Origin of the sequence: Rhodovulum viride, assembly GCF_003265965.1 — a bacterium.
In the GTDB taxonomy this organism is placed as follows: Bacteria; Pseudomonadota; Alphaproteobacteria; order Rhodobacterales; family Rhodobacteraceae; genus Rhodovulum; species Rhodovulum kholense.
The window spans coordinates 1-46,832 of record NZ_MUAV01000028.1; the positions used below are offsets into that span (position 1 = coordinate 1).

55 protein-coding genes, 1 tRNA gene and 1 pseudogene are annotated in these 46,832 nt (G+C 68.2%); 43 read left to right on the plus strand and 14 right to left on the minus strand.

What is annotated here, in order from left to right:
- The 19 genes and pseudogenes from BYZ73_RS17955 to BYZ73_RS24185 form a co-directional block, all read left to right on the plus strand.
- Positions 1 to 562, plus strand: a 562-nt coding sequence (locus BYZ73_RS17955; RefSeq protein ID WP_112317116.1) for an IS5 family transposase, incomplete at its 5' end; no start/stop codon positions are given.
- Positions 563 to 949: 387 nt separating this feature from the next.
- Complete coding sequence (locus BYZ73_RS23885) at positions 950 to 1,306, plus strand: hypothetical protein (protein ID WP_245895657.1); 357 nt, start codon at positions 950 to 952, stop codon at positions 1,304 to 1,306.
- A complete protein-coding gene (locus BYZ73_RS17960) occupies positions 1,275 to 2,576 on the plus strand; it encodes a DNA-packaging protein (protein WP_245943222.1) in 1,302 nt (433 codons plus the stop codon). The genes BYZ73_RS23885 and BYZ73_RS17960 overlap by 32 nt, the downstream gene beginning before the upstream one ends.
- A gap of 146 nt (positions 2,577 to 2,722) precedes the next feature.
- Positions 2,723 to 3,898, plus strand: coding sequence for a phage portal protein (locus BYZ73_RS17965; protein ID WP_112317121.1), 1,176 nt, complete (start codon positions 2,723 to 2,725; stop codon positions 3,896 to 3,898).
- 2 nt (positions 3,899 to 3,900) lie between these two features.
- Positions 3,901 to 4,143, plus strand: coding sequence for a GTA head formation protein, RCAP_rcc01685 family (locus BYZ73_RS17970; RefSeq protein WP_075785209.1), 243 nt, complete (start codon positions 3,901 to 3,903; stop codon positions 4,141 to 4,143).
- 20 nt (positions 4,144 to 4,163) lie between these two features.
- Positions 4,164 to 4,730 (plus strand): HK97 family phage prohead protease, encoded by a 567-nt coding sequence (locus BYZ73_RS17975; RefSeq protein ID WP_108026914.1) that lies wholly within the window; start codon positions 4,164 to 4,166, stop codon positions 4,728 to 4,730.
- Positions 4,731 to 4,769: 39 nt separating this feature from the next.
- On the plus strand, positions 4,770 to 5,957 hold the full coding sequence (locus BYZ73_RS17980) for a phage major capsid protein (RefSeq protein WP_108026917.1): 1,188 nt from the start codon (positions 4,770 to 4,772) through the stop codon (positions 5,955 to 5,957).
- Between the two features lie 163 nt (positions 5,958 to 6,120).
- A complete protein-coding gene (locus BYZ73_RS17985) occupies positions 6,121 to 6,714 on the plus strand; it encodes a head-tail connector protein (protein WP_342768225.1) in 594 nt (197 codons plus the stop codon).
- Positions 6,714 to 7,055, plus strand: coding sequence for a head-tail adaptor protein (locus tag BYZ73_RS17990; protein ID WP_112317125.1), 342 nt, complete (start codon positions 6,714 to 6,716; stop codon positions 7,053 to 7,055). The genes BYZ73_RS17985 and BYZ73_RS17990 overlap by 1 nt, the downstream gene beginning before the upstream one ends.
- Positions 7,052 to 7,462 (plus strand): DUF3168 domain-containing protein, encoded by a 411-nt coding sequence (locus BYZ73_RS17995; RefSeq protein ID WP_112317127.1) that lies wholly within the window; start codon positions 7,052 to 7,054, stop codon positions 7,460 to 7,462. The genes BYZ73_RS17990 and BYZ73_RS17995 overlap by 4 nt, the downstream gene beginning before the upstream one ends.
- A gap of 23 nt (positions 7,463 to 7,485) precedes the next feature.
- Positions 7,486 to 7,899 carry a phage major tail protein, TP901-1 family gene (locus tag BYZ73_RS18000; RefSeq protein WP_108026928.1) on the plus strand — a complete coding sequence of 138 codons (414 nt, stop codon included), beginning with the start codon at positions 7,486 to 7,488 and terminating at the stop codon, positions 7,897 to 7,899.
- A 2-nt stretch (positions 7,900 to 7,901) separates the two neighbouring features.
- Complete coding sequence (locus tag BYZ73_RS18005; RefSeq protein WP_108026930.1) at positions 7,902 to 8,234, plus strand: gene transfer agent family protein; 333 nt, start codon at positions 7,902 to 7,904, stop codon at positions 8,232 to 8,234.
- Entirely contained in the window at positions 8,224 to 8,418 is a 195-nt protein-coding gene (locus BYZ73_RS18010; protein ID WP_108026932.1) for a rcc01693 family protein, read from the plus strand. Before BYZ73_RS18005 ends, BYZ73_RS18010 begins: the two co-directional genes overlap by 11 nt.
- A 3-nt stretch (positions 8,419 to 8,421) precedes the next feature.
- A complete protein-coding gene (locus BYZ73_RS18015; protein WP_112317130.1) occupies positions 8,422 to 9,090 on the plus strand; it encodes a phage tail tape measure protein in 669 nt (222 codons plus the stop codon).
- Positions 9,091 to 9,105: 15 nt separating this feature from the next.
- The gene (locus BYZ73_RS18020) at positions 9,106 to 9,738 is read left to right on the plus strand and encodes a DUF2460 domain-containing protein (RefSeq protein ID WP_108026936.1); all 633 of its coding nucleotides are present in this window, start codon (positions 9,106 to 9,108) and stop codon (positions 9,736 to 9,738) included.
- The gene (locus BYZ73_RS18025; protein WP_112317132.1) at positions 9,738 to 10,625 is read left to right on the plus strand and encodes a DUF2163 domain-containing protein; all 888 of its coding nucleotides are present in this window, start codon (positions 9,738 to 9,740) and stop codon (positions 10,623 to 10,625) included. The genes BYZ73_RS18020 and BYZ73_RS18025 overlap by 1 nt, the downstream gene beginning before the upstream one ends.
- The gene (locus tag BYZ73_RS18030) at positions 10,622 to 11,065 is read left to right on the plus strand and encodes an NlpC/P60 family protein (protein WP_112317134.1); all 444 of its coding nucleotides are present in this window, start codon (positions 10,622 to 10,624) and stop codon (positions 11,063 to 11,065) included. The genes BYZ73_RS18025 and BYZ73_RS18030 overlap by 4 nt, the downstream gene beginning before the upstream one ends.
- A gap of 3 nt (positions 11,066 to 11,068) precedes the next feature.
- On the plus strand, positions 11,069 to 14,968 hold the full coding sequence (locus BYZ73_RS18035; RefSeq protein WP_112317136.1) for a baseplate multidomain protein megatron: 3,900 nt from the start codon (positions 11,069 to 11,071) through the stop codon (positions 14,966 to 14,968).
- Positions 14,961 to 15,272: pseudogene (locus BYZ73_RS24185) on the plus strand (DUF2793 domain-containing protein); the annotation flags it as partial. The gene BYZ73_RS18035 and the pseudogene BYZ73_RS24185, both read left to right, overlap by 8 nt.
- A 293-nt stretch (positions 15,273 to 15,565) precedes the next feature.
- Here BYZ73_RS24185 and BYZ73_RS24190 read toward each other — a convergent pair.
- On the minus strand, positions 15,566 to 15,685 hold the full coding sequence (locus BYZ73_RS24190; protein WP_371412527.1) for a hypothetical protein: 120 nt from the start codon (positions 15,683 to 15,685) through the stop codon (positions 15,566 to 15,568).
- On the opposite strand from BYZ73_RS24190, the gene BYZ73_RS18045 reads away from it, so the two are divergent.
- Together BYZ73_RS18045 and cysE are read left to right on the plus strand one after the other, a co-directional pair.
- Positions 15,684 to 15,992: a DUF7742 family protein gene (locus tag BYZ73_RS18045; protein WP_112317142.1), complete on the plus strand. Its 309-nt coding sequence runs from the start codon at positions 15,684 to 15,686 to the stop codon at positions 15,990 to 15,992. The genes BYZ73_RS24190 and BYZ73_RS18045 overlap by 2 nt on opposite strands.
- Before the next feature lie 149 nt (positions 15,993 to 16,141).
- Positions 16,142 to 16,963 (plus strand): serine O-acetyltransferase, encoded by an 822-nt coding sequence (cysE, locus tag BYZ73_RS18050; protein WP_108026945.1) that lies wholly within the window; start codon positions 16,142 to 16,144, stop codon positions 16,961 to 16,963.
- Positions 16,964 to 17,008: 45 nt separating this feature from the next.
- On the opposite strand, the gene BYZ73_RS18055 is transcribed toward cysE, so the two are convergent.
- Positions 17,009 to 18,022 carry an AraC family transcriptional regulator gene (locus BYZ73_RS18055; protein WP_181498100.1) on the minus strand — a complete coding sequence of 338 codons (1,014 nt, stop codon included), beginning with the start codon at positions 18,020 to 18,022 and terminating at the stop codon, positions 17,009 to 17,011.
- 155 nt (positions 18,023 to 18,177) lie between these two features.
- Between BYZ73_RS18055 and BYZ73_RS18060 the strand changes: the two genes are divergently transcribed.
- Complete coding sequence (locus tag BYZ73_RS18060; protein ID WP_108026948.1) at positions 18,178 to 18,699, plus strand: DUF3280 domain-containing protein; 522 nt, start codon at positions 18,178 to 18,180, stop codon at positions 18,697 to 18,699.
- On the opposite strand, the gene BYZ73_RS18065 is transcribed toward BYZ73_RS18060, so the two are convergent.
- Together BYZ73_RS18065 and BYZ73_RS18070 are read right to left on the minus strand one after the other, a co-directional pair.
- On the minus strand, positions 18,696 to 19,898 hold the full coding sequence (locus BYZ73_RS18065; RefSeq protein WP_112317146.1) for a DegT/DnrJ/EryC1/StrS family aminotransferase: 1,203 nt from the start codon (positions 19,896 to 19,898) through the stop codon (positions 18,696 to 18,698). The two genes, BYZ73_RS18060 and BYZ73_RS18065, sit on opposite strands and share 4 nt — an antisense overlap.
- 3 nt (positions 19,899 to 19,901) lie before the next feature.
- Entirely contained in the window at positions 19,902 to 20,573 is a 672-nt protein-coding gene (locus BYZ73_RS18070) for an HAD-IA family hydrolase (protein WP_112317148.1), read from the minus strand.
- Between the two features lie 127 nt (positions 20,574 to 20,700).
- Here BYZ73_RS18070 and glmU point away from each other — a divergent pair, with 127 nt between their 5' ends.
- Complete coding sequence (gene glmU, locus BYZ73_RS18075) at positions 20,701 to 22,050, plus strand: bifunctional UDP-N-acetylglucosamine diphosphorylase/glucosamine-1-phosphate N-acetyltransferase GlmU (RefSeq protein WP_112317149.1); 1,350 nt, start codon at positions 20,701 to 20,703, stop codon at positions 22,048 to 22,050.
- A 33-nt stretch (positions 22,051 to 22,083) separates the two neighbouring features.
- Positions 22,084 to 23,904, plus strand: a complete 1,821-nt coding sequence (gene glmS, locus BYZ73_RS18080; RefSeq protein WP_112317151.1) for a glutamine--fructose-6-phosphate transaminase (isomerizing) — start codon at positions 22,084 to 22,086, stop codon at positions 23,902 to 23,904.
- A gap of 429 nt (positions 23,905 to 24,333) precedes the next feature.
- Here glmS and BYZ73_RS18085 read toward each other — a convergent pair.
- A tRNA-Ser gene (locus tag BYZ73_RS18085) sits at positions 24,334 to 24,423 on the minus strand.
- Positions 24,424 to 24,581: 158 nt separating this feature from the next.
- Here BYZ73_RS18085 and BYZ73_RS18090 point away from each other — a divergent pair.
- The 8 genes from BYZ73_RS18090 to BYZ73_RS18125 all read left to right on the plus strand — a co-directional run bounded on the left by BYZ73_RS18090 (position 24,582) and on the right by BYZ73_RS18125 (position 31,391).
- Entirely contained in the window at positions 24,582 to 25,409 is an 828-nt protein-coding gene (locus BYZ73_RS18090) for a DUF2059 domain-containing protein (protein ID WP_112317154.1), read from the plus strand.
- A gap of 257 nt (positions 25,410 to 25,666) precedes the next feature.
- Positions 25,667 to 26,302, plus strand: a complete 636-nt coding sequence (locus tag BYZ73_RS18095; RefSeq protein WP_112317157.1) for a 50S ribosomal protein L21 — start codon at positions 25,667 to 25,669, stop codon at positions 26,300 to 26,302.
- A gap of 18 nt (positions 26,303 to 26,320) precedes the next feature.
- A complete protein-coding gene (gene rpmA, locus BYZ73_RS18100; RefSeq protein ID WP_075785608.1) occupies positions 26,321 to 26,590 on the plus strand; it encodes a 50S ribosomal protein L27 in 270 nt (89 codons plus the stop codon).
- Between the two features lie 323 nt (positions 26,591 to 26,913).
- On the plus strand, positions 26,914 to 27,453 hold the full coding sequence (locus BYZ73_RS18105) for a GNAT family N-acetyltransferase (RefSeq protein ID WP_108026962.1): 540 nt from the start codon (positions 26,914 to 26,916) through the stop codon (positions 27,451 to 27,453).
- A gap of 3 nt (positions 27,454 to 27,456) precedes the next feature.
- Positions 27,457 to 28,008, plus strand: coding sequence for a GNAT family N-acetyltransferase (locus BYZ73_RS18110; protein WP_112317159.1), 552 nt, complete (start codon positions 27,457 to 27,459; stop codon positions 28,006 to 28,008).
- Positions 27,995 to 29,035 carry a GTPase ObgE gene (obgE, locus tag BYZ73_RS18115; RefSeq protein ID WP_108026966.1) on the plus strand — a complete coding sequence of 347 codons (1,041 nt, stop codon included), beginning with the start codon at positions 27,995 to 27,997 and terminating at the stop codon, positions 29,033 to 29,035. The genes BYZ73_RS18110 and obgE overlap by 14 nt, the downstream gene beginning before the upstream one ends.
- Positions 29,023 to 30,129, plus strand: a complete 1,107-nt coding sequence (gene proB / locus BYZ73_RS18120) for a glutamate 5-kinase (protein ID WP_112317160.1) — start codon at positions 29,023 to 29,025, stop codon at positions 30,127 to 30,129. The genes obgE and proB overlap by 13 nt, the downstream gene beginning before the upstream one ends.
- Positions 30,126 to 31,391: a glutamate-5-semialdehyde dehydrogenase gene (locus BYZ73_RS18125; RefSeq protein WP_112317161.1), complete on the plus strand. Its 1,266-nt coding sequence runs from the start codon at positions 30,126 to 30,128 to the stop codon at positions 31,389 to 31,391. The genes proB and BYZ73_RS18125 overlap by 4 nt, the downstream gene beginning before the upstream one ends.
- Before the next feature lie 44 nt (positions 31,392 to 31,435).
- On the opposite strand, the gene BYZ73_RS18130 is transcribed toward BYZ73_RS18125, so the two are convergent.
- On the minus strand, positions 31,436 to 32,041 hold the full coding sequence (locus BYZ73_RS18130) for a histidine phosphotransferase family protein (RefSeq protein WP_108026972.1): 606 nt from the start codon (positions 32,039 to 32,041) through the stop codon (positions 31,436 to 31,438).
- A gap of 35 nt (positions 32,042 to 32,076) precedes the next feature.
- Here BYZ73_RS18130 and BYZ73_RS18135 point away from each other — a divergent pair, with 35 nt between their 5' ends.
- The 3 genes from BYZ73_RS18135 to olsA all read left to right on the plus strand — a co-directional run bounded on the left by BYZ73_RS18135 (position 32,077) and on the right by olsA (position 34,014).
- Positions 32,077 to 32,259, plus strand: a complete 183-nt coding sequence (locus BYZ73_RS18135) for a DUF3553 domain-containing protein (RefSeq protein ID WP_108026974.1) — start codon at positions 32,077 to 32,079, stop codon at positions 32,257 to 32,259.
- Positions 32,260 to 32,425: 166 nt separating this feature from the next.
- Complete coding sequence (olsB, locus tag BYZ73_RS18140; RefSeq protein WP_112317162.1) at positions 32,426 to 33,202, plus strand: L-ornithine N(alpha)-acyltransferase; 777 nt, start codon at positions 32,426 to 32,428, stop codon at positions 33,200 to 33,202.
- Entirely contained in the window at positions 33,199 to 34,014 is an 816-nt protein-coding gene (gene olsA, locus BYZ73_RS18145) for a lyso-ornithine lipid O-acyltransferase (protein ID WP_245943220.1), read from the plus strand. Before olsB ends, olsA begins: the two co-directional genes overlap by 4 nt.
- Positions 34,015 to 34,034: 20 nt before the next feature.
- On the opposite strand, the gene BYZ73_RS18150 is transcribed toward olsA, so the two are convergent.
- Both BYZ73_RS18150 and BYZ73_RS18155 read right to left on the minus strand, forming a co-directional pair.
- Positions 34,035 to 34,655, minus strand: a complete 621-nt coding sequence (locus BYZ73_RS18150; protein ID WP_112317163.1) for a thiamine phosphate synthase — start codon at positions 34,653 to 34,655, stop codon at positions 34,035 to 34,037.
- A gap of 73 nt (positions 34,656 to 34,728) precedes the next feature.
- Positions 34,729 to 35,058, minus strand: a complete 330-nt coding sequence (locus BYZ73_RS18155; protein WP_112317172.1) for a TfoX/Sxy family protein — start codon at positions 35,056 to 35,058, stop codon at positions 34,729 to 34,731.
- Between the two features lie 70 nt (positions 35,059 to 35,128).
- Between BYZ73_RS18155 and BYZ73_RS18160 the strand changes: the two genes are divergently transcribed.
- From BYZ73_RS18160 to BYZ73_RS22845, 5 genes are all read left to right on the plus strand, one after another.
- On the plus strand, positions 35,129 to 35,869 hold the full coding sequence (locus tag BYZ73_RS18160) for an RNA methyltransferase (protein ID WP_112317164.1): 741 nt from the start codon (positions 35,129 to 35,131) through the stop codon (positions 35,867 to 35,869).
- 55 nt (positions 35,870 to 35,924) lie between these two features.
- Complete coding sequence (locus BYZ73_RS18165) at positions 35,925 to 37,070, plus strand: COX15/CtaA family protein (RefSeq protein WP_112317165.1); 1,146 nt, start codon at positions 35,925 to 35,927, stop codon at positions 37,068 to 37,070.
- Positions 37,071 to 37,076: 6 nt separating this feature from the next.
- Entirely contained in the window at positions 37,077 to 38,555 is a 1,479-nt protein-coding gene (locus BYZ73_RS18170; RefSeq protein ID WP_112317166.1) for a carboxypeptidase M32, read from the plus strand.
- Positions 38,556 to 38,607: 52 nt separating this feature from the next.
- Positions 38,608 to 38,865: a hypothetical protein gene (locus BYZ73_RS18175; protein ID WP_108026989.1), complete on the plus strand. Its 258-nt coding sequence runs from the start codon at positions 38,608 to 38,610 to the stop codon at positions 38,863 to 38,865.
- Positions 38,866 to 39,098: 233 nt separating this feature from the next.
- Positions 39,099 to 39,257, plus strand: coding sequence for a hypothetical protein (locus tag BYZ73_RS22845; protein WP_170120313.1), 159 nt, complete (start codon positions 39,099 to 39,101; stop codon positions 39,255 to 39,257).
- A 52-nt stretch (positions 39,258 to 39,309) separates the two neighbouring features.
- Here the strand turns inward: BYZ73_RS22845 and BYZ73_RS18180 are convergent, their stop codons facing one another.
- Positions 39,310 to 40,098 carry an enoyl-CoA hydratase gene (locus BYZ73_RS18180; protein ID WP_112317167.1) on the minus strand — a complete coding sequence of 263 codons (789 nt, stop codon included), beginning with the start codon at positions 40,096 to 40,098 and terminating at the stop codon, positions 39,310 to 39,312.
- 59 nt (positions 40,099 to 40,157) lie between these two features.
- On the opposite strand from BYZ73_RS18180, the gene BYZ73_RS18185 reads away from it, so the two are divergent.
- Positions 40,158 to 40,577, plus strand: coding sequence for a PaaI family thioesterase (locus BYZ73_RS18185; RefSeq protein ID WP_112317168.1), 420 nt, complete (start codon positions 40,158 to 40,160; stop codon positions 40,575 to 40,577).
- 6 nt (positions 40,578 to 40,583) lie between these two features.
- Here the strand turns inward: BYZ73_RS18185 and BYZ73_RS18190 are convergent, their stop codons facing one another.
- The 3 genes from BYZ73_RS18190 to BYZ73_RS18195 form a co-directional block, all read right to left on the minus strand.
- Complete coding sequence (locus tag BYZ73_RS18190; protein WP_245943221.1) at positions 40,584 to 41,222, minus strand: DUF1638 domain-containing protein; 639 nt, start codon at positions 41,220 to 41,222, stop codon at positions 40,584 to 40,586.
- On the minus strand, positions 41,219 to 41,380 hold the full coding sequence (locus BYZ73_RS22850) for a hypothetical protein (RefSeq protein WP_165828029.1): 162 nt from the start codon (positions 41,378 to 41,380) through the stop codon (positions 41,219 to 41,221). Before BYZ73_RS22850 ends, BYZ73_RS18190 begins: the two co-directional genes overlap by 4 nt.
- A gap of 795 nt (positions 41,381 to 42,175) precedes the next feature.
- Positions 42,176 to 42,880, minus strand: a complete 705-nt coding sequence (locus BYZ73_RS18195; RefSeq protein ID WP_112317170.1) for a corrinoid protein — start codon at positions 42,878 to 42,880, stop codon at positions 42,176 to 42,178.
- Positions 42,881 to 43,064: 184 nt separating this feature from the next.
- On the opposite strand from BYZ73_RS18195, the gene BYZ73_RS18200 reads away from it, so the two are divergent.
- Positions 43,065 to 44,195, plus strand: a complete 1,131-nt coding sequence (locus BYZ73_RS18200) for a PA0069 family radical SAM protein (RefSeq protein WP_112317173.1) — start codon at positions 43,065 to 43,067, stop codon at positions 44,193 to 44,195.
- A 76-nt stretch (positions 44,196 to 44,271) separates the two neighbouring features.
- On the opposite strand, the gene bmt is transcribed toward BYZ73_RS18200, so the two are convergent.
- Both bmt and BYZ73_RS18210 read right to left on the minus strand, forming a co-directional pair.
- The gene (gene bmt, locus BYZ73_RS18205) at positions 44,272 to 45,285 is read right to left on the minus strand and encodes a betaine--homocysteine S-methyltransferase (RefSeq protein WP_108026999.1); all 1,014 of its coding nucleotides are present in this window, start codon (positions 45,283 to 45,285) and stop codon (positions 44,272 to 44,274) included.
- A 113-nt stretch (positions 45,286 to 45,398) separates the two neighbouring features.
- On the minus strand, positions 45,399 to 45,713 hold the full coding sequence (locus tag BYZ73_RS18210; RefSeq protein WP_075785628.1) for a DUF1476 domain-containing protein: 315 nt from the start codon (positions 45,711 to 45,713) through the stop codon (positions 45,399 to 45,401).
- A 254-nt stretch (positions 45,714 to 45,967) separates the two neighbouring features.
- Between BYZ73_RS18210 and purC the strand changes: the two genes are divergently transcribed.
- A complete protein-coding gene (purC, locus tag BYZ73_RS18215; protein WP_108027001.1) occupies positions 45,968 to 46,729 on the plus strand; it encodes a phosphoribosylaminoimidazolesuccinocarboxamide synthase in 762 nt (253 codons plus the stop codon).
- The last annotated feature ends 103 nt before the right edge of the window (positions 46,730 to 46,832 follow it).

Sequence of the window (46,832 nt, forward strand, 5' to 3'; positions counted from 1 at the left end):
CATCAAGGTGAAAGGCGAAGGCGAGTGGCACAGACGCAAACACGGCGCCTCGAAGTGCCGTGTCTGGCGCAAGATCCACATCGGCATAGACGAGGAAACGCTGGAGATCCGGGCCGTCGAAGTCACCTCCAGCAATGCAGGCGACGCGCCGATGCTGCCTGAGCTCCTGAAGCAGATCGGCCTGGATCGGCAAATCGCCACGGTCACTGCCGACGGCGCCTATGACACGCGCGCCTGCCACGACGCCATCGCCGACCGCGGCGCGGCCGAAATCATTCCGCCGCGCCGCAACGCCATGCCATGGAAGCGGGACAGCGCCGGAGCCCGCGCACGAAACGAGATCCTGCGAGCATCGAAGCCCCTCGGCCGGGCACTCTGGCGGAACTGGAGCGGGTCCCACCGCCGGAGCAGGGTCGAAACGAAAATGAACTGCGTGAAACTGCTCGGCCAGAGGCTGATGTCACGGGACTTCGACCGCCTGGTTGCCGAAGTCCAGATCCGGGCGGCGGTCCTCAACCGCTTCACGGCGCTCGGCATCCCGCTCACCGTGGCCATGGGATAAGTGTGTCCGGGGAAAGGGGAACTGCGGTCGTCAGCTGATTTGCGCAACAGCGCCGCGTTCGTGGCCCGATACCATTCGACAAGCGGGGGCAGGGGCGTTCGTGCCGGGCCGGTGCGTGAAGCCCGGTCCGCGTTCCGCTTGACGGATGCGGGCGGTCTTGGGGCATGGGGCATCGGACGCAAGGCGGTTTGCGGGATACCTGCCCGGACCACGCCGGGTTGTGCAATGTTAACTTCTTGTTAGCATTAAACTTCTTGACTCTGCGAGCGGTCTGGGGTATACCTTCGGGCATGCTGGAAGACGTGGGTTTGGCGGCCCGGGGGACCCCCGGAGGCCGCCTTTTTGTTGTCTTCTTCCTGCGCTGGGCGGACCAATCAGGCAGATGCGATGACAAATGATCCCTCTCCTGAAGCGGGCGGCGCGGCGGCGTGGGCGCTGCTTGAGGAAGCAGAAGAACATTACAGGCGCACGATCCGCGCCCTGAACGAACTGATCGAGGAAATCGAGGCTGGAAATTCCGAGCGTGCCCGCATGCTGCGCGGGGCGTTGAACGATCTCGGGAAGGCGGCACAGACGGCGTTCGACGAACGGCAGCGGGTTGAGAGGCGGCTGAATGCAGAAAGCGGGTCTGAAGGCGGAATCCAAGCGCTTGATCTTGAACAGGCACGCCTTGAAGTCGGGCGCCGACTGGATCGCCTGCGCGACACCCGAGATGCAGGCCGCCTTTCTGGAGGGGTTGAATGACTCGGCGCTGCTGGCGCTGCCGTATCTGTTCGAGTTCTGGGCGTTGCCACATCAGCTGCCGCCCGAGGGCGAGTGGCGGTCCTGGGTGATCATGGGCGGCCGGGGCTCGGGCAAGACGCGGGCCGGATCTGAATGGGTCCGGTCGCAAGTCGAGGGCGCAAGGCCGCTTGACGAAGGCCGGGCCCGGCGGGTGGCCCTGGTCGGCGAGACCGTCGACGAGGCCCGCGAGGTCATGGTGTTCGGCGAAAGCGGCATTCTGGCCTGTTCGCCTCCCGACCGGCGGCCGAACTGGGAGGCAACGCGGCGGCGGCTGGTCTGGCCGAATGGTGCGGTGGCGCAGGTGTTTTCGGCGCATGACCCGGATTCGCTGCGTGGGCCGCAATTCGAAGCCGCCTGGTCGGACGAGCTGGCAAAATGGAAGCGGGCCGAAGAGACCTGGGACATGTTGCAGTTCGGGCTGCGGCTGGGGCAGGCTCCGCGGCAATGCGTGACGACGACGCCGCGCAACGTGGCAGTGCTGAAGTCGATCCTCGCGAACCCCTCGACCGTGGTTACCCACGCGCCGACCGAGGCCAACCGGGCCAATCTGGCGGCCTCGTTCCTCGAGGCGGTCCGGACCCGCTATGCGGGCACCCGGCTCGGGCGGCAGGAACTTGACGGCGTGCTTCTCGACGAGGCGGACAGCGCGCTTTGGACGCTGAGCCGGATCGAGGCGCTGAGGGTCGACGAGGCGCCGCCGCTGGACCGGATCGTGGTTGCCGTCGATCCGCCGGTCACGAGCCGGGAAAGCTCGGACGAATGCGGGATCGTGGTGGCCGGGGTCAGGATGCAGGGGCCGCCGCAGACCTGGTGCGCCTATGTGCTGGAGGATGTCAGTATCGGCGGCGTCGCCCCGACGGCGTGGGCGACGGTCGCAATCGAGGCGATGGAGCGCTATGGCGCCGAGCGGCTGGTCGCCGAGGTGAACCAGGGCGGCGATCTGGTCGAAACGGTGATCCGCCAGCTCGACCCCATGGTGCCTTTCCGCGCGGTTCGCGCGACGCGGGGCAAGATCGCCCGGGCCGAGCCGGTGGCCGCGCTTTACGAGCAGGGCCGCGTCAGGCACCTGCGGGGTCTGCAAGTTCTGGAAGAGCAGATGTGCCACATGACGGCGCGGGGGTACGAGGGCAAGGGCAGCCCGGACCGGGTGGATGCGCTGGTCTGGGCGATCAACGACCTGATGATCGCCCCGGCGGCGCAGTGGCGGCGGCCGAGGGTGCGCGGGCTCTAATTCGGCACACCCGTCCTTGCGGGCCGGGCCGCGGCCCGGCGCCGGTCGAACCATGTTCGGACCTAATCGGGGACTGTCCCGGGTCTTCGCCGCTGCTTTTGGGCCGGTCGTCGGCAGAGCCGACGGAAATCGGAGGATGATCTGCAATGAAATTCAAACTTTTCCGCCGCGCGGCGGAACGACTGCCCGAAACCAAGGCCTCGGCCACCGGCCCGGTGATCGCCTGGGCGGGGGCGGGGCGCGCGGCCTGGACGCCACGCGATACGGGGTCGCTGATCAGGTCCGGGTTCAACGGCAATCCCGTGGGCTTTCGCGCGGTCAAGCTGATCGCGGAATCCGCGGCGGCGCTGCCGCTGATCTGCCAGGACGACGAGCGACGCTACGAGGCGCATCCCGTGCTGGAGTTGCTGAAGCGGCCGAACCCGGCGCAGGGACGCGCCGAATTGCTGGAGGCGCTTTACGGGCAGTTGCTGCTGTCGGGAAACGGCTATCTCGAGGCCGTGGGCGGCGAGGGCGGGCTGCCGTTCGAGCTGCATGTGCTGCGGTCAGACCGGATGCGGCTGGTGCCGGGGGCCGATGGCTGGCCGGTCGCCTATGACTACATGGTGGGCGCGCGCAAGCACCGGTTCGACATGACCGGGGCGGTTCCGCCGATCTGCCACATCAAGAACTTCCATCCGCAGGACGACCATTACGGGTTGTCGGCGATGCAGGCGGCCGCCACGGCCATCGACGTGCACAACTCTGCCTCGCGCTGGTCGAAGGCGCTCTTGGACAACGCCGCGCGGCCCTCCGGGGCAATCGTCTATCACGGCGGCGACGGCCAGTCGACGCTGAGCGAGGAACAATATGCCCGGCTGCAGGACGAGATGCTGTCCTATCATCAGGGCGCGGCCAATGCCGGGCGGCCGATGTTGCTGGAGGGCGGGCTCGACTGGAAGCCGATGGGGTTCTCGCCCTCGGACATGGAGTTTCAGAAGACCAAGGAGGCCGCGGCCCGCGAGATTGCCACGGCCTTCGGTGTGCCGCCCATGTTGTTGGGCATTCCGGGCGAGGCAACTTACGCGAATTACCAGGAGGCAAACCGTGCCTTTTACCGGCTGACCGTGGTCCCGCTGGTGGCCAAGGTCGCCGGAGCGGTGGCCGAGTTCCTGACCCATTTCGGCGGCGGCGCGGTTGCGCTCCGGCCCGATCTCGATCAGGTGCCGGCGCTGGCCGCAGAGCGGGATACGCAATGGAAGAGAATCTCCGAAGCCGACTTCCTGACCGAGGACGAGAAACGCGCGCTGCTCGGCCTGCCGAGGCGGCCGGAGGGCAGGTGAGGGTGGCCGGGCAACGGTCCGGCTCGCGGTTTCTCTACGCCCCGTTCGACGCGACGCATATCCGGATCGAGGCCAGCGAGCGGGTGATGGAGGAGCGCTGGAGCGCCCTCGAATACCGCCTGAAACGCATCGAGGAAATGCTGGACCAGATCGAAAAGCGCATGTGGCTGACGGTCTACGGGATCGTGGCGGTGATCCTGGCCGAGGGTATCGCCTCGATCCTGTCCGCCATTTCGACGCCTTAGAAGCGAAGAGGACAGAGGTGATGAAGGAGTACGAAAATGGCATCGCGCTCGAACGCAAGTTCTGCAAGAACGATGCCTTGCCGTTGGCGCTGAAGGACGGCGCGGTGATCGAGGGCTATGCCTCGGTGTTCGGCGCCGCCGATTACGGGGGCGATATCGTCCAGAGCGGCGCCTACACAGCCTGCCTGCGGCAGATGGGCAGCGAAGGTCGGCGGGTGAAGATGCTTTGGCAGCACGACCCTTGCGAGCCGATCGGCGTCTGGGACGAGGTGCGCGAGGATGCCCGCGGGCTGTATGTCAAGGGCCGTATCCTGACCGATGTGACACGGGGCCGCGAGGCGGTGGCGCTGGTCGCGGCGGGTGCCATCGACGGGTTGTCGATCGGCTATCGGACCAAGCGCGCCGGCAAGGATGACAGCGGGCACCGTCTGCTGGCCGAGCTGGAGCTGTGGGAGGTGTCGCTGGTGACCTTTCCGATGCTGGCCGACGCGCGCGTCGGCACCAAGGCGGAGGGCACCGCGGAGGAGCTCTTGCGCGACCTGGCGGAGGCCTTTGCGGGCGCCCGCCGGATGCTGGCCGAAGGCTAGCCCCCTCTTCAAGTCTCATTCCCAGACAGGACTGCCAACATGACCGAGACCGAAATCAAGGCCGGGCGGGCCCATGGTCCCGCTATGGAGATGCGTGAAGCTCTGGAGGACTTCCTGATCGATTTCAGGGGCTTCCAGTCGGAAGTGAAATCGAGACTCAAGCAACAGGAAGAGCGACTGACCATGTTCGACCGGAAATCACAAGTCACGGCGGGTCGTCCCGCCCTGTCCCGCGCCGTCGAGATCGAGGTGCCCCACAAGAAGGCCTTCGGCGCCTATCTGAGGTCCGGCGACGACGATGCGCTGCGCGGGCTCGAATTCGAGGGCAAGGCCATGTCGACGGCCGTCGCCGGCGAGGGCGGCTATCTGATCGACCCCGAGACGGCCAGTACGATCAAGTCGGTGCTGACCGCAACGGCCTCGATCCGGTCGATTGCCCAGGTGGTGACGGTCGAGGCCAGTTCATATGACGTGCTGGTCGATCATTCGGATACCGGCTCGGGCTGGTCGAGCGAGACCGGCAGCCAGGTCGAGACCGGGACGCCACAGATCGAGCGGGTGACGATCCCGCTGCACGAACTGTCGGCGATGCCGAAGGTCAGCCAGCGCCTGCTGGACGACAGTGCCTTCGATATCGAGGGTTGGCTGGCTGGCCGGATTGCCGACAAGTTCTCGCGGGCCGAGGCCGCGGCCTTCATTCTGGGCGACGGGACCGACAAGCCGCGCGGGTTTCTCAGCCATCCCAAGGTCGCCGAGGCGAGCTGGAGTTGGGGAAGCCTGGGCTATGTCGCGACCGGCGCCGATGGCGATTTCGACGTGGGCGCGCCGTCGGACGCGATCCTTGATCTGGTCTATTCGCTGGGCGCGGTCTATCGGGCGAATGGCAGCTTCGTGATGAACTCGAAGACCGCGGGCGCGGTGCGCAAGATGAAGGATGCGGACGGGCGGTTCCTGTGGTCGGACGGTCTGGCCGCGGCCGAGCCCGCGCGGCTGCTGGGTTATCCGGTGCTGATCGCCGAGGACATGCCCGACATCGCGCCGGACGCGACGGCCATTGCCTTTGGCGACTTCCAGGCCGGCTATACCGTCGCCGAGCGCCCCGATCTGCGGGTGCTGCGCGATCCCTTCTCGGCCAAGCCGCATGTGCTTTTCTACGCCACCAAGCGCGTGGGCGGCGATGTCAGCGACTTCGCCGCAATCAAGGTGCTGAAGTTCTCGGTCGCCTGACACCGGCGGATCGGGTCCCCACCAGCAAACCCGGCCCCGGTACCGGGCCGGTGAGATGCGCGCCGGCCCCCCGGGGCCCGCCCCGGTGCTCCCTCCATCGGAGCGGGACGGGCCGGCGCGCGTCAACCTCGCGTCGAGCGACAGCGGAGAGACGGAAAATATGATGCTGATAGAGCGGACGACGGTGGCGGCTGCGGCGCTTCCGCTTGCGCAGTTCAAGGCGCATCTGCGCCTCGGAACCGGCTTTGCCGATGCCGGGGATCAGGATGCCTATCTGGAGACGCTGCTGCGCGCGGCGCTGGCGGCCATCGAGGCGCGGACCGGCAAGGTGCTGATTTCCCGAAGTTTCAGCTATGTGCTTTATGGCTGGCGCCGGGGCGGCAGTCAGTCCTTGCCGGTCGCTCCGGTGCGGGCGGTGACCGAGATCCGGATCGTCGACCGGGACGGCGTGGCGGTGCCGGTCGCCCCCGAGCGCTATCACTTGCTGGCCGATGCGCATCTGCCGGTGGTGCGGGGCACGGGCGGCGCGATGCCCGGCATTCCCTTCGAGGGCAGCGCCGAGATCGATTTCGAGGCGGGCTTCGGTCCCGACTGGGCGGCGGTGCCCGAGGATCTGGGCCATGCCGTGCTGCTGCTGGCAGCCCATTATTACGAGAACCGGCTGGAGCAGACCGTCGGCGGCGGCGCGATGCCCTTCGGGATCGCAGCCCTGACCGACCGCTGGCGCATGCTGCGGCTGACACCGGGGAGCGCGTGATGGCGCGGTCGCCGATCCTGAGCCGCCGCCTGGTGCTGGAGGTGCCGGTGCAGGTCGCCGATGGTGCCGGAGGCTTTTCCGAAACCTGGGTGACCCGCGGCACGCTGTGGGCCGAGGTTGCCGTACGCAGCGGGGGCGAGCAGGTCGGCGAAGAGCTGGCCTTGTCGCGGGTGCTGTACCGGATCGTGGTCCGCGGCGCGCCTCCGGGCGCGCCGGAACGGCCCGTCGCCGGTCAGAGGTTCCGCGAGGGACAGCGGCTCTTCCGCATCCGTGCGGTGACCGAGCATGACGCGCGCGGGCACTATCTGGCCTGCCTTGCCGAAGAGGAGTTGGCGGCATGAGCTATGGCATGGCGGCCGCCTTGCAGGCCGCGATCTTTCAGCGGATTTCGGGGCATGCTGCCGTGTCCGCGATCGTGGGCGAGGCGGTCTATGACGCCGTGCCCGCGGGCCGTCTTCCGCCGATCTATGTAAGTCTCGGACCGGAAGAGGTCCGCGATGCCTCCGACAAGGGCGCAAACGGCGCGCTGCATCTTGTGACGATCTCGGTCGTCAGCGAAGAGGCCGGCTTCGCCCGGGCGAAGGCCGCTGCCGGAGCCATTTCCGATGCCCTGACCGAGGCGCCGCTGGCGCTGGTTCGGGGCAGGGTGGTCGGACTTTGGTTCGACCGCGCCCGCGCCCGACGTGTCGGCGCGCAGGATCAGCGCCGCATCGACCTGCGGTTCTCCGTCCGGGTCGAGGACGATTGAATGACATACCTGGAGTACGCGAAATGACGGCGCAGAACGGCAAGGATCTTCTCATCAAGGTCGATATCTCGGGCGCGGGAGACTTCTCGACCTTTGCGGGTCTGCGGGCCTCGCGCATCAGCTTCAACGCCGAGCCGGTGGACGTGACCAGCCTGGAAAGCCAGGGCGGGTGGCGCGAGCTCTTGTCGGGCGCGGGGGTCAAGTCGGCCGCTATCACCGGATCGGGCGTCTTCAAGGATGCCGAGACCGACGCTCGCGCCCGCGAGGTCTTCTTCGAGGGTCTGATGCCGGTCTTCCAGCTGGTGATCCCGGACTTCGGGATTGTCGAGGGACGGTTTCAGGTCAGCAGCCTGGAATATGCCGGCAGCCACAATGGCGAAGCCACCTATGAAATGACGCTTGCTTCGGCCGGTGTCCTCAACTTTACGGCGATGTAAGCATGCCAAACCCCCATGCAGGCGAAGTCGCGCTGATGGTCAACGGAGAACGGCAGGTTCTCAAGCTTACGCTTGGTGCCCTGGCCGAGCTGGAGGCGGCGCTGGGCGCCGACACCCTGCTGACCCTGATCGAGCGCTACGAGGAAGGGCATTTCGCGACGCGAGACGTGATTGCGCTGTTGCTGGCCGGGCTTCGGGGAGGCGGCTGGAAGGGCACGACCGCCGACCTTGCCGAAGCCGATATCGGCGGCGGTCCGATCGCCGCGGCCCAGGCCGCCGCGCAGCTTTTGGCCCGGGCCTTCACCTTGCCGGAGGCAAAGCAGGATGGGCTTTGACTGGGGCGGCCTGATGCGGGCGGGCATTCGCGGTCTCGGTCTGAGACCCTCCGAGTTCTGGGAGCTCACACCCGCGGAACTGATGTTGATGCTGGGGGCCGAAGGCGGGCCTGCCCCCATGAGCCGTGCGCGGCTGGAGGAACTGGCCCGCGCCTTTCCGGATAAACTGAGGGACGAAGGATAGGCCATGGCCGAGCCTGAGGATATCGAGGCTTTCGAGGCGCAACTGAACGCGCTGGAGACGACCTTGGGGGGAGCGAGCGGTACGGCCGCGGCCTTCGAGGTGGAACTTGTGCGGATGCGGGACTCGCTGACGCTGACGAACCGCGAGGTCAGTTCGTTGTCGAATGCCATCGGTCGCGGCCTGAGGGGGGCTTTCGACGGGCTGGTCTTCGACGGAATGAAACTGTCGGATGCATTGAAGTCGGTCGCGAACTCGGTTGCGAATGCGACCTATGCTGCGGCGGTCAAGCCGGTGCAGAACCAGCTGGGCGGCCTGCTTGCCGGCGGTATCGAGGGGCTTCTGGGCGCCGCACTTCCCTTTGCCAGGGGCGCGCCCTTCTCGCAGGGGCGGGTCATCCCCTTCGCCTCGGGCGGCATCGTCGGCCAGGCGACCTATTTCCCGATGCGGGGCGCGACCGGACTGATGGGCGAGGCGGGGCCGGAAGCGATCCTGCCGCTGTCCCGCGGGGCCGATGGCCGGTTGGGGGTCCGGTCGGACGGGAGCGGGTCGTCGCGTCCGATCCAGATCGTCATGAACATCAGCACGCCTGACGTGCAGGGCTTCGCGCGCAGCCAAAGCCAGATCGCGGCCGAAATGAGCCGCCTGCTGTCGCGCGGCCAGCGAAACAGGTGAAGGAGGACAGAGCCCATGGCATTTCATGAAGTCCGCTTCCCGGCCAATCTGAGTTTCGGGTCGGTCGGCGGTCCGGAGCGCCGAACAGAGATCGTGACGCTGGCCAATGGTTATGAGGAACGCAACACCCCCTGGGAACATGCGCGGCGGCGCTACGATGCCGGTGTCGCAATGAGTTCGCTCGACGATGTCGAGCAGTTGGTCGCCTTCTTCGAGGCACGGCGCGGCCAGCTTTACGGATTCCGCTGGAAGGACTGGTCCGACTACAAGTCTTGCCGTCCGTCGGGCGAGGTTGGTTCCGGCGATCAGGTGATCGGGATCGGCGATGCCGACACCGTCCAGTTTCAGTTGAGGAAGACCTATGCTTCGGGCGGCCAGTCCTATGTGCGCCCGATCGCCAAGCCGGTGGCCGGTACGGTGACCGTCGCGGTCGACGGACGCACGTTGTTCGCCCCGGTCGATTTCGGCGTCGAGGCCTCGACCGGGATCGTGACGCTGGCCGAGCCCCCGGCGATGGGCGCGGTGGTGACCGCCGGGTTCGAGTTCGACGTGCCGGTGCGGTTCGATACCGATCGGATCCAGACCTCGGTCGAGAGTTTCCGGGCGGGCGAAGTGCCTTCGGTCCCGGTCGTGGAGCTGCGGATCTGATGCCGCTCTCGGCGACATTTCAGGCCCATCTGGAAAGCGGCGCGACGACGCTTGCCAGGGCCTGGGCGCTGACGCGCCAGGACGGCGTGGTCATGGGCTTTACCGATCACGACCGCGATCTGGCCTTCGCGGGCATCACCTTCCGCGCCGATACCGGCATGACGGCACGGGCGCTGAGCCAGACCACCGGCCTTTCGGTCGACAACTCGGCGGCCGTGTCGGCGCTGAGTTCGGAGGCGATCACCGAAGAGGACATTTCGGCCGGGCGCTATGACGGCGCGGCGCTGAGGATCTGGATGGTGAACTGGCGCGATCCCGTCCAGCATGCGCTGATCTTCACCGGCACGCTGGGCGAGATGACCCGGACGGCCGGGGCCTTCGAGGCCGAATTGCGCGGTCTGGCCGAGGGGCTGAACCAGCCGCAGGGTCTGGTCTATCAGGCGCCCTGCGGGGCGGTTCTGGGCGATGCGGCCTGCCGCTTCGACACCGCTCATCCCGATTTCTCGACTGTCGTTCCTGTGGCAAGCGTGACCGGACGACGCCTGTTCCGGATCGCCGGACTGTCGGGCTTTGCTCCGCGCTGGTTCGAACAGGGGCGACTTGAGGTGGTGTCGGGGCCAGCGGCGGGGCTGGTGGGCGCGATCAAGGGAGACCGCGAGGAAAGCGGTGTCCGGGTGATCGAGCTCTGGACCGAGATCCGCGGCACCGTCCTGGCGGGCGACACTCTGCGGCTGGTCGCGGGCTGCGACCGGCGGGCAGAGACCTGCCGGGACAAGTTCGATAATTTCCTCAACTTCAGAGGGTTTCCGCATATTCCGGGCGAGGACTGGCTGATGAGCTATCCGACCCGCTCGGGGCTGAACGACGGGGGAAGTCTGAAATCATGACCATCATGGGAGAACGCGCCGCCAATGAGGCGCGCCGCTGGATCGGGACGCCCTATCGGCATCAGGGATCGGTGCGCGGCGCCGGGGCGGATTGCCTCGGGCTTCTGCGCGGTGTCTGGCGGTCGCTTTACGGTCGCGAGCCGGAAGAGGTGCCGCCCTATACGCCGGACTGGTCCGAGCCTCAGGGCGAAGAGATCCTGTGGCGCGCGGCCGGGCGGCATCTGATCGCCAAACCGCTGGAAGAGGCTGCCGAGGGCGATGTGATCCTGTTCCGGATGCGCGACGACACTGTTGCCAAGCATCTGGGCGTTCAGGGTCGGGTCGACGAGGCGCCGAGTTTCATCCACGCCTATTCGGGGCGCGGGGTGGTCGAAAGCTCGCTTTCCCAGCCCTGGGCGCGGCGGATCGTGGCCCGCTTTGCCTTTCCCGAGGGGATCTGACCCATGGCGACGATCGTTTTGTCGGCGGCCGGAGCCGCGGCCGGCTCGGCGCTGGGCGGGTCGGTTCTGGGGCTGTCGAGCGCGGTTCTTGGACGGGCCGTGGGCGCCACGCTGGGCCGGGTAATCGACCAGCAGCTTCTGGGCAGCGGATCGCAGGCGGTCGAGACCGGCAAGGTCGAGAGGTTTCGCCTGACCGGCGCCAGCGAGGGCGCGGCCGTCGGCCGGCTATGGGGGCGGTCGCGGGTGGCGGGTCAGGTGATCTGGGCCTCGCGCTTTCGCGAGACGGTCAGCACGCATGGCGGCGGAAAAGGCGCGCCGAGCAAGCCCAAGGTCAAGGAATACAGCTATTCGGTCAGTCTGGGGATCGCACTCTGCGAGGGCCAGATCGCCCGGGTCGGCCGGATCTGGGCCGATGGCGCCGAGATCGAGCCGCAATCCTTGACTCTGCGCGTCTATGACGGGTCCGAAGACCAGCTGCCCGATGCGCTGATCGAGGCGGTCGAAGGGCCGGGCCGGGCTCCGGCCTATCGCGGCATCGCCTATGTGGTAATCGAGGACATGGAGCTTGCGCGCTTCGGCAACCGCGTGCCGCAACTGTCCTTCGAGGTCGTGCGGCGGGCGGCGGGAACGACGGACGATCTGCCCGCGCTGGTGCAGGGCGTGTCGCTGATCCCGGGCACCGGCGAATATGCCCTGGCGACAACGCCGGTTCATTTCTCTTACGCGCCGGGGCAGGCGGTATCGGCGAACGTCAATTCGCCAAGCGGCAAGACCGACATCGCCACATCGCTTGACATGCTGCAGGGCGAATTGCCCAACGTGGGCTCGGTTTCGCTGGTGGTGAGCTGGTTCGCTTCGGATCTGCGCGCGCCGATCGCGCGGCTTCGGCCGAAGGTCGAACAGACCGACTTCGACGGCAACCCTATGCCCTGGCGGGTGGCGGGTCTGAGCCGGAGCGCGGCCGAGATCGTGCCCCATGTCGACGGGCGACCGATCTATGGTGGCACACCTGCCGATGCCAGCGTGATCGAGGCGATCCAGGCGCTGAAGGCGCGCGGTCAGGCCCCGGTTTTTTACCCGTTCATTCTCATGGACCAGCTGCCGGGCAATGCGCTGATCGACCCTTATACGGGCGCGGCAGGTCAGCCGCCCTTGCCCTGGCGCGGCCGCATCACGCTGAATTTCGCTCCTGCCCATCCCTTCACCACGGATGGCACGCGGTTCGCGGAAGACGAGGTTGCGCTGTTCTTCGGCACGGCACGGCCGGAGGATTTTGCGGCCTCGGGACAGAGCGTTGCCTATGCCGGAACCGATGACTGGAGCTATCGACGCTTCATCCTGCACTATGCCCATCTTTGCGCGTTGGCGGGGGGCGTGTCGGCCTTCTGCATAGGGTCCGAGCTGCGCGGTCTGACGACGATCCGCGGCGGGTCCGGGCGGTTTCCGGCGGTCGATGCGCTGCGTGCGCTGGCCGGGGATGTGCGCGCCATCCTCGGGCCCGGCTGCAAGATCGGCTATGCCGCCGACTGGAGCGAGTATTTCGGCTATCACCCCGAGACCGCTCCGGGCGACGTGCATTTCCATCTCGATCCGCTCTGGGCGGACCCGGCGATCGGCTTCATCGGGATCGACAACTACATGCCCCTGTCGGACTGGCGCGACGGCGACGATCATGCCGATGCCGCCTGGGGCGCGATCCACGATCTGGACTATCTGCGCGCGAATATCGAGGGCGGCGAGGGGTTCGACTGGTATTATGCCTCGCAGGCCGCCCGCGATGCGCAGATCCGAAGCGCGATCACCGACGGCGCTCATGGCGAGCCCTGGGTCTGGCGCTACAAGGACATCCGCAGCTGGTGGCAGAGCGCCCATCACGACCGGATCGATGGGGTTCGCAGCGCGACGCCGACGGCCTGGGTTCCGCAATCGAAGCCGATCTGGTTCACAGAACTCGGGTGCCCGGCGGTCGACAAGGGGACCAACGCGCCCAACCTTTTCAGCGACGCGAAATCCTCGGAAAGCGCGTTGCCGCCATATTCGACTGGCGCGCGCGACGACCTGATCCAGCACCAGTATCTGCGGGCGCTGCTGGGCTATTGGGCCGACCCGGCGGTGAACCCGGTTTCGCCGCTTTACGGCGGGCCGATGGTGGATCTGTCGCGGGCGCATGTCTGGGCCTGGGACGCGCGGCCCTATCCGCAGTTTCCCGGGAACCGGACGCTTTGGTCGGATGGCGACAATTACGGGCGTGGGCACTGGCTGAACGGGCGTGCTTCGGCGCAGGCTCTGGATGCCGTAATCCGCGAGATCTGTACCGCCTCGGGGGTGACCGATCTGGACGTGTCCGATGTCTACGGGCTGGTCCGGGGCTATGCGGTCAGCGATCTGGCCGGGGCGCGGTCGGCGTTGCAGCCCCTGATGCTGGCTTTCGGCATCGAGGCGGCCGAGCGCGATGGCCGGATCGTGTTTTTCAATCGCGACGGGCGGGCCGGGGTCGTCCTCGACCCCGCCGATCTGGCCCGGACCGGCGATCTGGCCGGCGATATCGAACACAGCCGGACCCCGGGGGCCGAGACCGCCGGGCGGGTGCGCCTGTCCTTTGTCGAGGCCGACGGCGCCTATGAGACCCGGGCGGCCGAAGCGATCTTTCCGGACGAGGCCAGCCGGTCGGTCTCTGTCAGCGAAGTGCCGCTGGTTCTGACGGCGGCCGAGGGGCAGGCCGTCGTCGAGCGCTGGCTGTCGGAATCGCGGGTGGCGCGCGATCGGGTGCGGCTGGCCTTGCCGCTGTCGACGCTGTCCGTGGGGGCGGGCGATGTGATGCAGTTGCCATCCGGCGACTACCGGATCGACCGGGTCGATCTGGCCGATACGCGGCAGATCGAGGCAGTGCGGGTCGAGCGGGGACTTTACCTGCCGCCGCGCTTCGAGGATCGCGGCGTGGCCCAGGCCGCGTTTGTTGCGCCGGTGCCTGTGCATGCGGTTTTCCTGGATTTGCCGCTTCTGACCGGCGAGGAAGTACCCCATGCGCCCCATGTCGCGGCGGTCGCGACCCCCTGGCCCGGTACGGTCGACGTCTACACGGCGGTCGAGGATGCGGGCTACACGTTGAACGCGACGCTCGACCGGTCCGCAGTGATCGGTCTGACCGAGACGCCGCTTACGGCAGCCGAACCCGGCCGTTGGGACCGGGGGCCCGCGCTTCGGGTCAAGCTTGCGGCGGGCAGTCTCGCCTCGGTCGGCGAGGCCGATCTGTTGGCCGGGGCCAATGTCGCGGCGATCGGGGCGGGCGGACCCGGGGGGTGGGAGGTATTCCAGTTCGCCGAAGCCGAACTGATCGGGCCGCGAACCTACGAGCTGAGGCTGAGGCTTCGCGGGCAGGCCGGGACCGAGGCCGACATGCCCGAGATCTGGCCCGTGGGAAGCACCGTCGTGCTGCTTGATGCGCGGGTGCCGCAGATCGCGCTTGCCGCGTCGGCGCGGGGGCTTGCGCGGCATTACCGGATCGGCCCCGGGACGCGGGCCTATGACGACCCGAGCTACGACCATGTCCGGCTGGCCTTCGACGGGATCGGGCTTCGGCCCTATGCCCCCTGTCATCTTAAGGCGGTGCGAGCGTCCGGCGGCGATCTGAAGCTGAGCTGGGTACGCCGCACGCGGGTGGACGGCGACAGTTGGGCCTCGTTCGAGGTGCCGCTGGGCGAAGAGCGCGAGCTTTATTCGGTGCTGGTGAAGTCCGGCGAAGGTGCGGTGCTGCGGACCGAAACCGTCGCCGCAACAGGCTGGACCTATACCGCGGCCATGCAGGCGGCAGACGGGACGACAGCGCCCTACGCGCTCGAGGTGGCGCAACTGTCCGACCAGTTCGGACCCGGACCCTATCGGAGGATCGAGATCGATGGCTGACACCCCGAACCTGTCGCTTCCGCTGCTGCAGGCGGCGCAGTCTCAGAAACATGTGACCGTGAACGAGGCGCTGACCCGGCTCGACGCGCTGGTGCAGCTTCGGCTGCAAAGCGTCACCGTTTCGGCCCCGCCAATGGGGGCGCCGGACGGTCAGGCCTGGGGCGTTCCGGCCGGGGGCGAGGGCCTTTGGGAGGGACAGGACGGCCGGATCGCGGTGCTGGACAATGGCGGCTGGGTCTTCGTCGCCCCGTTGCCCGGCTGGCGGGCCTATGTGGTCGATGCGGGCGCGGACATGCGCTGGACCGGCAGCGCCTGGGCCGCCATCGGCGCGGCGGTTTCGGCCTCGGGCGCAGGTATTGCGCTGCGGGTGCTGGAGTTCGACCATGTCCTGACGCCCGGAGGGGCGCAGGACACGGGTGTGGCGATCCCGTCCCATGCGACCGTTTTCGGCGTGACCGGGCGCGTGATCGAGGCGATCTCGGGCACGCTTTCCGCCTGGCGGCTGGGCGCGGACGGATCGGACAACCGATTCGGCTCGGGCCTGGGCCTGGGGCTCAATTCCTATGTGCACGGGGTTCTGGGCTCGCCCCTGACGGGCTACGCGCCGATGCCGCTGACCCTGACGCCCGAGGGCGGCGACTTTTCCGGCGGCACCGTGCGGCTTGCCGTCCATTTCGCCGAACTGACGATTCCGGCCAGCGTCTGAGGCGGCGGGATGCGTCCGGTGCTTCATGGAGATGCGGTGGCCGCGGCGCGGGCGCTTTATGCCTTGCCGCAGGCCGACCGTGCCGGAGCGATCCAGGCGATGCTCTTGCGGGCCGAGGCGGCGGATGCCTATCGCAAGCGGTTCGGGCGCGGCCATCCGCTCTGGGGAAACGGATCGCTGATGGCACTGGTTCAGCGCGGGGCGCTGCCGCCCGAACCCTCACTGGACGAGCCGGAGTATTGCCGCTGCCTGGCGCAGGTTTTCGCGGCGCTGGCGGCCTGGCGGGACTGGAAGGCGGCCTTCCCGCAGCCGGGCTGAACCGAAGGCCGCCGCGAAAACGGGCGACGGCAGGTCGGTTCGGCGTCCGGGCGGGCCGGGCGCGGTCACGTCTGCGCGCGTGTGCGGCTTGATCTTGGAAGCGGGGCCGGATCTGCTGTAGGATGGGGCGCACACGAAAGGGAACGCCCATGCCCGAGATCAAGCCGCGCCTTGCCGAACTCGACCCGGTCTGGAAACGGATCTGCGACGAGGCCGAGGAGGCCGTGCGCGCCGAACCCCTGCTGGGCGGGCTGATGCATTCGAGCCTGTTGCACCATGCCGGGTTCGACGACGCGCTGGCCTACCGCTTTGCGATGAAGCTCTCCTCCGGCGACATGTCCGAGCAGTTGTTGCGCGAGATCGCCGATGCGGCCTATGCCGACGATCCGGGGCTCGGCCGGGCGGCGCGGGCAGATCTGACGGCGGTCTACGACCGCGATCCGGCCTGCCATCGCTATATCCAGCCGATCCTCTTCTTCAAGGGGTACCAGGCCCTGCAAGCCTATCGGGTGGGGCACTGGCTTTGGCGGCGGGGCCGACAGGACATGGCCTATCTGGTGCAGATGCGGGTGTCGGAATGCTTTGGCGTCGACATTCATCCGGCAGCGCGGATGGGGCAGGGGATCATGATCGACCATGCCCATTCCATTGTGATCGGCGAGACCGCCGTGGTGGGCGACAACGTCTCGATGCTGCATTCGGTGACGCTGGGCGGGACCGGCAAGGACGATGGCGACCGTCACCCGAAAATCGGCGACGGGGTGCTGATCGGGGCCGGGGCCAAGGTTCTGGGCAACATCCATGTCGGCCATTGCTCGCGGATCGCGGCGGGGTCGGTGGTGTTGCAGGACGTGCCGCCCTGTTCGACTGTCGCCGGGGTGCCCGCGCGGATTGTGGGCGAGGCGGGCTGCGACCAGCCCTCGGTCATGATGGATCACCGGCTTGGCGGCTGCGGCTGCAGCGAGGACTGAAAGCCGGGTGAGGGTCCGATGATCCCGAGCGGGGAGGTTTGACGCTCAGGCTTGCCTGTCTTCCCGCCTGAAACGCGCGGGGCAGCCATCAGCGGTTTGATCTGGTACAGGTGCGGGCGCGGCGGCGCTGAGGATCATCCGGCGATGGGCGCGCGGTGAAAAGCCGGTCCAGCGGCGATAGGCCCGGGTGAAATGCGCCGGGTCGGCATAGCCCAGATGATCGGCGATCTCGGCGATGGGGCCGTCGCTGGCCATCAGGTTCTGGGCCTCGCGAACCAGTTCCGTGTCGAGCAGAGCGCTCCATGTCTCACCGCTGAGGTCGAGCCGCCTCTGAAGGCTGCGCCGCGACAGACCGAGCCTGGCCGCGACGCGGTCGAGCCCGGGACGCCCGCGCAAAAGCTCCAGCCGGATGGCGGCGCGCACCCCGGCCACGGGATCGGCGGCCGCTGGCATGATGTCCGACGCGGCGTTGTGCGAGGGCGCGTCCATGCCCGCCGCTGGGTTGAGGGCCGCAAGACACCGTTCGTCCAAATCGATGCCCGGAACCGGGCTGTCGCCTCGGTCCGGCCCGCGCACCGGGGCGCGAAAAAGCCGTTCGAGATGGGCGATCCGCGCGCGGTCGATGTCGCGGACGCGGATCGCCTTGGGCGACCAGACCTTCCCCAGAAAATGCCGAAGCAGGTCGAGTTGATAGCCGATGGCCAGCAATTCGTTCTGGAACCGCCCGGCCTCGCCGCGCGTGTGGAAGACCATCGACCAGCGCACCCCCCGCCTCAGCCGGAAAAGCACCAGATCGGTATCGGTCTGCATCATCCGGTTCAGCGTGCCATTGGCGCGCCGGATCGCGGCGCCAAGCGTGGGAGCCGCGGTCGCGTCGGAACCATAGCGGCCCAGCATCCCGATTCGGGCGGCCGCGCCCATCTCGGCTCCGAAATCCGTGCTGCCGGTGTCGCGGCCCGCGGCCTGCAGGACGGCGTAGTGATCGCTCAGGGGCAACACCAGTTCGGGCCGGTCGAGAAGTCCGACGGGCAGATCCACTGCGCGCAGGATGCGGTCCATCCTGCCGCCGAGACGGCCCACGCACATTCTGATCGGCGCCAGCGCGCTGGCCCTGACATATCCTCCCATATCGGCGCCTCCCCGCGCAGCGTGGCACGAAATGGCAAGCGCGCAAAGCCGCGTAGCCTTAGCCTGAGCGGGAGGAGGGCCATCCCATGCCGCTTTGCCGTCTTATCCCGATCCTGATCCTGGCCGGTGTCTTCGGAGCCTCGGCACGGGCCGATCCGTTGCCGGTTGCGGTCTTCGACATCGAGTTCGTCAATTACAGTCAGGAGGTCGAGTTCGGCGCCACCAACGCGGCCGAACGGGCGCGGGCGCGGATGCTGTCGGATGCGTTCCGCACGCTTGTCGCGCAAAGCGGGCGCTACCGGCTGGTGGATATGACGACCGCCGAGACCGATCTGGCGCTTCACGGAAATCCCTTCAGCTGCAACGCCTGTGAGGCGGACATTGCCGCGCGGCTCGGCGCCGAGCGGTCCTTTACCGGCGCGGTGCAGAAGCTGTCGGTCCTGGTCCAGACCATCGTCATCCGCGAACGCGACACCCGGACAGGCGAGGTGCTGGCGCTTTACCAGACCGATATCCGGGGCAACACCGACGAAGCCTGGCGGCGCGGGCTTGCCTGGCTGATGAAGAACCGGATGCTGCCGGGCACCGCCGCGCTCGATGGCGACTAGATACTGCGTGGGCTGTCGCGCCGGATCTCTTCGTCAAGGATCTCCGCGATGACGCGGCAATCCTCCGGGGTGAAGGTCAGCGGCAACCGCAGGTCGATCAGACCTGCCAGAACGCGGTCGGTCCGGGGCAGGGGCTCGGGCGCCGCATAGCCCCAATGGGCATAGCGCGACGTGAAGCCCTGCGGTTGTGCCGCGCCGAACCATTTCAGCTCGACCCCGCGGGCGGCGCAGCGGGCAACGAGGGCCTCGATCCGGTCGGGCGTCCAGTCGGGCAGGCGGGCCTGGAAGGACGAACCGACGAAGCTCTCAGCAGCGGGCCGCTCGATCAGCGCAAGTCCCGGCGAGGCACGCAGTCCATTCTCAAGCGCGCGGTAAAGCCCGGCCCAGCGGACGATCCGGCCGGGCAGGTCCGCAAGCTGCGGCCGGAGGATCGCGGCGCGAAGGGCGTCCATCCGGCCCGAGACGTTGGGCACCTCGGTCCAGAGACCCTCGAAGACCTCGGGTGCCGGGGCCGCGCGGTGGCGCGGATACATCATGTAGGACCCCGACAGCAGTACGGCCCGGGCCATCAGCTCGGGGTCGTCGGAAATCAGCAGTCCCCCCTCGCCGGAATTGAGATGCTTGTAGGTCTGGGTCGAATAGCAGGCCATCGCGCCATGCCGCCCCGAGGCCACGCCGTTCCAGGCGGCCCCCATTGTATGGGCGCAATCCTCGATCACCCGCACCCCGGCGCCATCGCAGATCGCCATCAGCCGGTCCATGTCGCAGATATGGCCGCGCATATGCGACAGCAGCAGAACCCGCGCCCCGGTCTCGGCGATCCGGGCCTCAAGATGGTCGAGGTCGATGACCAGATCGGGCGTGACCTCGACCAGCACCGGCCGCGCGCCGAGGCTGGCGATGGCCCCCGGCACCGGTGCCAGCGTGAAGGCATTGGTCAGAACCGGCTCGTCCGGGCGCACCTGCAACGCCCTGAGCGCGCAGGCCAGCGCATAGCCGCCCGAGGCCACGGCCAGCGCGAAGCGAGCGCCGGTGAAACCCGCAAACTCTTCCTCCAGCACTGCAACCTCGCCCGCCTCGCCCTCGGCGAGGTTGTAGCGATGCAGCCGCCCGTGCCGCAGCACCGCGACCGCCGCCTCGATGGCGGCCTCGGATATCGGTTCCTGCTGGGTGAAGCTGCGGGTGAAGCGGCGCACCATGGCTCAGCGTTCCGGCAGCAGGCGGGCGACGAGGCCGTCAAGCTCGTCATAGCCCCCCATCAGCGCCTCGGGGACGAGGCCGGGCATTTCGGCTGCGGCGGGGCCGAAGGTCACCAGCACGCAGGGCACGCCCGCGGCGCGCGCGGTCGCGCGGTCGGTCGCACTGTCGCCGACCAGAAGCGAGTGCGCGACCTGCCCGCCCGCGCGCTCGACCGCCAGCACGTAAGGTGCGGGGTCGGGCTTTCTGACCTGCAGCGTGTCGGCCCCCACCAGCGAGGCGAACAGCCCCCGCACACCGAGCCGGGTCATCAGATCTTCGGCCAGGGCTTCGGGCTTGTTGGTGCAGATCCCGACCGCGATGCCCGCGGCCCGCAGCCTCTCGACCGCGTCGCGCGCGCCCGGATAAAGCCGCGTGTGGCGGTCGAGCCCGGCTGCGTAATGGTCGAGGAATAGGGGAAACTGCTCGGCCACCGGCGCCTCTTCGCCGATCTTCCCCAGACGCTCAAAGCCCAGCCGCAGCATCGCCCGCCCGCCAAGAAAGGCGGTGGCGGCATCGGCCTTGGGGTCCAGCGGGCGGCCCTTTCCCAGCGTATCGAAACAGGCATTGGCCGCGTCGATAAGGTCGTGGCTGGTATCGGCCAGGGTGCCGTCCAGATCAAAGATCACCGTCCGCATCCGCGCCTCGTCCTTCCGTTCGCCGCCCCTGTAACAGAGCGAAATGCCAAGTGAAGCGGCCGCCGGTTGCGAACCGCAGGAACCGCGATAAAAGGGGGACGAGAAAAAGGAAAGAGCAGATACCCCCATGCCCACCGCCCTGATCCTCCTGGCCGCCGGCCAGGGCAGCCGGATGATGTCCGACCGTGCCAAGGTGCTGCACGAGGTCGCCGGAGCGCCGCTTCTGGCCCATGCGATGGCGGCCGGCCGCGCGCTCGACCCGGCCCTGACCGTTGTCGTGACCGGACATCAGGCCGAGGCGGTGCGCGTCGCGGCACTCGACATCGACCCCGAGGTCGCCGTCGTCGAGCAGACCGAGCAGCTTGGCACCGGCCATGCCGTGGCCCAGGCCCGCCCCGCGCTGGACGGGTTTTCGGGCGACGCGATCGTGCTTTACGGCGACACCCCCTTCATCCGGCCAGAGACGCTCGAGGCGATGATGGCGGCGCGCGCCGATCATGCGGTGGTGGTGCTGGGCTTTCATGCCGCCGACCCCAAGCGCTACGGGCGGCTGGTGATGGCGGGGGAGACCCTCGACCGGATCGTCGAATATACGGACGCGACCGAGGCCGAACGCGCCCTGACCCTGTGCAATTCGGGCGTGATCGCGGCCGATTGCGTGACCCTGTTCGAGCTGATCGGCGCGCTGTCGAACGACAATGCGGCGGGCGAATACTACCTGACCGACGTGGTCGGGCTGGCCCGCGCCCGCGGGCTGTCGGCCGGTGTCGTGATCTGCGACGAGGCCGAGACGCTGGGCGTCAACTCGCGCGCCGATCTGGCCGCGGCCGAGGCCGCCTTTCAGGCCCGCGCGCGCGCCGAGGCGCTGGACAACGGGGTGACGCTGACAGCGCCCGACACAGTCTTCTTCGCCTTCGACACCGTGATCGGCCGCGATGCCGTGATCGAGCCCAACGTGATCTTCGGCGCCGATGTCACCGTCGAATCCGGCGCCCGGATCCGCGCCTTTTCGCATCTTGAAGGTTGTCATGTCAGTCGTGGCGCCGTCGTCGGGCCCTTCGCCCGGCTGCGCCCCGGGGCTGAACTGGCCGAGGACGTCCGGGTCGGCAACTTCGTCGAGATCAAGAACGCGCAGGTGGCCGAGGGCGCCAAGGTCAACCACCTGTCCTATATCGGCGACGCCACGGTGGGCGAGCACGCCAATATCGGCGCGGGCACCGTGACCTGCAATTATGACGGCGTCTTCAAGCACCGGACCGAGATCGGTGCCCATGCCTTCATCGGGTCGGACACGATGCTGGTGGCGCCGGTGCGGATCGGCGCTCATGCCATGACCGCCTCGGGCTCGGTCATCACCACGAACGTGCCCGACGACGCGCTGGCGCTGGGCCGCGCGCGGCAAGAGGTCAAGCCGGGGCTCGCGCGGCGGCTGATGGACCGCCTGCGGGCCGAGAAGGCGAAACGCAAGGGACATTAGGCGGGCCTTCCCGCCCCATACGGAGCAAATCGCATGTGCGGAATCGTCGGCGTTCTGGGAGATCACGAGGCCGCGCCGCTGCTGGTGGCGGCGCTCGGGCGGCTCGAATACCGGGGCTATGACAGCGCCGGGATCGCCACCGTCAATGCCGGGCGGCTCGACCGCCGCCGGGCGGTGGGCAAGCTCGTCAATCTCTCGGACCTTCTGGTCCACGAGCCGCTGCCCGGCAAGGCCGGGATCGGCCATACCCGCTGGGCCACCCATGGCGCGCCCACCCTCGCCAACGCCCATCCCCAGCGCGCCCGCCGCGTCGCGGTGGTGCATAACGGGATCATCGAGAATTTCCGCGCGCTGCGGGACGAGCTGGGCGGGCAGGGCATCGGCTTTGAAAGCGACACCGATACCGAGACCGTGGCGCATCTGACCCAGACCTATCTCGACGACGGGCTGGCCCCGCGCGAGGCGGCGGCGCGGGCGCTCGACCGGCTGGAAGGCGCCTTCGCGCTGCTGTTCCTGTTCGAGGGCGAGGACGATCTGATGATCGCGGCGCGCAAGGGCTCGCCGCTGGCGGTGGGCCATGGCGATGGCGAGATGTTCGTGGGCTCGGACGCCATCGCGCTGGCGCCGCTGACGAACCGCATCACCTATCTCGAAGAGGGCGACCGCGCTGTCATCACCCGTGCGGGCGTCGAGATCTTCGACGCCACGGGCGATCTGGTCCTGCGCGAGGTCCGCACCATCGAGATCGACGCCACCCGGGTCGAGAAGGGCGGCTACAAGCACTTCATGGCCAAGGAAATCGCCGAGCAGCCCGCCGTTCTGGGCGATGCGTTGCGCCATTATCTGGGCGAAGAGGGCACCCGGATCGAGCTACCCGGCGACATCGACTTTTCGGGCGTGACGCGGATCACCATGGTCGCTTGCGGAACCGCCTATCTGGCCTGCCTGACCGCCAAATACTGGATCGAGCGTCTGGCCGGGCTTCCGGTCGATGTCGATGTGGCCTCGGAATTCCGCTATCGCGAGCCGCCGATTCCCGGAGGCACGCTGGCGGTCTTCGTCAGCCAGTCGGGCGAGACCGCCGACACGCTGGCGGCGCTGCGCTATTGCGCGGGCCGGGCCGACCGGATCGTTTCGGTGGTCAACGTCGCCGAAAGCTCGATCGCGCGGGAAAGCGACCTGGCGCTGCCAATCCTTGCGGGGGCCGAGATCGGTGTCGCCTCGACCAAGGCTTTCACCTGCCAGCTGGGCGTTCTGGCGCTGCTGGCTCTTGAGGCCGCGCGGCAGTGCGGGCGGCTGTCACCGGCGGCGCTGGCCGACCATCTGACGGCGCTTCGTGCGATGCCGGGGCGCTTCAACGCGGCGCTGGCCCTGCAGGACCGGATCGAGGCTCTGGCCCGGCGTCTGGCCGAGGTCACCGACGTGCTGTTCCTCGGGCGCGGCGCGATGTATCCGCTGGCTCTGGAAGGCGCGCTGAAACTAAAGGAAATCAGCTACATACATGCCGAAGGTTATGCCAGCGGCGAACTCAAGCACGGCCCCATCGCCCTCGTCGAGAAGACCGTGCCGGTGATCGTGATGGCGCCCCATGACCGTCTGTTCGACAAGACCGTGTCGAACATGCAGGAGGTGATGGCGCGCGGCGGCCCGGTGCTTTTGATCACCGATGCGCGCGGCGCGGCCGAGGCTGGCAGCGGGGTGTGGGAGACGCTGGTCCTGCCCGAGGCCCCCGAGCTTTTCGCCCCGATGCTGTATGCCTTGCCGGTGCAGCTTCTGGCCTATCACACGGCGGTGGCCAAGGGCACCGACGTCGATCAGCCCCGCAACCTGGCCAAGTCGGTCACCGTCGAATAGCGGGCGAATAGCGGGCGCGGGCGAAAGACCGCGCCCGCCCGCGCCGCCACGACGGGGCCGCATCGGGCATGACCTCGACAGGGGCGCGGCCATGGCCTTGCCCTGACCGATGGGCTGCCCGATCCAGCGAAGAACAGGCGCGCCTCGGGGTGCGGCCAGGACGACGCACGCCGCTCCGGGCGGCCCTGCCACATGACGGGAAGCGTGGGGCGGCGGCCGGCAACGGGGCAGGCGAGACAGAAATCCTGCATGATCCGGGGGGCCTGTCCGGCGGCACTTTGGTCGCGAGACCGGTCCGGTCGGCGCAGCAAGCGATATACGCCAATGCGTCGGGCCCTGCCGTTTGTGGGAAACCAGATCCCTGCTGCGTGCAGAGCCCGGGCCCGCCGGGGCGGGTCATTTCAATGTCAAGAAATCTCGGGAAGGAAGTGGCGGAGAGACAGGGATTCGAACCCTGGGAACCCGTGAAGGCTCAACGGTTTTCGAGACCGCCCCGTTCGACCACTCCGGCACCTCTCCGCAGCCCGTGGCCTTGTGGAGCGGTCATTTAGTTGGAACCGCGACGGGGTGCAACCGTTTTTCGCGTGGACGGGAAACTTCGCAAGGACCCCGAGACATGGTTGGATTTCCCGCCGCTTCGCGATAGCTCTGAACCACCCCCGAACCCGGACCCGCCGATGTCACGTTTCTTCGCCGCCGCCGCCCTGATTGCCGCCTTTGCCGGGGGACCGGTCCGGGCCGAAGACAACCCCGAGGTGCAGCGACTCGTCGAGGCGCTGGCGCTGCCGGATCTTGTCGAGGTCATGCGCGAAGAGGGGCTGGCCTACGGCGACGGGCTGGAAGCCGACCTTTTCCCCGACCGTGGCGGCGCGCGCTGGGATGCGGCCGTCGCGCGAATCTACGATGCCGGGCGGATCGAGGATGCGATGCGGGAGGCCCTCCGCTCGCGATTGGAGGCCGACGAGATCGAGTCGCTGGTCGCCTTCTTCGCCTCGCCCGAGGGCGCGCGGATCGTGGCGCTGGAACTGTCGGCGCGGCGCGCGATGCTCGATCCCGAGGTCGACAAGGCCAGTCGCGAGCGGCTGGAGGAGATGCAGGCCGACGGCGATCCGCGGCTCGATCTGGTGGGCCGGTTCATCGCGGCGAACGGGCTGATCGAGGCCAATGTCGCGGGCGCGCTCAATGCCAATTACGCCTTCTACACGGGTCTCGTCGATGGCCAGGCCTTCGATTATGCGCTGACCGAGGACCAGATCCTTGACGATGTCCGCCGCCAGGAGCCCGAGATTCGCGAGGATACGCGGACCTGGCTTTTCTCGTATCTGGCGATGGCCTACGCGCCGCTCGACGACGCGACGATGGAAGCCTATATCCGGTTGTCCGAGACCCGCCCCGGGCAGGACCTGAACGACGCGCTCTTCGAGGGGTTCGAGGCGGCCTTCCAGAGCATCTCGCACGATCTTGGGCTGGCCGCGGCGCGGTTCATCGCCGGGCAGGATCTTTAGCGCCCGTTCTGCGGCCGGTCCGGTCCCGGGCGGTTCCCGAGCGGGCTTGACTTGACGGCCGAAATCGCCGATACGCATGGCTCTGGCCCGGCAAGCGTTCGTACGCAGTCTTTGCGTTCGCGCGCATGACGGGCCGTTCGACATTGACGAAACATAGACATCGCCCCGATAGGGGCGCGCTGTCCGGGGCGTGCGCAAGCGCAGAAACACCGCCAGGGGCGGGGCCGAAGGACGCGGCGACAAGAAGGAAATGGCCGATGTTTGCGGTCCTCAAGACCGGTGGCAAGCAGTACAAGGTGCAGTCGGGTGACGTGCTGCGCGTCGAGAAGCTTGCTGCCGAAGCCGGTGAGACGGTTCAGTTCAACGAGATCCTGATGGTGGACGGGCAGGTCGGCACGCCGACCGTCGAGGGCGCCGCGGTGCAGGCCACCGTGATCGACCAGATCAAGGGCGACAAGGTCATCCACTTCGTCAAGCGCCGCCGCAAGCACAGCTCGCAGCGCACCAAGGGCCACCGTCAGCAGCTGACGCTGCTGCGCGTGACCGAGATCCTGGCCTCGGGCGCCGCCGCGACCGGCGTGAAGGCCGCGATCGGGTCCGGCTCGGTGTCGGGGGCTGCGGTTGCCGCGACCGAGCCGAAGGCTGCCAAGGCCGCCAAGGCCGAGGCTCCGGCCGAAGCCGCTGCGCCCGCAGGCGACGACCTGAAGAAACTGCCCGGCGTCGGCCCGGCGATGGAAAAGAAACTGCATGAGGCCGGGATCACCCGCTTCGCGCAGATCGCCGCCTGGACCGACGAGCAGGCTGCCGCGATGGATTCGCGTCTCGGCCTGAAGGGCAAGATCGTGAATGATGGCTGGGTGGCGCTTGCCAAGGACCTGGCCAAGAAGGCCTAAGCGAGAGGAGAGGACGACATGGCACACAAGAAAGCAGGCGGCTCCTCGCGTAACGGTCGCGACTCTGCCGGGCGCCGTCTTGGCGTGAAGATCTATGGCGGCCAGGCGGCCGCGTCGGGCAACATCATCGTCCGTCAGCGCGGCACCAAGTTCTGGCCGGGCGAAGGCGTTGGCATGGGCCGGGATCACACCATCTTTGCGACCTGCGAAGGCGCCGTGACCTTCAAGAAGGGCCTCAAGGGCCGCACCTTCATTTCGGTTCTCCCGGTGGCGGAGGCCGCCGAGTAAGCCGAAACCTCAGGGCAAATCACAAATTGGGGGATCGGCAGGGCGCCGGTCCCCTTTTTGTTTTTCTAAACGGAGCTCGGGTAGATGAAGCCCCCATGCGTTTCGGGGATCTGGCGGCCGGATGGCCGCTGCGGGACCCGGCTCCGCGCCTTGCAGTGGACCGGGGCGGGACCCATCTTGGTCGCGGGCGACCGTGGCGCGGGGTGCGTGGAAGGACGCGCGTCCCGGGCGTTTGAGACAGGTCCGGGGCGTGCATGTTTCGCGCCGCGCCCCGGCATATCCGGTCACCGGGAGAATCCGGCGCCGTTCGGAGGAGGCAAGCCATGAAACTCGACCTGATCCCCCCCCAGCCCGCGATCGCGGCCGAACGCTTCGTGTTGCGTCCGGTGCGCCGGTCCGATGCCGGGCTGCTGTCGCTTTACAGCGGCGACCTCCGCGTGGCGCGTTTCACCCGCTCGATTCCGCATCCGCTGCCGCCCGGCGCGACCGAGGCCTTCATCCAGCGCGCCCAGGACCCCGAGCGCAGCGAGGATGTCTGGGTCATGGACGGGGCCGAACAGGGGCTGTCCGAGGTGCTGGGCGTGATCGCGCTCGACCGGATGGAACGCGACCAGTCCGAGATCGGCTACTGGGTCGCGCCCGCCTTCTGGAATACCGGCATCGCCTCCGAGGCGGTGGGCGCGCTTCTGACGGCCAATCCGCAGAAGGCCAAGACGGTCTTCGCCGAGGTCTTTCAGGACAATCCCGGCTCGGCCCGGGTGCTGACCAATGCCGGGTTCGAATATATCGGCGATGCCGAGGCTTATTCGGTCGCGCGGGAGGCCAAGGTGGCCACCTGGACCTATCTGAAGAAGCTTGGCTGAGCGATGACGGGTGCGGCGGACGGTTTCAGGGTCGAGACGCCGCGCCTGATCCTGAGGGAGTTCCGGCCCGAGGACGTGACCCCTTTGCTGCGGATCGGCCGCGACCGGCGGGTGTCCCAGATGATGTCGACGCTTCCCGTGCGCTGGACTCGGTCCCAGGCGGCCGACTGGATCGCCCGGTCGCGGTTCCGGGGCGAGCCCGGGTTCCGGCTGGCCATCGAACGGCGCGGCTCGGGGCTGGTGGGGGTCGCCGGGCTTGGGGGCGCGCCGGCGATGCTGGCCTATTTCCTCGATCCAGCGGTCTGGGGGCAGGGTTATGCCACCGAAGCGGCGAAGGCCTTCGTGGCTGCGGCCTTCGCGCGGTTTCGCGGGCTCGACGTTCTGGCGGCCGATCATTTCGCCGACAACCCGGGATCGGGCCGCGTGCTCGAGAAGCTTGGCTTCGAACGGCTCGGCCGTGGGGCGGGGCGGTCGCTGGCGCGGCTTGAGCCCGCGCCCAATATCCACTATCGCCTGATACGCGCAAAATTCGAGGCTCGTCATGAAATTCCTTGACCTTGCAAAGGTCTATATCCGCTCGGGCAGCGGCGGGAACGGCTGTATCAGCTTCCGCCGCGAGAAGTACGTCGAATTCGGCGGCCCCGACGGCGGCGATGGCGGCCGGGGCGGCGATGTCTGGGTCGAGGCGGTCGAGGGGCTGAACACCCTGATCGACTTCCGCTACCAGCAGCATTTCTTCGCCCAGAACGGGCAGGGCGGCATGGGTCGCCAGAAATCGGGCGCCTCGGGCGCGGACATGGTGTTGAAGGTGCCGGTCGGGACCGAGATCCTCGAAGAGGACGAAGAGACCGTGGTCGCCGACATGACCGAGCTGGGCCAGCGCGTGCTGCTGGCGCAGGGCGGCAATGGCGGCTGGGGCAACCTGCATTTCAAGACCTCGACCAACCAGGCGCCGCGCCGCGCCAATTCCGGGCAGGAAGGGGTCGAGCGCACGCTGTGGCTGCGGCTCAAGCTGATCGCCGATGCCGGGCTCCTGGGGCTGCCCAATGCCGGCAAGTCGACCTTCCTGGCCGCGACCTCTAACGCCCGGCCGAAGATTGCCGACTATCCCTTCACCACGCTGCATCCGAATCTGGGCGTGGTCGGCGTCGACGGGGCCGAATTCGTCATCGCCGACATTCCCGGGCTGATCGAGGGCGCCCATGAGGGGCGCGGCATCGGGGACCGCTTTCTCGGCCATGTCGAACGCTGTGCGGTGCTTCTGCATCTGATCGATGCCACGTCCGAGGATGTCGCTGCCGACTGGGACACCGTGCTGACCGAGCTTGAACTTTACGGCGGCGATCTGGCCGACAAGCCGCGGGTGACGGTGCTGAACAAGATCGACAGTCTGGACGACGACGAACGCGCCGAGAAACGCGCCGCCCTCGAAGAGGCGACCGGCGGTCCGGTGATGCTGATGTCGGGGGTGTCGCGCGAGGGCGTGACCGAGGTGCTGCGCGCGCTCCGTGCCGAGATCGACGAGGACCGGCTGCGCCTCAAGGCCGAGGACGACGGGGAGGGCGAAGCGTGGCGTCCCTGAGTTCGGCCCGGCGGCTGGTCGTCAAGATCGGCTCGGCGCTTCTGGTCGACCGTGCCACCGGAAGCCTGCGCGCCGACTGGCTGAAGGGGTTGGCCCAGGACGTGGCGATGATCAAGGCGCGCGGCACCGATGTGGTGCTGGTCTCGTCGGGCTCGATCGCGCTGGGGCGCGGGGTGCTGGGGCTCGGGCTTGGCACGCTGGCGCTGGAGCAAAGCCAGGCGGCCGCCGCGGTCGGCCAGATCCGGCTGGCGCGGGCCTATGAGGACTGCCTTGAACCGCATGGCATCACCACCGCGCAGGTGCTGGTGACGCTGGAGGATTCCGAGGACCGGCGGCGCTATCTGAATTCCCGCGCCACGATGGAGACGCTTCTGGGTTTCGGCGCGGTGCCCATCGTGAACGAGAACGACACCATCGCCACCGACGAGATCCGCTTTGGCGACAATGACCGGCTGGCGGCGCAGGTGGCGGTGACGGTCGGGGCCGATGTCGCGGTTCTGCTGTCCGATGTCGACGGGTTCTATACCGCGAACCCGATGCAGGACCCCGAGGCGCACCGTTTCGACCTGATCGAGGAGATCACGCCCGAGATCGAGGCGATGGCGGGCGATGCGGGATCGGGCCTGTCGAAGGGCGGCATGAAGACCAAGCTTATGGCCGCCAGGACCGCGACCGGCGCGGGCTGCGCGCTGGCGATCACCGAAGGCTCGCGGATGCGGCCCCTGAAGGCGCTGGATGAGGGCGCGGCCTGCACCTGGTTCCGCCCCAAGGGCGACCCGCGCGCGGCCCGCAAGGGCTGGATCGCGGCGATGAAGCCGCACGGCTTTCTGCGGGTCGATGCCGGTGCGGCCGGGGCGCTGAAAAGCGGCAAGTCGCTTCTGCCCGCGGGCGTGACCGAAGTGACCGGGGATTTCGGCCGGGGCGAGCCGGTCGCGATCCTCGGCCCGCAGGGCGAGGGTCTTGGCACCGGGCTTTCGCGCTATACTTCCGCCGAGGCGCGGCTCATCAAGGGGTGCCGCTCGGGCGAGATCGAGTCGATCCTCGGTTATCCCGGGCGCGCGGCGCTGATCCACAGGGACGACATGGCGACATGAAGGACATCATCGACATTCACGCCCTCATGGCCGATCTCGGCGCACGCGCCAGGGCGGCGGCGGCCGAACTGGCCTTTGCGCCCGCAGCGGCCAAGCGCACGGCGCTGGAGGCTGCGGCCAAGGCCGTTCTGAGCCACAAGGCCAGGATCCTGGCCGAAAACGCGACCGACATGGAATATGGCCGCGACAAGGAACTGACCCCGGCCATGCTGGACCGGCTGATGCTGAACGAGGCCCGGATCGAGGCCATTGCCGCGGGCCTGCGTGCGGTTGCCGCCCAGCCCGACCCGGTGGGACAAGTGATGGCGGAATGGGACATGCCCTCGGGGCTGCATATCCGCCGGGTGCGCACGCCTCTGGGCGTGATCGGCGTGATCTATGAAAGCCGGCCCAATGTCACCGCCGATGCGGGCGCACTGTGCCTGAAGGCCGGAAATGCGGTGATCCTGCGCGGCGGCTCGGAAAGCTTCCATTCCTCGGGGGCGCTGCACGACTGTCTGGTGGCGGGGCTTGCCAAGGCGCGGCTGCCCGAGGACGCGATCCAGCGCGTGCCGACCCGCGACCGCGCCGCGGTCAGCGAAATGCTGACCATGACGAAATATATCGACGTGATCGTGCCGCGCGGCGGCAAGGGACTTGTGGGCCTCGTTCAGCGCGAGGCGCGGGTGCCGGTCTTCGCCCATCTCGAGGGCATCGTGCATATCTATGTCGACAAGGCCGCCGATCCGGCCAAGGCGCTGTCGGTGGTGCTGAATGCCAAGACCCGGCGCACCGGCATCTGCGGCGCGGCCGAATGCCTGCTGATTCACAAGGACGTGGCCAAGTCGCTGGGGGCCGATCTGGTCGCGGCGCTGGTCAAGGCCGGGGTGCGGGTCCATGCCGACAAGGCGCTGGCCCGGCTGCCGGGCACAATGCCCGCCACCGCCGAGGATTGGGGGCGCGAATATCTCGACATGGACATCGCCGCCAAGGTGGTGGGCGATATCGACAGCGCCATCGAGCATATCCGCACCTTCGGATCGGGCCATACCGACGCCATCCTGACCGAGGATGACGCAGCGGCGGCGCGGTTCTTCGAACGGCTCGACAGCGCCATCCTGATGCGCAACGCCTCGACCCAGTTCGCCGATGGCGGCGAATTCGGGATGGGCGCCGAGATCGGCATCGCGACCGGCAAGCTGCATGCGCGCGGCCCGGTCGGGGCCGAACAGCTGACCAGCTTCAAGTATCTGGTCGAAGGCGACGGCACGCTCCGGGCCTGAGCCCGGGCTGTGTGACGGGCCCCGGGGCGCGCCGGGGCCCTGCCTCAGAAGGCAAGTGTCAGGTGGGTTTCGTCATGATCGAAGGTCAGCCGCCGTCCCGCCTCGGCCAGCGCGATGGGCAGAAGCGCGAATTGCACCTCGGCGGGGCGAAGGTCCTCATGGCAGAGCGCGCCTTCGGTCAGCGGAGTCCAGAGCCGCGGATCGAGGCTCATCCGCTCGGTCTCGGCCTGCATGGAAACGCGCCCCTCCGACCAGGACAGCGCGATGCGCCCGCCCCGGGGCAGGGCCGTTTCGGCGCAAAGCACCGCCAGCAGTGCGACCCTGGCCATGGCGCGGCTGAGCGCTGCGGGCGGTTCGGCGGTCACGTTATGGCGGCTGCCGCCGTAATAGTCGGCAAGGATCTCGCAGACTTCGCGCCCGGCAACCTCGGCCCCGTCGCCCGCCGCGCCGAAGGCCAGGCGGAACATGCGGATCCGGGCATTGGCGCGGGCCACGCTGTCCGAGATCAGCGCCAGTTCCTCGCTCGGGGCGTCGCCGGGTGCCTCGGCCGCAGCCATGGCCAGAAGCTCCATCCCGTTGCCGATCGCGCCGAGCGGGCTGATAAGATCGTGGCAGATCCGCGATCCCACAAGCGCTGTCAGATCAGTCATGGCAGCCTCCCGGTCCCGCGGAAAGGACAGAGCCGATGCACCCGATGAACGCGATCCTCGAACCCGGAATGCTGGTCCGCCACCCGGGACAGCCGGACTGGGGCCTTGGCCAGGTGCAATCGGTCATCGGGGCGCGGATCACGGTGAATTTCACCGAGGCCGGAAAAGTCGTCATCGACGGAACGCGGGTCGAGCTCATGCCTGTCTTCGAGTCCTGATATACATGTACGGCGCAAAGCTGCCCCATCATCGTTAATGGGACATTAACGCAGCCCGAACACCCGCGCTGCCACGATCTGCCGGTCCGGCCGCGTCAGGCCGCGCGGTTGCACTTGCGCCGGTGCCGCCCTAGAAGCGGGCGTCAATGTGGTGTGGGGTCAAGAGATGCAGCCGCCCGAGGAGTTCTTTCAGCTTCGTCTGGCCCGAGGCGAGGCCGACCTGATGGCCGCTCAGCGCCTGCGCTACGAGGTTTTCGTGGCCGAGCTGGGGGCGGACGGGCCGCTGGTGGACCATGAGGCGCGGCTGGAACGCGACGATCTGGACCCGCATTTCGACCATCTGATCCTGATCGACACAAGGCGCGATGCGGCGGCGCTTGACCATGTGGTGGGGGTCTACCGGCTGCTGACCTCGGACCGGGCGGCCGCCATCGGGCGGTTCTACAGCGAGGACGAATACGACCTGTCGGCGCTGAAGGCCTCGGGGCGGCGGCTGCTGGAGCTGGGCCGGTCCTGCGTGCATCCCGACTATCGCGGCGGCACCGCGCTGTATCACCTGTGGAACGGGCTGGCCGATTACGTGCTCGATCAGGGGATCGAGGTGCTGTTCGGGGTGGCAAGCTTTCACGGCACCGATGCCGCGGCGCTGGCCGAGCCGCTGTCCTACCTGCATCACCGCCATCTGGCGCCGCCCGATCTGCGGGTCCGGGTGCTGCCCGAGCATTTCCAGCGGATGGACCTGATGCCCGAGGCCGAGATCGACCGCAAGCGGGTGATGCTGGCGATGCCCGCGCTGATCAAGGCCTATCTGCGGCTTGGCGGCTTCGTGGGCGAGGGCGCCTTCATCGACCGGGCCTTCAACACCACCGATGTCTGCCTGTTGATGGACACCGCGAAGATGAACGAGAAAAGCCGGTCGCGCTACGGGCGGGGGCAGGGGTGAGCACCTGGCGCGGCGCGGCGCCGCCCGAGACGCCCCCGATCGACGCGGCGGGCTGGCTGCGGGTCGTGCTGCGCGGGGGGGCGCTGATCGCGCTGCTCTGCCTCGGGATGGCGCTGAAGCTGACACTGCGGCTGGTGGAACGACCGCTTTTCGGGCTGAGGCGGCCGGTCACGCCCTGGATCACCCAGGCGGTCAGCCGCACCGCTCTGGTCATCCTCGGGATGCGGTACCGGCGGCGCGGCCGACCGATGCGCACGCCTGGCGCGCTGGTCGCGAACCATGCCTCCTGGCTTGACATCTTCGCGCTGAATGCGGGCGGGCGGGTCTATTTCGTCTCGAAGGCCGAGGTTGCGGATTGGCCCGGCATCGGCTGGCTGGCGCGGGCGGCCGGAACAGTTTTCATCGCGCGCGAAAAGCGCGAGGCGAAGGCCCAGGCCGATCTTTTCGAGACGCGGCTGAAGGCCGGTCACCGGCTGGTTTTCTTTCCCGAAGGCACCTCGACCGACGGGCGCCGGGTGTTGCCCTTCAAGTCGACGCTGTTCGCGGCCTTTTTCGGGGCCGACCTGCGCGACATTCTCTGGGTGCAGCCGGTGACGGTCGTCTACACCGCGCCCGAGGGCGAGGACCCGGCCTTCTATGGCTGGTGGGGCGACATGGGGTTCGGGCCGCATGCGCTGAAGCTTCTGGCGACGGCACGCCCCGGCGGGGTCGAGCTGGTCTATCACCCGCCTCTCCGGGTGGCGGAGGCCGCCAGCCGAAAGGCGCTGGCGCTGGCCTGCGAAACGGCGGTGCGGAGCGCCGCCGCAGGCTAGGCCGCGCCTCTGCCGGGGCCTCAGCCCATCGCCGCGATCAGTTTCCCGAGCGCGGCCGAGGCATCCTCTTCGCGCCAGATTTCCTCACCGATGGCGAAGAAATCGGTGATCGGGGCCAGCGCCGCGACCGTGGCGACATCGAGCGCGCCTTCGGCGACCACGGGAATCTCGATCATCTCGGACCACCAGGCGAACAGATCGGGCTCGGCCTGGCTGCCATCGCCAAGCCCGCTTTCGCCGACCGGCCCGAAGGCGACGTAATCGGCTCCGGCCTCGCCCGCGCCGATGCCGTCATGGCGCGAGGCACCGCAGAAGGCGCCGACAATGGGATCGGCCCCCAGAAGCGTGCGCACCTTGCGGACGCTGCGCCCGCCATCGGTCAGATGCACCCCGTCCAGCCCCAGCCGCTCGACCAGGCCGACATGGGTGTCGATCACCAGCGGCACGTCGCGCGCATGGGCGATCTCGCGCAGGCTGTCGGCGGCGCGGGCCACCAGATCCTCGTCGCGGCTGGCCATCGACAGGCGCAGGCAGGCGATGTCATGGCTGTCCAGCACTCCGGCCAGGCGCGGGCCGAAACTATCGGGATCGAAGGCGGGCGGGGTGATCAGGTAGATCTGCGGGCGCTCGGGTTCGGCCATTTGCGGGCTCCTCTTATCCGTGGCGCCGCTATAGCGGGGTTTTTCCCGGTTGGCTACGGCCCGCCTGCCGGACCTATTTGGGCGGAAGGCTTCGGACGAAGGCCAGCGCCAGCGCCAGCATCTGCCCGCGCCGCGCGTCGTCGGCCATCAGATCGGCATCGACCGAGATGAACCCCGTCATCCGCCGCCCCGAGGGCGCGAAGGGCTGCGTGCCGGGCAGCGCCAGCGCCTCGGCCGCGCGGTCGGGGCCGACGCGGAAGAACCCCGCCTCGCCGAAGGCGCCGCAGACCATGTGGCCCTCCAGCAGAAAGCAGAGCCCGCCGAACATCCGGCGTTCGGTGACAAAGCCGGCCTCGTCCAGATCGGCCCGCAGCTCTTCGGCCAGTCCCTCGTCGAACGCCATGTGCCCCTCTGCCTTGCCCTTTTGCCGGTCAAAGCGTATCACCCAGCCGTTTTTGAAGGAAGCGAGCCCCATGACAGCAGCCCAGCCCGTCTTCGTCCTCGTCCGCCCGCAGATGGGCGAGAATATCGGGGCGGCGGCGCGCGCGATGTGGAATTTCGGGCTAGACCGGATGCGTCTGGTCGATCCGCGCGACGGCTGGCCGAATCCGCGCGCGGTGGCGCTGGCCAGCGGCGCAGGGCGGCTTCTTGACCATGCCGGGATCTTTCCCTCGACCGCCGAGGCGGTCGCCGATTGCGACTATGTCTTCGCCACCACAGCGCGGCCGCGCGGTCTGACGAAACCCGTCGTCACCCCCGAACAGGCGATGACCGAGACCCGCGCCATGCTGGCCGAGGGGCGCCGGGTTGCGGTGCTGTTCGGGCCGGAACGGGCGGGGCTGGAAAACGACGACATCGCTCGGGCCAATGCCATCGTGAACGTGCCGGTGAACCCCGACTTCGCCTCTCTGAACCTTGGGCAATGCGTGCTTCTCAGCGCCTATGAATGGCGCCGCCAGACCGCCGAGGTCCTGCCGGAACGGCTGGAGATGGCGGGGGCCGAACCTGCCAGCCTTCTCGAGGTCGAAAAGCTCGCCGAACATTACGAAGAGCGCCTGTCCGAGGCGGGGTTCTTCTTCCCCGAACCCAAGGCGCCGGGGATGAAACTGGCGCTGCGCAACATGTGGAGCCGGATGCCGCTGACCCGGCCCGATGTGCAGATCCTGCACGGGATGCTGCGGCAATTGACGCGCGTCAGGGGCCGCGGCGAGTGACTTGCAGCGCCGCGCCCGCCCGCCTAGTCTCGCGACGCAAGACGGAGGGGGGCCGATGAGCAAGACCCGCAGCAAGGCAAAGACCCGCAGCATCTTCGAGGAGGTCGGCACCGAGGCGCCGCTGGAACGCCCGGTCGTCCAGCCCGGCGCCATCGACCGCGCCGCCCGGCGCGGCGCGCGGGGGGCCGTGGCCTGGTGGCTGATCTCGGTTTTCGTGCTGATCGCCGCGATGCTGATCGCCAACGGCGTCGCGCGGCTGACCGGCCATCCGGCGACCCTTCCGGGGCTCGGCCCGCTTTACGGGCAGCTGCCGCCGCTCGATCCGGCCGGATGGTCCTCCGCCTTTGACCGTTTCACGGCGGCGGGCGGCAGCACCGACCTTGCGGGCTTCCAGCGGCTTTACTGGTGGGACTGGGGCATCCGGCAGGCAGGGACGCTTGCGGCCCTGGTCTGGGCCCTGGGCTATCTGGGCTTTCTCGTCTTCGGCAAGCTCCCCAAGGGCTGGGCGCTGCGGCTGTTGCCGCTTGGCGGCACGATCCTCGGGATCGGCGCGGCCGACTGGGCGATGGGGTCCGCGGGGCTCTTGCCCGCGCCTTTCGACGCGGCTTCGCTGCGGCTGGCGGCGATGACGGGCTTCGGGTTCGCCGGGCTGGGGCTGGCCGCCTGGGGCGCGATGCTGCTGCGTCGCCCCGAGGCGCAGCTGATGCAGGCCCGCCGCGCCCGCGACGGACGCGCCTTCGGCATGGCGACCGGGGTCATGCATCTGGCCTTCCTGCAGATCCTGTTCGGAGCGATGCTGGGCGCGCTCGATCAGGGGCGCAGCTTTCCCGACTGGCCGCTGATGGCGGGTGGCCTCCTGCCGCCCGAGCCGCTGTCGCTGGAGCCGGTCTGGCGCAACATCTGGGACAATCCGGGCCTTGTGCAGTTCGTCCATCGCGGGCTTGGCTATCTGGTCGTGCTGCTGGGGCTTGCGGCCTGGCTGCGCGGCCGCAAAAGCCCCCATGCCCGCACCCGGCGCGCCTTCGACTGGCTGGGTGTGATGGTTTTCGGGCAAGGCGTTCTGGGGGTCGGGTCGGTGCTTTACGCGGGCCAGTGGCATATGGCGCTGACCCATCTGGTGGGCGCCGTCCTTCTGTGGGTTCTTGTGCTGCGCGCCCGGTTCATGGCGCAATATCCTCTTCAGCAATCCATCCGGGGGTGACGCGCAATGACCGCCTTTGACGATCTGATGGCCTTTCAGCACGAGACCGAGGCACTGTCGCAGGTCTCGATGCGGCTGGGCTGGGACCAGGAGACGATGATGCCGCGCGGTGCCGCGCACCAGCGCGCCGAAGAGATGGCGGCGCTGGAATCGGTGCTGCACCGCCGCCGGACCGACCCGCGTCTGGGTGACTGGCTGGGGGCCATCGACGACGACCTGCTCGACGAGACCGGCCGGGCGCAGATGCGCCATATCCGCCGCAGCTATACCCGCGCGACGCGCCTGCCCGAGACCTTGTCGGCCGAGATCGCCCGGGTCACGAGCCGCGCCCAGGGGATCTGGGCCGAGGCGCGCGCCGCCGACGATGTGGCGCATTTCCTGCCCACGCTGCGCGAGGTGGTGCGGCTGAAGCGCGAAGAGGCGGCGGCGCTGGCCATGGGCGGCGATCTTTACGACGCGCTTCTCGACGATTACGAGCCCGGCGCGACGGCGGGGGCGCTGGCCGCGATGTTCGACCGAATGCGCCCGCGTCTGGTGGGGCTTCGCGAACGGATCATGGGCTCGGGCCGGGCGCCCGCACCGCTTTCGGGCCATTTCCCCGAGGCCGGGCAAATGGCGCTCTCGCGCGAGGTCGCCACCCATTTCGGCTATGACTGGCGGCACGGGCGGCTCGATTTCTCGGTCCATCCCTTCACGTCGGGCTCGGGCACCGATGTCCGGATCACCACCCGGGTCGACGAGACCGAGCCGCTGGGCTCGCTTTATTCCACGCTGCACGAGACCGGACATGGCGCCTATGAACAGGGGATCGACCCGGCCTATGGGCTGACGCCCTTGGGGGCCGGCGTCTCGATGGGGGTGCATGAAAGCCAGAGCCGGATCTTCGAGAACCAGCTTGGCCGCAGTCGCGCCTTCTGCTCCTGGCTTTTCGGGCGGATGGCCGAGGTCTTCGGCACGGCGGGCGCGGCCGAGGCCGACGCCTTCTATGCCGCGGTGAACCGGGTCCATTCGGGTCATATCCGCACCGAGTCGGACGAGGTGCATTACAACCTGCACATCATGCTGCGCTTCGATCTGGAACGCGACCTGATCGCCGGGCGGCTTGAGGTCGAAGATCTGGAAGAGGCCTGGAACACCCGTTTCGAGGCCGATTTCGGGGTCGCGGTCGACCGGCCGCGGAACGGGCTCTTGCAGGACGTGCACTGGTCGGTGGGGCTCTTCGGCTATTTCCCGACCTATACGCTGGGCAATGTCTATGCGGGTTGCCTGTATCAGGCGCTCCGTGCCGCGGTGCCCACGCTCGACACCGATCTGGCGCGGGGCCATGCTGAACCCGCGACCACCTGGCTGAGATCCGAGGTGCAGCGGTCCGGCGGGCTTTACGAACCGGCCGAGACGATCCGCCGGGCCTGCGGGTTCGCGCCGACCGAGGCACCGCTTCTCGACTATCTCGACGCCAAGTTCGGCGAGATCTACGGGCTTTGAGGGCCCGCCCCCAGGCTGGCCCCGGGGGGACGGCGCTGCTAGAAAGGGTGGCATGACCTGGCATGACCGGCTCTGGCAGACGATCTGGACCCCCGCCCGCCGGGTGGCCTTCGCCATTGTTGCCCGTCTGTGGTGGCGCCGCCCGCCCGACGAGATTGCCGCGCGGCTCGCGGCGCGGCCGCTGAGCGAGCAGGTCCTGATCGTGGCGGCGGTGCTTGCGGGACTCTTTCTGACAAGCCTGATCTTCGCCCATGCCGGCAGTCTCGGATTTCTGGTCTTCCTGCTGCTGGTGATCCTGCTGATCCGCTAGGCCAGCCCCGCCCTTCGGGCCCGACTGCGCCCGGATGTGGTGCTCACATTCGTTTGAATGTGGCGAGAGCGCGCCTTTTTTCCGCCTTCTTTCAAAGGCTTGTCCTGCGTCTTTCGTCGCGCACCGGCCGCATGCCGTTGGATTTCAAGATTTTTCGGGCGGGGTGGTGATCCGATGCCGGAGGCGCCGCGTAACCCTTGTACATTGCAACCTGCACAGAGAGGACACGACCAATGGATATCGATGCGATCAACGCCGTTCTGGGTCTTGGCACCCTCGGCTTCGTGCTTGCCTTCGCCTATATCAACCTTCGCCAGACCGAAGAGCAGCTGAAAGCCTCGCGCGAGCGCCGCGAGAAACGCGCCGCTGCCCGCGCCGTGCCGGCGGAATGACGCGATGAGGATCAGGGCCGGGCGGACATCGCCCGGCCCCGATCATGAGACCTCAAGCCTGCCAGGCGGGAGGCCGTTTTTCCAGGAAGGCGCCGATCCCTTCCTCTGTTTCCGACAGCATCATGTTCTCGACCATTGCGGCGCCCGCCATGGCATAAGCCGCGTCGATGCCCTGTTCCAGCTGGTCGTAGAAAAGCCCCTTTCCCACCCTGAGCGCGGGGGACAGCTTGCCCGCCAGCGTCTCTGCCAGCCGCCAGGCCGCATCGTCCAGCATGTCCGCCGGAACCGCACGGTTGATCAGCCCCAGCGCCTCGGCCCGGCCGGTCTCGATGAACTGGCCGGTGGTCAGCATCTCGAAGGCGTGCTTGCGGGGGATGGTGCGGGTCAGCGCGACCATCGGCGTCGAACAGAACAGGCCGATATTGACCCCGTTCACCCCAAAGCGCGTACCCTCGGCCGCGACTGCCAGATCGCAAGAGGCAACCAGCTGGCAGCCCGCCGCGGTGGCTATGCCATGGGGCGCCGCAATCACCGGCTGAGGCAGGCGCATGAGCCCCGTCATCACCCGTGCGCAGCGCGCGAAGAGATCGGCGAAATAGGCCTTGCCGCCATCGAGCGCCTGGCGCCCGGCCTGCATCTCTTTCAGGTCGTGACCCGCGCAGAACGCCTTGCCCGCGCCCTTCAGGATCACCACGCGCGTGTCGCGGTCCTCGGCCAGCGCGTCGATCTGGTCCTGCAGCGCGGCCAGCATCGCGTCGGACAGCGCGTTCAGCCGCTCGGGCGCGTTCATCGTCAGGATGGCCACGCCCCGGGTGTCGTCACGTAACAGGATCTCGGTCATCTTGTGTCTCCTCCCTCAGGCGGCGAAGACTAGGGCGGAACGGGAGGAGGGGAAAGCCCATGCAGCCAGTGATGGACGTGGCGGCGCTGACCGCCTTTCTGCGGAGCGCGTTTCCGCAGGTCGGCGAGGAGTTCGTCGTCGAGGAGGTCGCGCCGATGCGGGTGCGGGTACGGCTGGCGGTGACCGACCGGCACTTGCGGCCGGGCGGCACGGTGTCGGGGCCGTCGATGTTCGCGCTGGCCGATGTGGGGATCTATCTGGCCGTGCTGGCGATGATCGGGCCGAAGGCGCTGGCGGTCACCACCAATTGTTCCATCGACTTCATGCGCAAGCCCGCCGCCGGGCGCGACCTGATCTGCGAGGCGCGGCTTTTGAAGCTGGGCCGGGTGCTGGCGGTGGGCGATGCGATGATCCGCTCGGACGACAGCGATGAGATCGTGGCCCGGGCCAGCCTGACCTATTCGATCCCGCCGAAATAGCCCGGCTCAGCCGCGCCCGGCCAGGAAGGCCGCCAGATCGCCATAACCCGTGGGCCGCCGCTCGTAGGCAAGCCCGAGGCGCGCGGCGCAGGCCGCTGCCTGCCGGTCGAGCGCGGCATCCTCGGTCTGGGCCAGATAGACGAGGCTTCGGTAGTTACCGAAGTAAAGCGGCGCCAGTTCGGGGTGGCGATCAAGCCCGAGCGGGCGCCAGACGAAGGCGTCGAACTGCCGGGTCAGGAAATCGGTGAGGTAGAAGGCGTCGATTTCCTCGCTTGCGCGGGCGGCGAAAGCGGCCTGGCCTTCGAAGAAGGCATAGCAATGCGGGCCCTCCATCATCTCGACCCCAAGCTCGGCACAGGTGCGGGCCAGACCGCCGCCGGTGCCGCAATCGGCATAGGCGACAAGGATCGTGGGATAGGCGGCGCGGTGCCGCTCGACCAGCGTGCGGAGCCCGGGGGCGATGCGGTCGGGGTGGTTGTGCCAGATCGCTGGCAGGCAGGTCAGGTCCAGATGGTTCCAGCCATTCAGCCGCTTCAACGCCAGGATCTCGTGGGCGAGCGCGCCGCAGCCGATCACCAGAACCCGTCCCGTGCCGTCGGGCGGCAGGCCGGTCTCGGTCAGGCTGCGGTCGTCGGGCGCGCTCACCTGCGCCTCTGCAGCAGGCGCAATCCCACCGCGGCGGCCAGCGCCAGTGGCAGCAGCCATGCGACCCCGCTGGCAGGCAGAAGCGCGGCCAGCCACACGGTCAGACCGGCGGCGCCAATCACGGCAGTCAGAAGCAGGGCAAGACGACGGACAGGCATGGCGTCTCCTTTCTTAACCGATGTGGGCCGAAGCCGATGGCCCGGCAAGGGTCGTTCGGGAACTTCGCGCCAAAGAGTTGGAATAATTAGAAAAAGCTACGCGGTGCTGGCTTTTTGCCGGGTCCTGTGTTACGCTGCGGCATACGCAAACGATCCTTTCGGCCGAGCGGTGAGGCCGCAGCAGGTTTTTTGTTTTCGGTACCGGAGTGTCAGTCAGAGGGTCTGCGTAGGGAAAGCGATCGACGCCGGGCGCGGCGTGGATCGGGGGCGTCGACTTGATATTTCGCACTCGCAGGCCCCGAGACCAGAGAGATGACCGGCGCGGACAGAACCGGCGTCGAAGACAGGGGCCTTCAGGGCGCTGGCCTCTAGGACACCGATCCTGAAAACGCAGCGCCATGCCCAGCGGGGCGTGGAGCGATAGGCTTGTTGGACACCGAGAGGACAGGCAGCGGCCGGCCTGGGGGAGGATCGGCCGCTGCGGCGATTGCCGGCACGGGGGCGCTCCAGGCGTTTCCGGGGGGTAGGCGCACCGGCTTTCGCGCGGCGGGCGGGTTTGGGAGAACCCGCCCGTTCGTTTCGACAACCTTGTTCGGATCGCACACCCTGCTGAAACGGCACGGCCAGTTCGACGGCCGCCGAGCGACGCAATCGCCCGGTGACGATGGCTTCGCCCGGCGGTCGTACATCCCCTGCCTGGGGGGTTGGCGAGCCCGGTCCGGGGTCTGGACGGTTTCGGCGTCCTCCGGGCCCTGGCCATCTGGACCGAAGGGCTGCGTGTCTCGACTGCGCGGCTCAGCCCGCCGCGGCGCTGTTGTGCTTGCGGGCGACGAAGGTCTTTGCGGTCTCGACCGCCACGGCCGCGTCGCGGCAATAGGCGTCGGCGCCGATGGCGCGGCCGAATTCCTCGTTCAGGGGCGCCCCGCCCACCAGCACGATATAGTCGTCGCGGATGCCCTTTTCGGCCATCGTGTCGATGACGATCTTCATGTAGGGCATGGTGGTGGTCAGCAGCGCCGACATGCCCAGAATGTCGGGCTGTTCGGTTTCGAGCGCGACGAGATAGCGGTCGACATCGGTGTTGATGCCAAGATCGACCACCTCGAACCCGGCGCCTTCCATCATCATCGCGACAAGGTTCTTGCCGATGTCGTGGATGTCGCCCTTGACGGTGCCGATCACCATCTTGCCCATGCGCGGCGCGCCGGTTTCCGCCAGAAGCGGCTTGAGCAGCGCCATGCCGCCCTTCATGGCATTGGCCGCCAGCAGCACCTCGGGCACGAAGAGGATGCCATCGCGGAAGTCGTGGCCGACGACGGTCATGCCCGAGACCAGCGCCTCGGTCAGCACCCGGTAGGGCGCCCAGCCACGCGACAGCAGAATCTCGACCCCTTCGACGACCTCGTCCCGGAGCCCGTCGTAAAGGTCGTCCTGCATCTGCGGGACCAGTTCGTCATCCGGCAGCTCCGCCAGGACGATGTCGTCGTCTTCCTCGGCCATCTCATGCTCCCAATCGGGCCCGACGCCCTGCCGGACCCTCTTGTCCCTTCATCGGGAGTTTGCACCCGCAAGGCTTACCGAATTGCGACCAGCCGCCTTCCCGATGCGACCTTGCCCCAAAAATGCACCCGCCGGGAGGGGCGGGATCGTTGCAAATGTTCGCATTATGTTCCAGTCTCGGCGCATGACACGCGCGCGGACCTTCCCGGCCGGTTCAGGCCCCTTGCCAGCCCCTGCGCCCGGGAGCTTTCCGGGGCAGGGGCCGACGCCCGGGCGCGGGGCGGGCGGCAATCCCGCGAACCGGTTCGACCGGCTGGCGGTCACGCCCGAGGATGACGGCTGGGACCCGGGCGAGGCGCCGCCGCCGCTGCGGACCGAAACCCGGATCGAGCGGCCCCGTTCGGCGATCACCCGCAACAGCTCGCCCGATGTGCCTTTCGACCGGTCGGTGAATCCCTATCGCGGCTGCGAACATGGCTGCATCTACTGCTTTGCCCGGCCCAGCCATGCCTGGCTGGGGCTGTCGCCCGGGCTCGATTTCGAATCCCGGCTGATCGCCCGGCCCGAGGCGCCAAGGGTCCTGGCCGAAGAGCTGTCGCGCCGCGGCTACCGGCCCGCGACGCTGGCCATCGGCACCAATACCGACCCCTATCAGCCCATCGAGCGCAGCTATCGCGTGATGCGCGGGCTGCTGGAGGTTCTGCGCGATTTCCGCCATCCGGTGGCAGTGGTGACCAAGGGCGCGCTGATCGAGCGCGATCTCGATCTTCTGGCCGAACTGGCCGAGCTTGATCTGGTACGGGTCGGCATTTCGGTGACGACGCTCGACCGGGACCTGTCGCGACGTCTGGAGCCGCGCGCACCCGCGCCCGAGCGGCGGTTGCAGACCATCAAACGGCTGGCCGCGGCGGGGGTGCCGGTGCGAGTGATGGTGGCGCCGGTGATCCCGGCGCTGACCGATCCAGAACTCGAGGCGATTCTGGCGCGGGCGCGGGCGGCCGGGGCAGAGGCTGCCAGCTGGATCATGCTGCGCCTGCCGCGCGAGGTCGGGCCGCTTTTCTCCGACTGGCTGGCCCGGCACTGTCCCGACCGGGCGGGGCGGGTGCTGGCGCGGCTGCGCGAAATGCACGGGGGCGAGATCTACAGCCCCGACTGGGGCCGCCGGATGCGGGGCGAGGGGCCCTATGCCGAGATCGTCGCCCAGCGGTTCCGGCTGACCGTGGCCCGGCTGGGGCTGGCAACCGCGCAGCCCGAGCTTTCAACCGCGCTTTTCCGGGTGCCGCCGCGGGCGGGAGATCAGCTGTCCCTGTTCTGATCGCGGAAGAAATTCCCGTCGCAACCGTCTGGAGGTGCATGGGGGCCGGGCATTGCGGCAATGCCCGGGGTTTGTCTCAGCTGCGGCGACGTCGGCGCGGGGCGCGGGCCGGGCCTTCGCCGTCGCCGGTGCCGTCCGATGCCGACGAGAACCCGCCCAGCCGGTCGGTGATCTCGTCAAGGCTGGGCCGCGGGCCGCGCGGGCGGGTTTCGAGCGCTGCACGCATCGCCTGCAGATGTTCGGGCGTGGTGCCGCAGCAGCCGCCGATGATGGTGGCGCCGCAGTCGCGGGCCAGCACGGCGTAATCGGCCATCAACTCGGGCGTGCCGTCATAATGGATATGCCCGTCGACATATTTCGGGATGCCCGCATTGCCCTTGGCGATGATCGGCCATTCGGTTCCGGCGGCGGCAAAGCCCAGCACCGTGCGCAAAAGGTCCGAGGCGCCGACGCCGCAATTGGCGCCGAAGGCGAGCGGCTTGTAGGGCAGTTTCTCGACCAGCTCGGCCAGCCCCGCCGACGTCATGCCCATCATGGTGCGCCCGGCAGTGTCGAAGCTCATCGTGCCGCACCAGGGCATGTCGGCAAGCTTCGCGGCTTCGGCGGCAGCGCGGTATTCGTCGGGGGCGCTGATCGTTTCGACCCAAAGCAGGTCGACGCCGCCCTCCTTCAGCCCTTCGGCCTGTTCGTGGAAGATCTCGACCGCGCGCGCATAGGACAGCGGTCCCATCGGCTCCATGATCTCGCCGGTCGGCCCGACCGAGCCCGCAACGACCACCGGCCGGCCCGCGGCATCGGCCACCTCGCGCGCCAGCGCGCCCGCCAGGCGGTTCAGCTCGCCCACCCGGTCCTGGGCCTCGTGCAGACGCAGCCGCGAGGCATTGCCGCCAAAGCTGTTGGTCAGGAAGATGTCCGACCCGGCCTCGACCGAGCCCCGGTAAAGCGCGCGGATCTTGTCGGGCTCGTCGGCATTCCAGAACTCGGGGGCCTCGCCCGAGCTCAGCCCCATGTTGAACAAGGTGGTCCCCGTCGCGCCATCGGCCATCAGCCAGTCGCGCTCTGCGAGCAAACGGGAAAGGGCGTCGGTCATACTGAGGAGTCCTCTTGCATTTGAAACCGCCCGGCTGGGCTGTCAGCCCGCCCGGGACCGGCGGCGGATCGAGAGTCCGGGGCGCGCGCCTGCCGGGGCAGGCGCCTCCGGGCTCAGGATTCGCTCATGATCTGTTCCTTGGCCAGGACCATCAGCTCGGCCATCTTGGCGCGCAGCGTGGGTTCGTCGACCCGGCTGCCGAGATCGGACGACACCTTGCGGTAAACGTCTTCATCGCCCGCCTCTTCGAAATCGGCTTTCACGACCTGCTTTGCGTAATCGAGCGACGCTTCCTCGCTCAGACCCATCAGTTCGGCGGCCCACAGACCCAGCAGCTTGTTGCGCCGCGCCTCGGCCTTGAATTGAAGTTCGGAATCGTGAGCGAACTTGTTTTCGAAAGCGAGCTCGCGGTCGTCGAACGTGGTCATGTTTCTTCCCCCCGTCGTGGAATTCCTGCGGTGCATGCCATTTAAGGGAACTTCCGCCCTCTGCCTAGAGACACGTTGGCAGGGGCGCGGCCGGACGGCAAGACCGCGCGACGCCTTCGGCGGGCGGCAACCGCAAGGCGGCAGGCTGCCGGGACCGCGCAGCCGCCTTGCGGCAGGGCGCGGCTTGGACTACAAGCGCGTCAAATCGCGCGGGCGCACCTCTGCCACCCGCGCCAATCGCATTCGGAGTTTCCATGGCACGTCGGAAGAAGATCTACGAAGGCAAGGCGAAGATTCTCTACGAAGGACCCGAGCCGGGGACGCTGGTGCAGTATTTCAAGGACGATGCGACCGCCTTCAACGCCCAGAAGCATGACGTGATCGAGGGCAAGGGGGTGCTGAACAACCGCCTGTCCGAATTCTTCATGTCCGGGCTGAACGCGATCGGGGTGCCGACGCACTTCATCAAGCGCATCAACATGCGCGAACAACTGATCCGCCAGGTCGAGATCATTCCGCTGGAAGTGGTCGTGCGCAACATCGCCGCGGGCTCGATGTCCAAGCGGCTCGGGATCGAGGAAGGCACCCAGCTGCCGCGCCCGATCATCGAGTTCTACTACAAGGACGACGGGCTGGGCGATCCGCTGGTCACCGAGGAACATATCATCGCCTTCGGCTGGGCCGGTCAGCAGGATCTCGATGACATCGTGGCGCTGGCGCTGCGGGTCAACGACTTCCTGTCGGGGATCATGGTCGCGGTCGGCATCAAGCTGGTCGATTTCAAGATCGAGATCGGCCGGATCTGGGAAGGCGACTTCATGCGCCTGGTGGTCGCCGACGAAATCAGCCCCGACAGCTGCCGGCTCTGGGACGTCAAGACCGGCCAGCATCTCGACAAGGACGTGTTCCGCCGCGATCTGGGCTCGCTGACCGATGCCTATACCGAGGTGGCCAAGCGTCTGGGGGTGCTGCCCACCAATGTCTCGCATCCCAGCAAGCCGACCCTGATCAATTGAAAGGGTAAGCGTGTTCGGCTTGTGTCATCACAGGGTTCCACCGAACATGATCCCAGACGCAGCGTGCGGGGCGCGCGGCCCCGGCGCGATTGACGGCGGGCCG

Excerpts from the sequence above, each read along its gene's own strand:
- BYZ73_RS18025 (WP_112317132.1), top strand. The coding sequence starts at position 9,738 with ATGCCGCTCTCGGCGACATTTCAGGCCCATCTGGAAAGCGGCGCGACG.
- BYZ73_RS18070 (WP_112317148.1), bottom strand. The coding sequence starts at position 20,573 with ATGCGGACGGTGATCTTTGATCTGGACGGCACCCTGGCCGATACCAGC.
- BYZ73_RS18060 (WP_108026948.1), top strand. The coding sequence starts at position 18,178 with ATGCCGCTTTGCCGTCTTATCCCGATCCTGATCCTGGCCGGTGTCTTC.
- BYZ73_RS17965 (WP_112317121.1), top strand. The coding sequence starts at position 2,723 with ATGAAATTCAAACTTTTCCGCCGCGCGGCGGAACGACTGCCCGAAACC.
- BYZ73_RS18055 (WP_181498100.1), bottom strand. The coding sequence starts at position 18,022 with ATGGACCGCATCCTGCGCGCAGTGGATCTGCCCGTCGGACTTCTCGAC.
- BYZ73_RS18015 (WP_112317130.1), top strand. The coding sequence starts at position 8,422 with ATGGCCGAGCCTGAGGATATCGAGGCTTTCGAGGCGCAACTGAACGCG.
- BYZ73_RS22850 (WP_165828029.1), bottom strand. The coding sequence starts at position 41,380 with ATGCCTGTCCGTCGTCTTGCCCTGCTTCTGACTGCCGTGATTGGCGCC.
- BYZ73_RS17990 (WP_112317125.1), top strand. The coding sequence starts at position 6,714 with ATGGCGCGGTCGCCGATCCTGAGCCGCCGCCTGGTGCTGGAGGTGCCG.
- BYZ73_RS17960 (WP_245943222.1), top strand. The coding sequence starts at position 1,275 with ATGCAGGCCGCCTTTCTGGAGGGGTTGAATGACTCGGCGCTGCTGGCG.
- BYZ73_RS23885 (WP_245895657.1), top strand. The coding sequence starts at position 950 with ATGACAAATGATCCCTCTCCTGAAGCGGGCGGCGCGGCGGCGTGGGCG.
- BYZ73_RS18030 (WP_112317134.1), top strand. The coding sequence starts at position 10,622 with ATGACCATCATGGGAGAACGCGCCGCCAATGAGGCGCGCCGCTGGATC.
- BYZ73_RS18175 (WP_108026989.1), top strand. The coding sequence starts at position 38,608 with ATGACCTGGCATGACCGGCTCTGGCAGACGATCTGGACCCCCGCCCGC.
- BYZ73_RS18160 (WP_112317164.1), top strand. The coding sequence starts at position 35,129 with ATGACAGCAGCCCAGCCCGTCTTCGTCCTCGTCCGCCCGCAGATGGGC.
- BYZ73_RS18045 (WP_112317142.1), top strand. The coding sequence starts at position 15,684 with ATGCGTCCGGTGCTTCATGGAGATGCGGTGGCCGCGGCGCGGGCGCTT.
- BYZ73_RS17995 (WP_112317127.1), top strand. The coding sequence starts at position 7,052 with ATGAGCTATGGCATGGCGGCCGCCTTGCAGGCCGCGATCTTTCAGCGG.
- BYZ73_RS18090 (WP_112317154.1), top strand. The coding sequence starts at position 24,582 with ATGTCACGTTTCTTCGCCGCCGCCGCCCTGATTGCCGCCTTTGCCGGG.
- BYZ73_RS18135 (WP_108026974.1), top strand. The coding sequence starts at position 32,077 with ATGCACCCGATGAACGCGATCCTCGAACCCGGAATGCTGGTCCGCCAC.
- BYZ73_RS18105 (WP_108026962.1), top strand. The coding sequence starts at position 26,914 with ATGAAACTCGACCTGATCCCCCCCCAGCCCGCGATCGCGGCCGAACGC.
- BYZ73_RS17980 (WP_108026917.1), top strand. The coding sequence starts at position 4,770 with ATGACCGAGACCGAAATCAAGGCCGGGCGGGCCCATGGTCCCGCTATG.
- BYZ73_RS18185 (WP_112317168.1), top strand. The coding sequence starts at position 40,158 with ATGCAGCCAGTGATGGACGTGGCGGCGCTGACCGCCTTTCTGCGGAGC.
- BYZ73_RS18170 (WP_112317166.1), top strand. The coding sequence starts at position 37,077 with ATGACCGCCTTTGACGATCTGATGGCCTTTCAGCACGAGACCGAGGCA.
- BYZ73_RS18150 (WP_112317163.1), bottom strand. The coding sequence starts at position 34,655 with ATGGCCGAACCCGAGCGCCCGCAGATCTACCTGATCACCCCGCCCGCC.
- BYZ73_RS18210 (WP_075785628.1), bottom strand. The coding sequence starts at position 45,713 with ATGACCACGTTCGACGACCGCGAGCTCGCTTTCGAAAACAAGTTCGCT.
- BYZ73_RS17975 (WP_108026914.1), top strand. The coding sequence starts at position 4,164 with ATGAAGGAGTACGAAAATGGCATCGCGCTCGAACGCAAGTTCTGCAAG.
- olsB (WP_112317162.1), top strand. The coding sequence starts at position 32,426 with ATGCAGCCGCCCGAGGAGTTCTTTCAGCTTCGTCTGGCCCGAGGCGAG.
- BYZ73_RS18130 (WP_108026972.1), bottom strand. The coding sequence starts at position 32,041 with ATGACTGATCTGACAGCGCTTGTGGGATCGCGGATCTGCCACGATCTT.
- BYZ73_RS18165 (WP_112317165.1), top strand. The coding sequence starts at position 35,925 with ATGAGCAAGACCCGCAGCAAGGCAAAGACCCGCAGCATCTTCGAGGAG.
- BYZ73_RS17985 (WP_342768225.1), top strand. The coding sequence starts at position 6,121 with ATGCTGATAGAGCGGACGACGGTGGCGGCTGCGGCGCTTCCGCTTGCG.
- bmt (WP_108026999.1), bottom strand. The coding sequence starts at position 45,285 with ATGACCGACGCCCTTTCCCGTTTGCTCGCAGAGCGCGACTGGCTGATG.
- BYZ73_RS18065 (WP_112317146.1), bottom strand. The coding sequence starts at position 19,898 with ATGGTGCGCCGCTTCACCCGCAGCTTCACCCAGCAGGAACCGATATCC.
- BYZ73_RS18020 (WP_108026936.1), top strand. The coding sequence starts at position 9,106 with ATGGCATTTCATGAAGTCCGCTTCCCGGCCAATCTGAGTTTCGGGTCG.
- rpmA (WP_075785608.1), top strand. The coding sequence starts at position 26,321 with ATGGCACACAAGAAAGCAGGCGGCTCCTCGCGTAACGGTCGCGACTCT.
- BYZ73_RS18125 (WP_112317161.1), top strand. The coding sequence starts at position 30,126 with ATGAAGGACATCATCGACATTCACGCCCTCATGGCCGATCTCGGCGCA.
- purC (WP_108027001.1), top strand. The coding sequence starts at position 45,968 with ATGGCACGTCGGAAGAAGATCTACGAAGGCAAGGCGAAGATTCTCTAC.
- BYZ73_RS18035 (WP_112317136.1), top strand. The coding sequence starts at position 11,069 with ATGGCGACGATCGTTTTGTCGGCGGCCGGAGCCGCGGCCGGCTCGGCG.
- BYZ73_RS18155 (WP_112317172.1), bottom strand. The coding sequence starts at position 35,058 with ATGGCGTTCGACGAGGGACTGGCCGAAGAGCTGCGGGCCGATCTGGAC.
- BYZ73_RS18110 (WP_112317159.1), top strand. The coding sequence starts at position 27,457 with ATGACGGGTGCGGCGGACGGTTTCAGGGTCGAGACGCCGCGCCTGATC.
- BYZ73_RS18005 (WP_108026930.1), top strand. The coding sequence starts at position 7,902 with ATGCCAAACCCCCATGCAGGCGAAGTCGCGCTGATGGTCAACGGAGAA.
- BYZ73_RS18000 (WP_108026928.1), top strand. The coding sequence starts at position 7,486 with ATGACGGCGCAGAACGGCAAGGATCTTCTCATCAAGGTCGATATCTCG.
- BYZ73_RS18010 (WP_108026932.1), top strand. The coding sequence starts at position 8,224 with ATGGGCTTTGACTGGGGCGGCCTGATGCGGGCGGGCATTCGCGGTCTC.
- glmS (WP_112317151.1), top strand. The coding sequence starts at position 22,084 with ATGTGCGGAATCGTCGGCGTTCTGGGAGATCACGAGGCCGCGCCGCTG.
- BYZ73_RS22845 (WP_170120313.1), top strand. The coding sequence starts at position 39,099 with ATGGATATCGATGCGATCAACGCCGTTCTGGGTCTTGGCACCCTCGGC.
- BYZ73_RS18195 (WP_112317170.1), bottom strand. The coding sequence starts at position 42,880 with ATGGCCGAGGAAGACGACGACATCGTCCTGGCGGAGCTGCCGGATGAC.
- BYZ73_RS18180 (WP_112317167.1), bottom strand. The coding sequence starts at position 40,098 with ATGACCGAGATCCTGTTACGTGACGACACCCGGGGCGTGGCCATCCTG.
- obgE (WP_108026966.1), top strand. The coding sequence starts at position 27,995 with ATGAAATTCCTTGACCTTGCAAAGGTCTATATCCGCTCGGGCAGCGGC.
- BYZ73_RS18200 (WP_112317173.1), top strand. The coding sequence starts at position 43,065 with ATGACACGCGCGCGGACCTTCCCGGCCGGTTCAGGCCCCTTGCCAGCC.
- BYZ73_RS18095 (WP_112317157.1), top strand. The coding sequence starts at position 25,667 with ATGTTTGCGGTCCTCAAGACCGGTGGCAAGCAGTACAAGGTGCAGTCG.
- cysE (WP_108026945.1), top strand. The coding sequence starts at position 16,142 with ATGCCCGAGATCAAGCCGCGCCTTGCCGAACTCGACCCGGTCTGGAAA.
- glmU (WP_112317149.1), top strand. The coding sequence starts at position 20,701 with ATGCCCACCGCCCTGATCCTCCTGGCCGCCGGCCAGGGCAGCCGGATG.